Origin of the sequence: Rathayibacter sp. VKM Ac-2804 (assembly GCF_009866655.1) — a bacterium.
In the GTDB taxonomy this organism is placed as follows: Bacteria; Actinomycetota; Actinomycetes; order Actinomycetales; family Microbacteriaceae; genus Rathayibacter.
On record NZ_CP047420.1, the window covers coordinates 4,010,084 to 4,066,461 of the forward strand.

A 56,378-nucleotide genomic window follows, 5' to 3' on the forward strand; every position below is an offset into this window, starting at 1 on the left:
TTCACCCTCGCCGAGCTCGCCGACAGCCACGTCCGCCCCGCCGACCTCGAGCCCTCGCGCCGAGACGAGTTCCTCAGCATCGCGAGGTCGCACGGCATCGGCATCCCCTCCGTGCACCTGCAGCGCCAGAGCGTGATCATGCCCGGGCACGAGGAGAAGAACCTCGCCTACGCGCACCGCACCATCGACGCCGCCGCGGAGTGGGGCATGCAGGTCTTCTCGACCGGTCTGCACCAGCCGTTCAGCGACGCGCAGAAGCGCGCCCTGTGGTTCTGGACCGCGCAGGGCCCGAAGGACCCCGACGACCGCGACGTCTGGGACGCCGCCGTCGGCCGCATCCGCGAGCTCGGCACGCACGCGGCCGACGTGGGCCTCCCGCTCGCGCTCGAGCTCTACGAGGACACCTACCTCGGCACCGCCGACAGCGCCGTCCGCTTCGTCGAGGAGGTGGGCCTGGACAACGTCGGCCTCAACCCCGATGTCGCGAACCTGATCCGCCTGCACCGCCCGGTCGAGGACTGGCGCGAGCTGTTCGCGAAGACCCTCCCCTACGCCAACTACATGCACGTGAAGAACTACACCCGCGACGAGTCGGCCGACGGCTCCTGGGCCACCTCGGTCCCCTCGACCATGGAGGCCGGTCTCATCAACTACCGCCAGGTCCTGCGCGACGCGATCGAGGGCGGCTTCCGCGGCATCCTCCTCGCCGAGCACTACGGCGGCGACAGCCTCGGCATGTGCTCGACCAACCAGACCTACATCCGCTCGCTGCTGCCCCGCGCGGCCCGGGCCTCGCAGTAAGGAACGCACCCCCATGAGCGACACCGCAGACACCGCAGACACCGCAGACACCACCGGCACCACCGCCCCGACCGCGCGCACCATCGCCGTCGTCGGCTCCGGCTACATGGGCGGAGGCATGGCCCAGGTCCTCGCGCTCTCCGGCGCCACCGTCGTCATCGCCGACATCTCCGAGGAGATCGCCCGCAGCAACTACGAGCGCCTGCTCACCGAGACCGCGCAGTTCGTCGCCGACGGCCTCTTCCCCGAGGACGCGGTCGAGCGCATCCGGCAGAACCTCTCCCCCGCCGCGTCGATCGAGGAGGCCGTCGCGACCGCCGACTTCATCGAGGAGGCGGTGCCCGAGAAGATCGAGATCAAGCACGAGACACTCCGCCGGATCAGCGCCGCCGCGCGCCCCGACGCCGTGATCGGCTCGAACACTTCGACCATCCTGATCGGCTCGCTGGCCGAGGCCGTCACGAACCCCGAGCGCTTCCTCGGCGTGCACTTCTCCAACCCCGCGCCGTTCATCCCCGGCGTCGAGCTGATCCCGCACGAGGGCACCGCCGAGAGCGCGATCGCGCTGGCGGAGGAGATCGTCGCGGCGACCGGCAAGGAGACCGCGCGGGTCAAGGACTCCACCGGCTTCGTGCTCAACCGCCTCCAGTACGCGCTCTTCCACGAGGCGACGCAGATCGTCGAGGAGGGCATCGCCACCCCCGAGGACATCGACACGATCGTCCGCACCACCTTCGGCTTCCGCCTCCCCGTCTTCGGCCCGTTCGCGATCGCCGACATGGCCGGCCTCGACGTCTACGCCTTCTGCTACGCCTCGCTGCAGACCCGCTGGCCCGAGCGCTTCGCCACCCCGGAGTCGCTGGCCGCGCTGGTCGACGCCGGCAAGTTCGGCACCAAGTCCGGCGCCGGCTACCTCGACGTGCCCGCCGAGCGCACCGCCGAGCTGATCGCGTACCGCAACCGCGCCTACGTCGCCATCAAGAAGCTGATGGACGAGCTCGGCCCCGCGCCGATCGCCTGACGCGCCGACCGAGAAGGAGCACTCACCATGACTGCATTCCCCGAGTCCCGGACCGTCGTCCTCACCGGCGCCGCGTCCCCGCGCGGTATCGGCCGCTACTCCGCCCACCACCTCGCCGAGCAGGGCTGGAACGTCGGGATCATCGACCTCCACGCCGAGGCCGCGCAGGAGGTGGCCGCCGAGATCGCCGAGCAGCACGGCGTCCAGGCCGCGGGAGCCGGCGCGAACGTCGCCGACGACGCGCAGGTCCGCGCCGCCTTCGACGCGCTCGAGGCCGCCCTCCCGCCCGTCGTGGCGCTGGTCAACCTGGCCGGGATCGCCTCCCCCGTCTCCTACCTCGAGGTCACCCCCGAGGAGTGGCAGCGGGTGATCGACGTCAACCTCAACGGCGTGCACTTCAGCACCCGCCGCGCGGTGGAGTCGATGATCACCCGCGGCATCGGCCGCGTCGTCAGCCTCTCCTCCGTCTCCGCGCAGCGCGGCGGCGGCACCTTCAGCAAGACCGCGTACTCGGCGGCGAAGGCCGGCGTCATCGGCTTCACCCGCAGCGTCGCCCGCGAGCTGGGCGGGCAGGGGATCACGGTCAACGCGATCTCCCCCGGCCCGATCGACACCGACATCATGGGCGGCACCCTCACCGAGGAGCGCAAGACGGCCATGGCCGCCGACGGCGTCCTCCCCCGCATCGGCACGCCCCGCGACATCGCCGCGGCGATCGCCTACCTCATCAGCGAGGACTCCGGCTTCGTGACGGGTCAGACCCTGAACGTCGACGGCGGCCTCTACATGCACTGATCGCCTCCGGCCCTCACTCGAACGGACACCCCATGAACAAGCTCACCGGAACCTGGTCGCTCGGCCGCTGGATCTTCCTCGGCGTCGGCGTGATCCTCGTCGCCGTCGGCATGGCGCAGATCCTGCCCGCGCTCGGCTCCTGACCCCTCCCACCCCTCACCGCATTCGGCCGACTCAAAGGAGAGCGCCTTGACCACCTCGTCCCCAGCCCTCGGATCCACCCGTGATCCCGCGCTGAAATCCGCCATCTCGAAGGCGTCGCGGCATCTGATGCCGATGCTCGTCATCCTCTACTTCGTCGCGTTCCTCGACCGCACCAACGTCGGCTTCGCCGAGGAGGCGCTCTCGGTCGACCGGGGCATCTCGGACGGAGCGTTCGCGCTCGGCGCCGGCATCTTCTTCATCGGCTACGCGATCTTCGAGATCCCGAGCAACCTGCTGCTCAAGCGCTTCGGCGCCCGGTTCTGGCTGGCCCGCATCGCGGTCACCTGGGGCATCGTGGCCGCGGCGTTCGCCTTCACCACCGGCGACACGATGTTCATCATCCTGCGCTTCCTGCTCGGCGTGACCGAGGCCGGCCTCTTCCCCGGCGTGATCATGTTCCTGTCGGAGTGGTTCCCCAACAAGGTGCGCGTGCAGATGTTCGCGATCTTCTACCTGGCGCAGCCCTTCTCGCAGATGCTCGGCGCCCCGCTCAGCGGCGGACTGATCAGCGTCGGCAACCAGATCACCCCGTGGGAGGGCTGGCAGGTGATGTTCTTCACCGAGGGCGTGCTCGCGGTGATCGCCGGCTTCGCGGCGCTGAAGTTCCTGACGAACCATCCGCAGAAGGCGAAGTGGCTGACGCAGGGCGAGAAGGACTCGTTGACGGCGGCGATGGAGCGCGAGGACACCGTGCGCCAGGCCGACGGCCCGACCGGCATCTGGAAGGCGATGGCCAGCTGGAAGGTCTGGTACTTCACGATCATCTACTTCTGCCTGCAGATCGCGGTCTACGGCACCACCTTCTACCTCCCGCAGCAGGTCGCGAACCTGATCGGGCAGGACGTCGGCTTCCAGGTCGGCCTCGTCTCGGCCATCCCGTGGCTGGTGGGCCTGTTCGCCTGCTACTACGTGGGCCAGCACGCCAACACCATCCGCCGCCGCCGCTCCTGGGGCGCGATGTTCTACATCTTCACCGGCCTGTCGATCTTCGGCTCGGCCTGGGCGGGATCGGCCGGAGAGCCGATCCTCGGCCTGCTGTTCATCACCCTCGCGGTGGCGAGCTTCCTCTCCGTCGGACCGATCACCTGGGCCTACCCGACCGCGTTCCTCACCGGAGCGGCGGCCGCGGCCGGCATCGGCCTGATCAACTCGCTCGGCAACCTGGGCGGCTTCGTCGCCCCGCTGATGCGCAACGGCTTCAACGAGGCCGTGCCCACCGAGAGCGGCGTGTGGGGAGTCGTCTCCCTCGGCGTCTTCGCGTTCCTCGCGGCCGCCATGATGTTCTGCACCAAGTTCTTCCGCGGCTCCAAGGCGGACGAGCTGCTCGAGACCACGAGCGTCCAGGCGGGCCACTGACCCGCAGCCGCCCGCTCGGAGGGCCCGACCGCACCGCGCGGCCGGGCCCTCCGTCGTCCGCCGCCCGAGCAGCCCGCGCAGCCCGCGCAGCGGGCACCCATGCTGATCGAGCGACCGGCGCAGCGGCCATCCATGCTGATCGAGCAGCCCGCGCAGCGGGCACATCGAGATCCACCCCCCTGCACGACGTCGGTCTCGATACGCCGCTCCGCGGCTGCTCGACCAGCATGGGTCGCCGCACTCGCGCACACCTCGCGCTCTGACAGCGCACCGTCGGGCCGACTTCGGCACGCGAGACGACCTCCGGCACGCGGGGATCGCCCGGTTCCGCGAGCCGAGGCGGATTCCGCGAGCCGGGGCCGGTTCCGCGAGCCGGAGCTCGGCCGCGCGCCGGCTAGCGCGCGCGGACGGAGTCGCGGCGCGAGCGCTCGCGCACCCGCTCGATGTGCACGCGCATCGCCGCCGCAGCCGATTCGGGGCCGGCCGCGAACGCGTCGACGATCGCCCGGTGCTCCACCACGGCGTCGTCCGCGTCGCTGACGCCCGTCTGCACGGTCTGGCGCATGCGGTGCACGCGCGTCGAGATCGCCTCGGACATGTCGATCAGGAACGGGTTGTGCGTGCCCTCGAAGATCAGGTGGTGGAAGTTCCAGTCCACCGCGAAGTACTCGCGCAGCAGCGCCACCGGCAGCTCGCCCTCGGTCGAGGCCGCGCGCACGACGACGGTCATCGCCTCGTGCGCGGCGAGCGCCTCCTGCAGCCGCGGCACCAGCGCCGCCTCGTGCGCCGAGGCGAGGGCGGCCGCGCCGCTCTCGAGCACCAGCCGCGCGTCGAAGAGCGCGTCCAGCTGGTCGTCGGCGAGCGGCGGCGCCACCCGGTAGCCCTTGTTGGCCACCCGGGTGACGAGGCCCGTGCGCTCGAGCTGCACGAGCGCCTCGCGCACCGGCGTCGGCGAGACGCCGAGCTCGCGCGCCACCGCGTCGATCGAGAGGCGCATGCCCGGCTCGATGTCCGGGCCGAGCAGCACATCGAGAACGCGGTCGTAGACGTGGTCGCGCAGCCCGCGCCGCTCGATCGACTCCGCGCCGGTGAGGCGGAACACGGGGTCGGTCATCACAGCCTCGCGGATCGGTGCGGCACCGGTCCGGTGCCGCTCGGTGAAGGGGTCGGCTCAGCTTACGCAGTCGCTCCCGAGCGCTCGTACGCGACGATCTCCTCCACCTTCGCGGCAGAAGCGCTCGACTCGTCGAAGACGTAGCCGAGCCACTCGCGCACGTTCCGCCGGGCGACCTCGATGCCGACGACGCGCTGCCCCATGCAGAGCACCTGCGCGTCGTTCGAGAGCACGCCGCGCTCCACCGAGAAGGAGTCGTGCGCCGTCACGGCGCGGATCCCCTCGACCTTGTTCGCCGCGATCGCGACGCCCAGGCCGGTGCCGCAGATCAGCAGCGCCCGGTCGGCCTCGCCGCGGGCGACCAGCTCGGCCGCCGCGATCGCGACGCTCGGGTACGGCGTGTGCGACTCCGCGTCCACGCCGACGTCGACGACCGAGACCACCCGGTCGTCGGCCTCGAGGTCGCGCTTCAGGATCTCCTTGTAGTCGTAGCCGGCGTCGTCCGATCCGACGACGATCCTCCAGGTGGTGCTCATGCTGTCTCTCCTTCGTTGCTGGACGGTGCGGTCGTGGACGATGCGGTGCCGGATGCGGCACCGAGCTGCGGTGCGATCGCCTCGACGATCAGCGCGAACGAGACCGCACCGGGGTCGGGCGTGCCGAGCGACTTCTCGCCGTGCGAGCGCGCGCGGCCGAGGCCGGGCATCAGGTCCGAGGTGGCGTCGGCGGCCGAGCGCGCGGCGATGGCCGCGGCGCCCCAGGCGTCCGCCAGCGCGTCGCCCGCGCCGGCCCGCTCCGCGAGCGTCTCGGCGAACGGCACCAGCGCGTCGACCATCGTCTTGTCGCCGACGCTCGCCTTCCCGTAGCCGCGGACGGCGTCGGAGGCGGCGGTCACTCCCGCGCTCACCTCGCGCGCGCTCACGGCGCGGTCGTCGCCGAGCGCCCCGCCGACGCTGCGGAGGATGACACCCCAGAGCGCTCCGGAGGTCCCGCCCGCCCGGTCCGACCAGGCGTCGCCGGCCCGGGTGAGCAGCGTCTGCGCCCCCGCTCCGCGCTCGAGCACGCCGGCCGCCTCCTGCGCGGCGGCCCGCGCCCCGCGCTGCATGCCGATGCCGTGGTCGCCGTCGCCCGCGATCGCGTCGAGGCGGCCGAGCTCGTCGGCGTTCGCATCGATCACGTCGCGGATCGCGCCCAGCGCGTCGTACACCCGCACGGCGGCGGCACGCGACTCCTCGGAGGACTCGCCGATCTCCTCGGCGACCTCCTCGGCCTGCGTCGCGGTCACGGTCACCAGTGCGCCGCCGTCGACCGCGCCGGTGCGGAAGGCCGGGGTGTCGCTCGGCGCCGACCAGAGCGTCTCGAGCTCCTCGTCGACCCAGAACAGCGTCAGCGAGACGCCGGCCATGTCGAAGCTGGTGCAGAACTCGCCCACCTGCGGGTCGACGAGGGTGATCCCGCGCGCCTCGAGCAGGTCCGCGATCGTGCTGAAGACGACGAACAGCTCCTCGCTCTTCACCGAGCCGAGGCCGTTCAGCACGGGGACCACGCGGGCGCCGTCGACGCTGACGCCCTCGGGGATCTCGGCGTCGGCGAGCAGGTGCGTGACGAACAGCTCGGCGAGCTCCGCGGCACTGGGGATGTCGACCTCGTCGATCCCGGGCTCGCCGTGGATGCCGAGCCCGACCGCCATCCGGCCCTCGGGGACCGAGAACAGCGGCTCCTCCGCGCCGGGCAGCGTGCAGCCGGTGAAGGCGACGCCGAGGGAGCGGGTGCGCGCGTTGCCCAGCACGGCCACGCGCTCCACGTCGTCGATCGAGTAGCCCGCGGCGGCGGCCGCTCCCGCCACCTTGAAGACGGTGAGGTCGCCCGCGATCCCGCGGCGCTTGTGCGCCTCCTCGGGCTTCGCGCTGAAGACGTCGTCGGTCACGGTGACGGTGCGGCAGTCGATGCCGTCGGCCCGCACCGCGTCCTGCGCGGCGGTGAAGTGCAGCACGTCGCCGGCGTAGTTGCCGTAGCTGAGCAGCACGCCGCGGCCCTGCTCGCTCGCACGGATCACCGACTCGACCTGGTGCGCCGAGGGCGAGGCGAAGAGGTTGCCCATCGCGGCGCCGTGGGCGAGGCCGGGGCCGACCAGTCCGGCGAAGGCGGGGTAGTGCCCGGAGCCGCCGCCGATGACGACCGCGACCTCGGGCTCCTCGGAGCGGGTCGAGCGGGACACGCCGCCGACGACCTTGCGGACCCAGCGGCCGTTGGCGCGGACGAAGCCGTCGACCATGTCGTCGGCGAAAGCGGCGGGTTCGTTCCAGAGACGGGTCATGCTCGTCGGCTCCTCATCATCGAGTGCGCCGGCCCTCCGGCCGGACCCATCGATCCTATAGGATTTCCACCCCGTCCTCCAGGCGACGCGGGCGGCTACTGCCGCCCCACCGCCAGCGCCTCCTCCTCCACGTCGAGGAACGCCAGCGCGCTGCGCACCGCCGGCTCCTGGTAGCGCCCCTCGGCGCGCGCCTTCAGCACCGCCTCGCGCTCGGCCGCGATCATCACGCGGCGCAGCCGGTTGTAGGAGTGGGTGAGCGGCTCCGCGTCCTCCCCCGCCGGCGGATTCTCCAGCGCGTCCGCGAGGAACACCGCGTTCCGCCGCAGCCGGTCGAGCACCCGCTCCTCGACGCCGTCCTGAGGCTCCTGGTCGAGCCGGGCGAGGCCGGCCGTCTGCGCCTCGGCCAGCAGCATCTGCTTCTCCACGTGCTCCTGCTGCTCGTTCGGCGGCGGCAGCCTGAGCAGCCGCACCACCCGCGGCAGCGCGAGCCCCTCGACGAGCGTCCCCGCCACCACCACGAACGCCAGGAACTGCAGGAACGCCCGCTGCGGCGTCTCCTCCGGCAGCAGGAACGCCGCGGCGAGCGTGACGACCCCGCGGATCCCCGCGAACGACACCCCGAGCGCCGTCGGCCAGGTCCAGCCGCGCTGCTGCAGCCGTCGCGGACCGTGCCGGAAGAGCACGGTGGTCATGCACATCCAGAGCACCCGGCTGACGATCAGCGCCGCGAGCAGCGCCGCGCTGATGCCGATCCCCTGCCAGACGCCGATGTCCGAGTCGGCGGTCGCCGCGACCACCGAGGACAGGCTCAGCCCGATGAAGAGGAAGACCGCGTTCTCGAGCAGGAACTGGATCGTGCGCCAGTTCAGCGACTCCGCGATCCGCGCCTGGGCCGACTGGATCACCGGCGCGCGGAAGCCGAGGAACAGCCCCGCGACCACCACCGCGAGCACCCCCGAGCCGTGCAGCAGCTGCGCCGGGATGAACGCGACGTACGGCGTCACCAGCGAGAGGCTCGTGTCGAGCACGGAGGAGGACACCTGCTTGCGCACGACGCCCAGCACGAACGCCACCAGCAGGCCGACGCCCGCGCCGACCACCACCGCCAGCACGAAGTCGAGCGCGATCCCGCCCGGTGTCACCGTGCTGACGATCGCGAGCAGCGACGCGTTCAGCGCCACCAGCGCGGTCGCGTCGTTGAGCAGGCTCTCGCCCTCGAGCACCGTCAGCATCCGCCGCGGCAGCCGCAGCCGCCCGGCGATGGCCGTCACCGCCACGGCGTCGGTCGGCGCCACGATCGCGCCGAAGGCGAGGGCCGCGGCGATCGAGATCGCGGGCACCACCGCCCAGGCGACCGCGCCGACCACCAGCACCGTGAAGACCACGAGCCCGACCGAGAGCAGCAGGATGCTGTCGCCGCGGGCGCGGACGTCCAGCACCGAGGTGCGGATCGCCGCCGCGTAGAGCAGCGGCGGCAGGATGCCGTAGAGGACGACGTCCGGCTCGACCACGACCTCGGGGATCCCGGGGACGAAGGAGGCCAGCGCGCCGACGGCGACCAGCGCCACGGGAGCCGACCAGCCCGCCCTGCCCGACAGCCCCGTCACCAGCACGGTGACGACCACGAACGAGACGATCCAGATGATGGCGACGACCGGTTCCTCCACGCGGCTCCCTCCCGAGAGCCGAGCCTAGGCCCGAGCGCCGACCCTAGGCACCGGCCTCGTGGATGTCGCGGGCCTTGGTCACGCGCCCGGCGTCGACGGGGTTCATCCCGAGCACGATCTTGCCGCGCGAGTGCCGCTTCTCCAGGTCGTCGAAGGCGTCCTGCACGAAGCCGTAGGGGTAGAAGCCCGAGACCAGCACCCGCAGCTTCTGGTCGCGGACGAGCGCGACCAGCTCGCCGAGGATCTCGGTGTCCCGGCGCGCGGTCTCGGCGTCGGGCCACACGGCGCGCAGCTCGATCTCCTTGCGGTCGTCGCTGGAGTGGAAGCGGCCCGGCTCGATGCCGAGGTCCGCGGCGAGCTCCGCGTTGTCGCCGCCGAAGTTGTCGAGGAAGACGGTCACGCCGTTCGGAGCGGCCGCGCGGATGCGGTCGACGATGCCGTCGCCGTAGACGATCGGCTTCACGCCGATCTGGCGGAGGTAGTCGAAGTTGCGCTCGCCGCAGGTGCCGAGCACGGTCGCGCCGCGCAGCTTCGCCAGCTGGATCTCCATGCTCCCGACGCCGCCCGCCGCCGCCGAGACGACGACGGTGTCGTCCGGCCCGATGTGCATGGCCTCGATCGCGCGCCAGGCGGTGACGCCGGCGAGGAACAGCGCGCCCCCGACCTCCCAGCTCACCGAGGCGGGCTTGGCGACGAGGTTCTGGCGCGGGACGACGATGTGCGTGGCGTGCGAGCCGACCAGCGCGTGCCCGACGACGTCGGTGCGCAGCTTGATGTCGCGCACACCCTCGCCGAGGCCGACGACGATGCCGGAGAAGTCGGTGCCCTGGCGCATCGGGAAGGCGGCGGAGTGGTCGGAGTCGAACATCCCCTGCCGGATGAACGCCTCCATGTGGTTCACACCGGCCGCGAGGACCTCGACCAGCACCTCCCCCGGCCCGGGCTGAGGTCGCGCGATGTCCGCGATCTCGAGCACGTCCACGCCGCCGAAGCGGGAGAACTGGACGGCACGGGCGGAGTCGGAGCGCAGACGGGACATGCGCTCATCATCCGCCCCCGGCGGCGCGACCCCGTGGCCCCCGAAAGGGGACATGCGACTCCGGAGGGGCCGATCGGGCCGTCAGGCGACGGTGCCGGCGTCCCCCTCGGCGACGGCGTCCGGGCAGTAGAGCTGCGTGCGCGGGCCGCTGCGGTCGATCACGTGCTCCGACATCAGGCGGCCGCAGAGCGGGCAGGCCCGGCCGGCGGGAGCCTCGGGCTCGGGCTGGTCGTAGGGCCCGAGCGGCGGCGGGCCGAGCCAGGGGAAGAGCCGCGCGTTGAAGCGCTGGTAGAGGGATCGGGTCGGCTTCGCCATATGCTTAGTGTACTAATCATCAGTGCGCGATGGGAAAGGGAGGCCGACTCCGTGGACAGCGATCCCCAGGACATCGATCCGCTCGCCCTGCAGAACCAGGTCTGCTTCTCGCTCGCCGTGGCCGCGCGGACCGTCATCGGCCTCTACCGCCCCGTCCTCGAGCCGCTCGGGCTCACCCACCCGCAGTACCTGGTGATGCTCGCGCTCTGGGAGCGCGCCCCCCGCTCGCTCGCCGACCTCGGCGCCGCCCTGCACCTCGAGCCGGCCACCCTCAGCCCCCTGGTGAAGCGCCTCGAGGCGACCGGCTGCGTCACGCGCGCCCGCAGCACCGAGGACGAGCGCCGCCTCGACGTCGCGCTCACCCCGTCCGGAGCCGCGCTCCGCGAGCGCGCACTCCAGGTCCCCCCGCGGATCGTCGAGCGCCTCGACCTCCCCCTCGACGAGCTGACCGCCGTCCGCGACGCCCTCACCCGCCTGATCGGCGCCGCCACCGGCCCCTGACCCGGGATCTCGATGCGCCCTGCGGGCTGCTCGATCAGCAGGGGTGCGCCGCCCTGCGGGCCGTTCGATCAGCAGGGATGCCCCGGGAACGACGAGGGGGCCCCGCCGTCAGGCGGGACCCCCTCACTCAGTGCGCGGAGCTCAGTTCGCGACGCGCAGCGTGATCGCCGAGCTGGTGGTCACGTTGCCGGCCTTGTCCTGGGCCTTGGCCGTCACCTGGTAGCTGGCGTTCGGGTAGGACGTCGAGTTGGCGGACAGCGTCCACGTCCCGTTCGACTGCTTCACGCCGTTGCCGAGCTTCGTGCCGCCGGCGTAGAACGCGACGGCCGTCACTCCGACGTTGTCGCTGGCCGAGGCCACGAGCCGGATCGAGCCGACGACCGTGGTGTTGGTCGAGGGCGAGGTGATGCTCACCGTCGGCTTCTGCGTGTCGGCCGCCGGAGGGGTGGTCGGCGTCGCGGTCGGCGTCGGCGTGGCGGTCGGCTTCGGAGTCGACGTGGGGGTAGCCGTGGGCGTGGCCGTCGGAGTCGCGGTCGGCGTCGCCGTCGGGGTGGCCGTGGGCGTCGCGGTCGGCGTGGCGGTGGGCGTCGGGTCCGGCGTCGGAACGGTGCCGACGGGGATGGTGCTCACGGCGTAGCCGAAGTAGCGGCCGGCGACGGGGCGGGTCGGGTCGCCCTGGAAGGTGCGGCCGCGCTCGGTCGCCGCCTTCGCCTGGGCGATGACCTGGGCGCGGACCTGGGCCGGGCTCTTGCCCGCGCAGGATCCACCGGAGCTCATGCAGTCGAGGACGACGCCGCTGGTGCCGGCGGCCGCCATGCTGGTGCCCGACTGGATGTAGGCGTACGCCCCACCCTTCTTGGTGGTGTACGGGCACATGCCGGGGGCGGCGATGGTGTGCTTCTGGTCGGCGGCCGAGACGGCGAAGTTGCTGTTGGTCGAGACCGCGTCGTCCTTGGTCTGGACGCCGCAGGGCGCCGTGCCGAGTCCGCCGGGCTTGCCGTCGTAGTTGGCCATGTTGGTCACGGCGAGCACCTCGTCGTAGGCGGCCGGGATCCAGCCTGCGAGGTCCTCGGAGGTGTTGCCCGCGGAGCCGACGGAGACGATGCCCTTGGCCTCGAGGTCGCAGATCGCCTGGTGGATCACGTCGCCGTTCGAGCGGCCGCAGTTGCCGTCGTCGGTGCCGTAGGTGGCGAGCGACATGTTGACGACCTTGATGTTGTACTTCGCGGCGTTCGCGGACACCCAGTCGAGGGCGCACATCAGGGTGCCGGTGGTGCCGCGGTTGTTCGCGTCGAGCGCGCGGACCGAGTAGATCGGAGCGCCGGGGGCGATGCCGACCGAGCCGGAGCCATTGTCGAGCGCGGCCATGTAGCCCGAGACGCCGGTGCCGTGGCCGTTGGCGTCGGCGGCGGTGCCCGAGCCGAAGCAGTTGATCTGCTCCTTCAGGTTGTAGTCGGGGTGCGAGCTGACGCCGGAGTCGATGACCGCGACGGCCGGGCCGGTGTAGTTCGTCACTCCGTCGCCCGCGCGCACCGGGGCCTTGTCGGCCTCCGCGGTGAGCACGTGCGAGGGGGTGGTCTGCGCCTGGCCGTCGACGACCTGGTCGGCGGAGACGACGCCGAGGACGCGCGAGTCGGCCTCGAGCACGGCCTTCTGGCGGTCGGTCAGGTCGGCGGTGAAGCCCGCGACGCCGCCCTCGAACTGCACGTCGTCGGCGACGCCGAGCGCGGCGACGACCTGCTCCGAGATCGAGCTCGAGTCGACCGACACGAGGTAGCGGCCGGTGGTGGCGGCCTGGGCGGGGGCGGAGCCCGCGAGGGCGATGCCGGCGGTCACGGCGAGCGCGGTGGCCAGGCCGGCTGCGCGCCAGAGGCGCGAGCGGGCCGGCGGCGCGGCGGTGCGGGAAGTGGACACGGGTTCCGTCGATTCTGTCGGCGTCTCGGCCGACCTGTCGTGGTGCGGGCGGGTCGACGCAGGCACTCCGAGCGAGCGCCCGCGCCGCTGCAGCGGGGCTCGGGTCAGAGGCCGGGAGGCGGCGGAACGGTGCAGGTCCCTCCGAGCGTCGGCGGGCAGAACCCGTCGGCTCCCCCCATCGGAGTGACCTGTCTTCGACTTCAACAGACTTCGGGTGATTTCACAGCGTCGAGAGTGGCCCCAGTTCGAGGGTGATTTGACCCCCTGTCCCACAGATGGTGACCTCTCGTGGAGGCCTTGCGCGACAGGTGCGGAAATGCCCGGTCACAGCGCGGGTTCAGCGCTCTCGCGGCCGACGTCCCGGTGGCTTGACTGCCCCCGGTCTCGGAGTAGTGTCGTCGCTCGTGACACACGAGGGCCCCCCTTCGGGCGCGAAGGCGTCCCCCGCCGGTGCGGACGACGCCGACGCCAACGAGCTCCGCACTGCGAAGCACTTCTTCATCGGCGAACCGCTCTCCAGCGACAAGCTCGAGGGCCAGCTGCTGCAGAAGCGCCTCGCCCTCCCGATCTTCGCCAGCGACCCGCTCTCCTCCGTGGCCTACGCGCCGCAGGAGCTGCTGATGATCCTGCTGCTCGGCGGGCTCTCCTTCCTCACCTTCGCGCCCTGGGTGGCCGGCTGCGTCGTCGTGCTGCTGGTCGTCGTCGTCCTCAGCTACCGCCAGCTGATCAAGGCCTACCCCTCGGGCGGCGGCGACTACGAGGTCGCCCGCACCAACCTCGGCGAGACGGCCGGGCTGACGGTCGCCGCGGCCCTCCTGGTCGACTACGTGCTCACCGTCGCGGTCTCGGTCGCCTCCGGCGTCGACAACATCATCTCGGCGATCCCCGCGCTCGCGCCGCTCCGGGTCGAGCTCGCGATCCTCTTCGTGATCCTCCTGGCCGCCGTGAACCTCCGCGGCGTCTCGGAGTCGAGCAAGGCCTTCGCCGTCCCCACCTACCTCTTCGTCGCGAGCGTCTTCGTGATGGTCGTCGTCGGGCTCGGCCGCGCGGCGTTCGGCGACGCTCCCGTGGCGGAGTCGGCCGGCTTCACCGTGCAGGGCGAGCAGCTCACCCAGGCCGCGGTCGTCCTCCTGCTGCTGCGCTCGTTCGCGAGCGGCTGCGCCGCCCTCACCGGCGTCGAGGCGATCTCGAACGGCGTGCCCGCCTTCCGCGTCCCGAAGGTCAAGAACGCGCAGCGCACGCTCGTCGCGATGGGCACGATCGCGATCGTCCTCTTCGTCGGACTCACCGCCCTCGCCCTGCTCTCGAACGTGCACTACGCCGAGAACGCCTGCCACCTCGTCGGCTTCGCCGACTGCGCGACCACGCCGCAGCGCTCCGTGATCGCGCAGGTCGCGGCCGCCACCTTCGGCAACAACACGATCCTCTTCTTCGTGATCCAGGCCGCCACCGCCGCCGTCCTGCTCCTCGCGGCGAACACCGCGTTCAACGGCTTCCCGCTGCTGGGGTCCGTCCTCGCCCGCGACGGATACGCGCCGAAGTCGCTGAACACCCGCGGCGACCGCCTCATCTACTCCAACGGCGTCATCATCCTGGCGCTCGTCGCGGCGATCATCCTGCTCGTCTACCAGGCGTCGCTGACGAGCCTCGTGCAGCTCTACATCATCGGCGTCTTCGTCTCCTTCACCCTCGGGCAGTCGGGCATGGTGAAGCACTGGATCCGGATGATCAAGAACGGCGAGGGCTCGCGCACCGTCAAGACCAGCCTCGCGATCAACCTCTTCGGCGCCACGCTCACCTTCGCCGTGCTCGTCGTCGTCACGATCACGAAGTTCACCCACGGCGCGTGGCTCGTCTACCTGGTGATGCCGATCCTCGGCGTGCTGATGGCCGGCGTCTACCGCTACTACCGCGACGTCGAGAAGGAGATCGAGGTCGACCCGACCACGACCTTCGGCGCCAACGGCGACCACGCGGTCGTCCTCGTCGGCCGGATGAACAAGCCGACCCTCAAGGCGCTCGACTACGCCATCGCCGCCCGGCACGAGTCGCTGGAGGCGGTGCACTCGTCGATCGACGACGCGCAGACCGCCCAGCTCAAGGCCGACTGGGCCCGGATGGACATCGAGATACCGCTGCGCTGCATCGCCTCGCCGTACCGCGACATCTCGTACCCGCTGATCAAGTACATCAAGGCGCACCGCCTCGAGCACGGCTCCGAGATCATCACCGTCTACATGCCGCAGTACATCGTCGGGCACTGGTGGGAGGGATTCCTGCACAACCACAAGTCGCGCCGGATCCGCCAGAAGCTGCTGCTCGTGCACGGCGTCACCGTCGCGCTGGTGCCGTGGCTGCTCGACTCCTCCGAGCTGATCTACGGCCGCCGCTCGCGCCCGATCCCCGGCCAGTCGCGCCGCGGCGAGCCCGTGCGCCCCGTCACCCGCCGCCCCATCCCGCCCGCCTCCGTCCTGCCCAAGGGCGCCGCCGGCGAGGGCGCCCCGCGCAGCGGCTCGCGCACCGCGGCGGCCACCCGCCCGAAGAGGCCCGCCGGCAAGGGCGGCGGCAAGCGCCGCTAGCCACCACGCTGATCGAGCAGCCCGCGCAGCGGGCGCATCGAGATCCACCAGCGTCAGAGGTCGAGTCTGCAGACCCGCCCTTCCGACGACGGTGGGTCTCGATACGCCCCTGCGGGACTACTCGACCAGCATGTGCCGGGCGCGTCGAAGCGGCGTGATCGTCCGGGGCCGCGTCCGAAGACAGGTAGAGGGCCCGCAGCGACTCGCCGCGGGCCCTCGATTTCCCCTTGTGCCTTCCCCCGAAGGCGGCCCGCCCCAACGGGCCGTCACCGACGCTATCGGCGGGCTATGCAGATGCGCATCCTCCTCACGACGGATCCGCATCCACCCCCTGGCGTGGTGCGACGCCGAGCGCGAGGTGCCAGAGCAGGGCCACCCCGACCACGGCGGCGGTCGTCCAGACGACGGCGAGGATCGCCGCGTCGACGACGAAGGAGCGGTACGCCTCCTCGAGCGGGTCGAGCCCGGAGCCCGCGAGCACGACGCCGGCCGGGACGACCAGCGCAGCGAGGACGGCCGTCCACGCGGCGACCCGGGCGGGCCCGCGGTGGTCGTCGGCGACGGGGTGCGGGCGCCGCGCGACGTACCAGACGACGGCGCCGATCCCGAGCCCGACGAGACCGAGCACCCCGCTCCCGTACTGCGCCCACTTGTAGCCCGGGAACGGACCGAACTCGTCGCGGAGGAACGGCAGGGCCGCCACGAACGGGCCGCCGTCGTGGGTGAACGCGTCCCAGAGCACATGCGACGCCGCGCCGATCACGAGCCCGACGGCCGCCAGCACGATCGCCGCGGTCCGGGCGCGCGCCGAGCGCGGCGGTGCGGCGGGCGGGCGGAGACGCACGCGCACGATCCACGGCGCGAGGTCGCGCCAGGCGGGCTGGAGCAGCACCAGCCAGAGCAGGAGGCCGACGGCGCCGACGGCGAGGTCGACCGTCACGACCCCCGGCATCGAGTGCGTCGCGTCGCGAGCCCAGCGCAGCGGGAGGTAGAGGCCGATGTCCGGAGCCATCGCGCCGATCGCGACCGCGGCGGCGGGGATGCGGCTGTTGGTGAACGCCAGAGCGACGACGGCGTGGCTCGGCGTGAACGGCATAGTGCACGGTATCCCGTGCGCAGGCCGCTCCGGCGAGCGCGGGCGCCCGGCGTCCCGTCCGCCCCCGGGGAGCTCCGAGCGCCGCGACCGTAGAATCGTCCGGACGTCCGGCCCTCCGGGCCGGTCATGGCGACGGATCGGAGCGGGTGTGCGGAAGGCGTTCGCGATCCTCCGTCTCGCGCTCGCGGGGCTGGGGGCCGTCGGGCTCGTCGGCGACTTCCTCTACACCCTCGGCTTCCGGCTGTTCCAGATCGACAACTTCTTCGCCTACTTCACCACGCAGTCGAACATGGCCGGCGTCGTCGTCCTGGGCCTGTCCGGGATCGTCGCCCTCGCCCGCGAGCGCGAGCCGCGCTGGCTCAGCACGCTGCGCGCGCTCGTCCTCACCTACATGGTCGTCTCCGGCATCGTCTTCGGGCTGATCGCCGTGGAGGCGAACAACCGCGGCGTCCGCGTCGACGTGCCGTGGTCGAGCGCGCTGCTGCACTTCGTCATCCCGACGCTCGCGCTGCTCGACTGGCTCCTCGCCCCCGGCCGCCGTCCCGTCGCCTGGCGAGGGACGCTCACCGTCCTCGGCTTCCCGATCGTCTGGGGCGTGATCACGCTGGTCCGCGGCGCGCTGATCGGCTGGTACCCCTACTTCTTCCTCGATCCGGCCCAGGTCGACGGCCCGGTCATGTTCGTCGTCTACGACGTGATCGTGCTCGGCCTGATCTCGGGCATCGCCGCCTTCCTGCTCGCGCTCAGCCGCGTCCGGCCGCTCGGGGCCGCGCGGGCGGCGGAGTGGCGCGGCCCGCTCGCCCGGCTGCGCGAGCGGCTCAGCCGGCGGCGACGGCGAACGGCGTGAGCGCCGCCTGCGCGACGACGAGCAGCTCGTCGTCGCTGAGCGACTGCAGCGACAGCGCCTGATCGGCGCCGACCAGCCCGACGAGCACCGGCTCGCCGGTCGTCGGCTCGAGGTTCAGCCACTCGGTGATGCCCGCCGCGGAGCCGACCAGCGACCAGCGCGCGGGCAGGGCCGCGTCCGTGTCCCAGAAGGGCTCGTCGAAGCGGAGCCAGAGCGTGTCGACGACACCGGAGCCGAGCGACGCGATCGCCGTGCGGTGCGCGAACGGCAGCGGCGGGTCGAACGCGATCGCCTCGCTCTGCAGCACCCCGATCGGCACGGTGACCAGGACGCGGTCGGCGGTGAACGACTCCCCCGTCGCGAGGCGGATGCTCGCACCGGTCTCGGTGTAGCCGATGCCGCTGACGGCCGCGCGGAGCGAGACCTCGACATCGGTCAGCAGCGTCTCGACGAGGGGCGCCAGGCCGTCGGTGACGACCGCCGACGCCTCGTCGGTCGCGTCGGCGACGTCCTCGGCGGTGCTGGCGGCCGAGGCGTCGCCCAGCCCGTACCAGGCCGAGAGCTCGGCGGGCGCGGCGCCGGTGCGCAGCGCGGGGCCGCCCGCGAGGAACGCGGCGACGCGGGCGGCGTCTCCGTCCCCGCTGCCGGGCTCCACGGCCGCCGGGTCGGGAGCACCCGAGCCGGCGAGAGCGTCCGCGAGCGACACGTCGGTCGGCTGCTCGGACGCCCACTCGAGGGCACGGGTGAGCGCGTTCGCGGCGGTGTCCCCGACGTCCGGCTGCTCGCCGGCGTCGGTGCTCGAGCGGATCGTGGCGAGATCGACGACGGAGGTGGTGATCCCGGCGTCGAGGACGCTCTCGCGCAGGGCCGGGCCGGCGCCCGTGAGCGCCCAGGCGCCGGTGTCGACCGCGATCGGCCAGCCGTCGGGGGTGCTCGTGGCGATGCGGCCGCCGACGCGGTCCCGCGCCTCGACCAGGGCGACGTCGTAGCCGGCGTCGACGAGCCGGCGGGCGGCGACGGCCCCCGCGAGCCCGGCGCCGATGATCGCGATGCGCTCGCCCTCCTCGGCGATCGCGGCGATCTCGCCGGCCGCGCGGACGCCCGAGTTCCAGGCGCCCTGCAGAGTCCCCGGCTCGTCGGAGTCGGTGGCCTCGCCGGCGAAGAACAGGCGGTCGAGGACGTTCCCGGCCAGGTCGTCCCGGTGCTCGGGGGTCGCCCCGACGGCGAGGTAGGAGACGGCGCCGAGCGCGTACGGATCGGCGGCCCAGTCCGAGCGGACGAAGGCGGCCGGCGTCGGCACGGCGGTGGTGCTCGGCGTGGGCACCGGCGCCTCGGTGACGGTGCGGGTCGGGGTCGGCCGCGGTGGAGTGCAGGCCGCGAGGGCCAGGAGACCGGCGCCCGAGGCGGCTCCCGAGAGGAAGAGGCGGCGTCCGATCGTCATCCCCGTCATCCTACGTTCTCGCCGCCCCGCGGGGGCCGCGAACGGAGGGCCGCCCGGCGGACGCCCGACGCCGAGTGGTAGACCTGTCCCATGAGCAACGACATCCGCGAACTCTCCGAGGGCGAGAGCTACCTCGCCTTCTTCCAGGGCGGGCCGTTCGACGGCCAGACCGAGACCCGTGTCAGCACCGAGGGCGGCTACGAGAAGTCGGTCGACGTCTACGCCGCCGTCGACGGCCAGGAGACGCACCTCGTCTACACGTCCGTCTCGGCCAAGGAGGTCGGCGAGTCGGTCCATGTGACCTACGCACTCGACGCCCCCGACTCCGACCCCGTCGAGGACCCGGAGGACCGCGGCGGCGGATTCCAGTAGTCCGCAGCAGCACCTCCCCCGCTCTCTCGTGGGAGCACGGACGCCGTCCCGGTCGCGATTCGCGATCCGGGACGGCGTCTTCCTCTGTGCCCGGGACTCTCCATGACGAACCGTGACGTCGCCCAGGTCCGCTCGGAGTCCGCGCCCCTACGATCGCGCCGGAGCGTCCGACCCCCGGCCGCCCGGACGGAGACGACGATGCCCACCGAGCAGACCACCGCGACGATCGGCGCGCAGACCGCCGACTTCACCACCGGCTTCACCGAGACCATCGGCGACGAGCTCGCCGCGGTCTTCGCGGGCGAGCAGGCCGACCTCGTCGAGAGCGGCGTCCCCGCCGGCGCCGTCGCGGCCGGCGACCGCCTGCCGGGCGCGAGCGTCCGCACCGAGGACGGCGAGAGCGTCGAGCTCGCCTCCCTCCTCGGCGACGGCCCGGCCGTCCTCGTCTTCTACCGCGGCGCCTGGTGCCCGTACTGCAACATCACGCTGCGCCACTACGACGCGACCCTCGCCCCCGAGCTGGCGAGCCGCGGCGTCGCCTTCGTCGCCGTGAGCCCGGAGACGCCCGACGCCTCGGCCGCGCTGGGCGGCGAGCTCGGCTTCACCGTCGTCACCGACCCGGGCAACGCACTCGCGACCGAGCTCGGCATCGTCACCGCGCCCAGCGACGCGGCGATCGAGGCGCACACCGCCCTCGGCTTCGCGGTGAAGGACTCGAACGCGGACGACACCCCGGCGATCCCGTTCCCGACCGTCCTGGTGCTCGACGCCGCCGGCGTGGTCCGCTTCGCCGACGTGCACGTCGACTACACGACGCGCACCGAGACCGACGAGATCCTCGCCGCCGTCGACGCGCTCGGCTGAGGCCCGTCCCTAGGCCCGTCGGGAGGGGCTGTCAAGGGCCCCTCCCCTCAGGGCGTCCTCCCCATCCGTGTGAGCAGACTCCTTCGAACAGACAATCGACGCCGATCCGCGGCGCCGGAAGGAGCACGACTCATGGCAGAGATCACCGCCCACCACGGCCTCTTCAAGGACACGGACCTCCACGTCGACGACACCGGCGGCTCGGGTCGCCCGGTCGTCCTGATCCACGGCTGGCCCCTCTCGGGCGAGTCCTGGAGCGAGCAGGTCCCCGCGTTCTCGCAGGCCGGCTTCCGCGTCATCACCTACGACCGCCGCGGCTTCGGTCGCAGCGACAAGCCGCTCACCGGCTACACCTACGACACCCTCACCGAGGACCTGCACACGCTGCTCACCGAGCTCGACCTGCAGGACGTCACGCTCGTCGGCTTCTCGATGGGCGGCGGCGAGGTCGCCCGCTACTTCTCGAAGTACGGCACCGAGCGCCTGCACAGCGTCGTCTTCGCGTCGGCCGTGCCGCCGTACCTGATGAAGACCGACGACAACCCGGACGGACCGCTCGAGAAGTCGGCCGCGGCCGAGATGACCGCCGGCCTGACCAAGGACGAGGACTCGTTCTACGAGCAGTTCACGACCGAGTTCTTCTCGGTGAACGGCGAGCTCAAGGTCACCGAGGCGCAGCGCCAGGACGCGCTCTCGCTCGCGAAGCAGTCGTCCAAGCACGCCGCGCTGGCCTGCATGGCCGCGTTCGCCGGCACCGACTTCCGCGAGGACCTGCCGAAGGTCACCGTCCCGACGCTCGTCATCCACGGCGACGGCGACGGCACCGTCCCCTTCGAGGGCTCCGGCGCGCGCACGCACGCCGCCATCCCCGGCTCCGAGCTGTACGTCGTCGCCGGCGCCCCGCACGGCGTCAACGTCAGCCACGCCGAGGAGTGGAACCGCGTCGTCCTCGAGTTCCTGAAGAAGTAGCACTGGCGAAGGGGCGCTCCGCTGCGGCGGGGCGCCCCTTCTGCGTTCCAGGATCTCGCGCGCCCTTCCATGCTGGTCGAGTAGCCGCGCAGCGGCGTATCGAGACGCTTCCGATCAGCCCTTCTCCGCGCCCTCCGTGGTGTTCATGATCCGCCGCTGGAAGACGAAGAACAGCACCGCGACCGGGATGGACATCAGCACGGCCGCCGCGAGCTGCAGCGGGTACTGATTGCCGGTACCCAGCTGACCCGAGACCAGCGAGGCGACTCCGGTCGTCAGCGTGTTCAGCTCCGGCGACTGCCGCGAGACGACGAAGTGCGAGAACTCGTTCCACGACCCCTGGAACGACAGGATGAACAGCGTCACGATCGCCGGCCGCGCCATCGGCACCACGATCGAGCGGAAGGTCCGGAAGACGCCGGCCCCGTCGATCCGGGCGGCCTCCTCGATCGAGGCGGGGATCGAGTCGAAGAACTGCTTCATGATGAAGATGCCCGCAGCGTCCACGATCAGCGGCACGATCATCCCCGCGTAGCTGTCGTAGAGCCCGAGCTGCTTGAGGATGAGGAACCGCGGGATCAGCAGCACCACGCCCGGCACGCTCATCACGCCGATGAACAGCGCGAAGAGCAGCCCGCGGCCGCGGAAGCGCAGCCGCGAGAGCGCGTAGCCGGCGAGCGAGTCGAAGAACACCCGCCCGACCGTGACGAAGAGGGTGACGATCACCGAGTTCAGCGTCCAGAGCGGCAGCGGCACGTCGGTGAACAGCCGCTCGTACGAGGCGAACGACCAGGTCGCCGGCAGCAGCGACAGCGGGTTCGAGGTCGCGTCGGCGTCGGTCTTGAAGGACGACGCCACCGAGATCAGGAACGGGTAGATGTAGACCAGCGCGAGGCCGATCAGCAGCAGGTAGCCGCCGATCAGCGAGGCGCGGCCCCGGGCACCGAGCTGCACGCGGCGGCGCGGCAGCGGCGCCTGCGGCGGCGGCTCCGCCTCGGTGCGCGGCTCGGGGTCGACCAGGGTGCTCATCGCACTCCTCCCGTCGTGAGGGTCGTCGCGGCGTCCGCGCGGGCGGCCCGGCGGGTCCGGCGGGCGCTCGGCTCGCCCTTCTCGCGGAGGATCGCGCGCTGCAGCAGCGTCAGGACGACGATGATGAAGAACAGGATGAAGGCGATCGCCGCGCCCTGCCCCCAGCGCAGGTCCGTGAACGAGGTCTCGTAGGCGAGGTACGCCGGGGTGAGCAGCGTCTTGCCGGGCGCGCCGCCCCCGGTCAGGTAGATCTGGTCGAACACCTGCCAGGTGCCGATCAGCCCGAGGGTGAGCACGGTGAACAGCGTCGGCTTGAGCATCGGCAGCGTCACCGAGAAGAACTTCCGCAGCGGACCCGCGCCGTCCATCAGCGCCGCCTCGTCGATCTCGGCGCCGATGTTCTGCAGCGCCGCGAGGAACAGCAGCATGAAGGTGCCCGAGGTGGTGAAGATCGCCATGGTGATCAGCACGCACATCGCCACCGACGGGCCGGCCAGCCAGTCCCACCAGGTCAGCCCCAGCGGGGCCCCGCCGGCGAACCAGCTGCCGTCGACGCCGACGAGGCCGAGCAGGCTGTGCAGGACCCCGGTCGGATCCGCCATCCAGGTCGGGCCGTCGGCGCCGAACCAGCCGAGCACCGCGTTGACGACGCCGGACGCCGAGAAGAGGAACAGGAAGATCACGGTGATCGCGATCGACGAGGTCACCGACGGGAAGTAGAACGCGGTGCGGAAGAAGCCGCGACCGCGCAGCACCCGGCGGTTGACCTGCACCGCCAGGAACAGCGCGAGCGCGGTCTGCAGCGGTACGACGAGCAGCACGTAGTAGACGTTGTTGCGGATCGCCGTCCCGAAGTCCTTCTGCGCCAGACCGGAGTCGACGAGCACCGCCCGGTAGTTGTCGGTCCCGACGAACTGCGCGGTCGGGCCCAGCGGCGAGCCCAGGCCGTTCCAGTTGCTGACGCTCACCCAGAGCGCGAGGGCGATCGGGACGACCAGGAAGACGCCGACGACCAGGATCGCGGGGAGGGTGAAGAGCCAGCCGTAGCGGGCCTCGTTGCCGCGGATGCCGGAGCGGCGGCTCCGCGCGGCGGTGGCGGTGCTCATCGGCGCATTCCCGCGCTACTTCGCGTTCGCGGTGTCGAGCGCGTCCTGCAGGTTGGTCTGCAGGTCCGCGAGGATCGCCTCCGGGTCGCCCGACGCCAGGCCCTCGAGGGCCGAGTTGAAGTCGGTGATCACGGTGGCGGCGCCGGCGAAGGCGACCGGGCTGACGGCGTAGTCGTTCCCGGTCACGAAGGCCGCGTTCTCCGGGTACTTGCTCGCGTACTCCGCCGCGCCCGACTCGGTCGAGGGGATCACGCCGAACGCGTCCGAGAAGGCGAGCTGCTGCTCGTCCGAGGTGAGCGTCGACACGAGCGACTCGGCCTGGTCGGCGGTGGTGCTGCCGGCCGGGATGCCCCAGCAGTTGCTGAAGGTGAAGGTCGACTTCCCGCCGGGGCCCGCGGGCAGCTCGGCGACCGTGTAGTTCACATCCGGGTAGTCGGCCTCGAGCGCGCCGTTGATCCACGGGCCCTCGATCACCATCGCGGCCGCGCCCTTGCCGAACGCCTCGCCGGACCAGCCGGAGTCGAGGTCGGCCGGGAACTTCAGCACGCCGTCGCTCAGCAGTGTCTTCACCTCGGTGAGACCCGCGACGTTCTCGGGGGTGTCCGCGGTGACGGTCGTGCCGTCCTCGGAGAGCAGCGAGCCGCCGGCCTGGTTCATGAAGGTGCCGATGCGGGCGTACTCGGCGCCGAAGGAGAGGCCGGTCACGCCGTTCGCGGTCAGCTTCTGCGCCGCGGACCGGAGCGAGGCCCAGTCGGTCGGGATGTCGGCGTCGGTGAGGCCCGCGGCTGCCCAGAGGTCGGTGTTGATGACGAGGCCCAGCGTCGAGAAGTCCTTGGGCTCGCAGTAGAACTGGTCGTCGTAGGTGAAGGCGTCGCGCAGCGCCGGGTAGAAGGCGTCGGCGTCGTCCGCGTCCTGCGCGTAGGGCTCGAGGTAGCGGTTGCTGGCGTAGGTCTGGAACTGGTCCCAGCTCATGTAGAAGAGGTCGGGCGGGTTGCCGCCCGAGAAGCCCTGGCCGAGCTGCTGGGTGAGGTCGCTGGCCGCGACGACGTCGACGGCGGTGTCGTTCGCCTCGCCCCAGGCGGTCACGGCGTCGGTGACGGCGGTGGTCTCGGCGTCGCCGGACGAGCCGATCATCACGGTGAGACCGGCGGAGTCGTCCGATCCGCCGCCGCCGCCGCTCGAGCAGGCGCCGAGCGAGAGGGCGAGGCCGCCGGCGAGGACCGCGGCACCCCAGCGTGCCGTTCTGGTGCTGTGTGTCATGTTCTGACCTTTCGTGGGTTTCGGGAGGGAGTCGTGGGGAACGGGGCGCCCGCCGGGCGGGCGTCAGCTCTCGGAGTGGTGGAGCGGGGTGCGCACGACGAGGTGCGGCGTGATGAGGCGGTGGGCCTCACCGGGTGCGAGGGGGCGGTGGACGACGTCGTCGCCCTGCTCGCCGAGGAGGAGCTCGAGGGCGCCGGCCGCGACCGCGCCGAGGTCCTGCTCGACGCTGGAGAGGCCGACGGCGCCGGCGACCGGGGTGTTGTCGAAGCCGACGATCGGCAGGCTCGGCCGGCCGACTGCGACGGCCGCCATCGAGGCCCCGAGGGCGAGGGAGTCGGAGACGCAGACCAGCCCGTCGACGCCGGGGTTCGCCTCGAGGAAGGCGATCGCGGCGGAGCGCGCGCGCTGGACGTCGTCCTCGGCCTCCGCCACGAGCAGCGGCACACCGGCGAAGCGCTCCGCCATCACCCGCTCCCAGCCGCTGCGGCGGTCGTCGCCGGTCGCCGAGCCGGCCGGCCAGCCGAAGAACGCGATCCGCGAGCAGCCCGCCTCGGCGAGATGGCCGGCGGCCTGCGCGACACCCGCGGCGCCGTCGACGTCGACCCAGAGGTGCTGCGGATCGCCCTGGTCGTCGAGCCCCCAGGGCCGGCCGAAGGTGACGAACGGCACGCCCTGCTCGATCAGCCAGGCCGTGCGCCGGTCGCCGTAGAAGGTCGAGGTGAGCACGAAGGCGTCGACGTCGGCGCCGTCGCGGAGCTTGCCGATGCGCTCGATCTCCTCCTCGGGGCTCGCCGCCGTGTAGAGCAGGATCCGCATGCCGCGGGCGTCGGCCTGCTCGGTCACGGCGTGCAGGAAGCGGTCGAGCAGGCTGCCGGAGATCCCGTCGAGCACGCGGTCCATCCGGACGCCGATCGTCCCCGACTTGCGGGTGCGCAGGCGCCGGGCGGAGGCGTGCGGCCGGTAGTTGAGATCGCCGATCGCCTTCTCCACCCGCTCGCGGGTGCTCTCCCGCACGATCTGCGGACTGTTCAGCACGTTCGAGACGGTCTGGCGCGAGACACCCGCTGCGCGCGCGACGTCCTCGACGGTCGGCAGTGCCATGCGTCCTCCTCGACGGGTGTGCGGTGTGCGGTGCTGGCCGCTTGATCGTTCAAATCCCGCGGCCTGCGTTATTTGATCGATCAAATTCCTGGGTAATGTTACCTGCGGCGACGGCGCTGTCAACCGGCCGTACGCTCCTGTACCGACGATCCAGTGAGGAGTCGACCGTGACGACCGACCACGACGACCGCCCCCGCCCGCCCCGGCAGCCCCTGCTGAACGACGCCGTCGTCCTGCTCCGGGCGCCCACCCAGCTCTGGAGCGACGACGCCGGCGAGCTCGGCGCCCTGCCCGCGCACGGGCTCTACCACGGCGACGTCCGCGTCCTCGCGGGCCTGCGCCTGCTCGTCGGCGGAGAGCCGCTCGAGTCGATCGCGGTCGGCCGCGACGGAGCCTCCTCCGCCCGCTTCACCGCCCTCGCGCGGCACCTCGACGACGACGCCGCCGACCCGCGCCTGCGCGTGGTGCGTCTCCGCACGGTCACCGCCGGCGGCCTCGAGGAGCGGATCCGCCTCGAATCGGCGCTGCCCGATCCCGTCGCCACCACCGTCGAGCTCGCCCTCGACCCCGACTTCTCCCTCGTCCACGTGGTGAAGGCCGGGCTGCGCGACGAGACGGCCGTCGAGACCGCCGTCGACGGCTCCTCCCTCGTCTGGACGCACGCGGGCGCCCGCGCCGAGGTGCGCGCCGACGGGGCCGCGGTCTCCTCCGGAGCGACGCTCTCCTGGGACGTGGTCGTCCCCGCCCGCGGGTCGGTCGAGGTCTCCTGGAGCATCGCGATGACCGACTCCGCAGCCGTGGTCGGCGCCGCCCCCGACCCCGCCGAGTGGTCGGGCGCCGTCGTCGAGGCCGGCGACTCCCGGCTCGCCGCCTGGTGCCGCGCGGCCCTCGACGATCTGGACGCCCTGCGGATGGTGACCCTCGAGCGGCCCGGCGAGCCGTTCCTCGCGGCCGGCGCGCCCTGGTTCTTCACTCTCTTCGGCCGCGACTCGATCTGGGCGGCGCGGATGCTCCTCCCGCTCGGCACCGAGCTGGCCGGCTCCACCCTGCGGGTCCTGGCGGGGCTCCAGGGCACCGAGCACGTCGCCGAGACGGCCGAGCAGCCGGGCAAGATCATGCACGAGCTGCGCTCGACGACCCTCGAGATCCCGGGCGAGGGCGTCTCGCTGCCGCCGCTCTACTTCGGCACCGTCGACGCGACCGCGCTCTGGATCTGCCTGCTGCACGACGCCTGGCGCTGGGGGCTCGCCGACGACGAGGTCGAGGCGCTGCTGCCGGCACTCGAGGCCGCGCTGCGCTGGCTCCGCGACGAGGGCGACTCCGACGGCGACGGGTTCCTCGAGTACGTCGACACCACCGGCCACGGCCTCGCGAACCAGGGCTGGAAGGACTCGGGCGACTCGATCCAGTGGATCGACGGCAGCCTCGCCGAGGGGCCGATCGCGCTCTGCGAGGTCCAGGCCTACGCCCACGAGGCGGCGGTCGGGGGCGCGGCGCTGCTCGAGCACTTCGGCCGCGACGGAGCGGAGTGGCGCGCGTACGCCGCCGCCCTCAAGGACCGCTTCACCGGCGCCTTCTGGATCGACGACGCCGACGGCGGGCACCCTGCGATCGCACTGGACGCGGCCAAGCGCCCGGTCGACACCGTCACCAGCAACATCGGGCACCTGCTCGGCACCGGGATCCTGCAGCCGGAGCAGGCGGCGCGCGTGGCGCAGCTGCTCGGCTCGCCCGAGCTCGACTCGGGCTACGGGCTGCGGACCCTGTCGACGGACTCCGGCGGCTACTGGCCGCTCTCGTACCACGGCGGCTCGGTCTGGGCCCACGACACCGCGATCGCCGTGACCGGGCTCGCCCGCGAGGGCTTCGGCGCGGAGGCGACCGCGCTGTCCCGCGGACTGCTCGCCGCGGCCGAGGGCTTCGGCTACCGGATGCCCGAGCTGCACTCCGGCGACGCCGCGGTCGAGGTGGCGGCGCCCGTGCCGTACCCGGCGGCCTGCCGCCCGCAGGCGTGGTCGGCGGCCGCCTCGATCGCGGTGCTGACCGCGGCACTCGGCCTCGCTCCCGGCGGCGGAACGCTCGTCGTCGCGCCGATCACGCCGGCCCTCGCCGGCTCGATCCGGGTCGACGGGATCCGCTACCGCGGCTCCGTCGTCCCCATCGACTGGGACGGCGCGCTCTGAGGCGAGGAGCCCGCCCCCGATCATGCTGATCGTGCAGCCCGCCCCCGCCTCATGCTGATCGAGTAGCCCGCGCAGCGGGCGTATCGAGATCCACCGTCGCCAGGACGCGGGGCCTGCAGACCACCCTCCCGGTCACGCCGGGTCTCGATACGCCCCTGCGGGGCTGCTCGACCAGCATGCGGCGGCCCTATCGAGATCCGCCCGCCGTCAGGACAGCCGCGCGACGACCGCCCGCGCGATGCGGCGCCCCGAGCGGTTCGCCCCGATCGTCGACGCCGTCGGCCCGTAGCCCGCGAAGAACACCCGGGGGTCGGTGAGCGACGCGCCGTCCGCGACCGCGACCCCGCCCTCGCGCTCGCGCAGTCCGAGCGGCGCGAGGTGCCGCAGCTCCGGGCGGAACCCGGTGGCCCAGATGATCGCATCGGCGCGGGTGTAGGACCCGTCGGGCCAGCGCACCCCGTGCGGCTCGATCGAGGAGAACATGCCGCGCTCGTGCAGCACGCCGCGCTCGATCCCCGCCACGACCCGTCGCGTGCGCTGCACCCCCGTGCCGCCGACGATGCTCGGCAGCGCGCGGCCGGCCCGCGCCGCGCGGTCCTGCTCGGCGACCGCCTCCACCGCGGACTCCAGCGCGAGCTGCTCCCCGTCCTGGTAGACCACCGGGCGGCGCGTCGCCCAGGTGAGCGAGCGGGCGACCCGCTCCAGCTCGAGCAGGAAGCCGATCGCGGACGTCCCGCCGCCCACCACGACCACCTGCTGCCCGGCGAAGTCGGCGGCGCGCAGGTACTCGGTCGTGTCGATCTGCACGCCCTCGAAGCGGTCGCGGCCCGGGTAGTACGGCAGGAACGGCGAGCCCCAGGTCCCGGTGGCGTTGACCAGGATCCGGGCGCGCTCGACGCCGTGGTCCGTCTCGACGACGAGCGGCGCGCTCCGGTCGCCCGTCGTCGCACTGCTGACGCTGCGCACCGCCTCGGGCCGCCGCACCGCGAGCTCGTAGGCGCTCTCGTAGGCCTGGTAGTACTCGGTGACGACGTCGCGCGCGGGCCGGCGGCGGTCGGCGGTCGCGAAGGACAGGCCGATCCGGTCCATCCCGGGGAGGTCGTGCACCCGGTGCGCCGAGCCGAGCCGGAGCGCCTCCCAGCGGAACTGCCAGGCACCGCCGGCGCGCGGCCCGCGGTCCAGGAGAGCGAAGTCGACCCCCGGGCGCAGGCCCAGACGGCGGAGGTAGTAGGCGACCGAGAGTCCCGCCTGACCGGCGCCGATCACGACGACGGGCCGCGGATCGAGCGCACTGTCCACGGTGCTCCCCACGCGGTAAGGAGGCGCCGCCTGCTCCGCTGCTCGCGCACAGGGGGGCCGGTGCCTCGTCTGCTAAACTACCGGCTAGATTTCATACTTCCTGTCTGCTTCTTTTTCTCCAGCCGGCTCTTGCCCGTCTGGCCTGTCATCGTGAGGGGGTCACCCATGGGGCGCGGCCGTCAGAAGGCAAAGAACACCAAGATCGCTCGGGAGCTGAAGTCGTTCAGCCCAACGGTCGATTACAGTGCGCTCGAGCGCGAGCTCAGCCACCCGGACGAGCCGGACTACTCGAAGTGGATCGACGACGAGGACGAGGGCGACGACACCGACCTCGTCGAGGAGCAGCACCAGAAGCGTGCCTGATCCCTCCTCCGCCGCGGGGGCGCTCGAGTCGAGCGACCCCGCGGCTTCTGCGTTCCCGGAGCGGTCCGTGCCGGATGAGCCCGCCCTCGCGGAGCAGTCCCTGCTCTCGGAGCCGTCCGTGCAGCACGGCCGCGTGGAGCAGCTGTCGACCCGGGTCGCCTACGAGACCCCGTGGATCCGCGTCCGCGAGGACGAGGTGCGCTGGCCCGGCGGCGTCGAGGGCGTCTACTCCGTCGTCGAGCGGGCCGACTACGCGCTGATCGTCCCGCGGGAGCGCGACGGCTTCTGGCTGGTCGAGCAGTACCGCTACCCGATCGGCCGCCGCACCTGGGAGTTCCCGTCCGGAGGCTGGCCGCACGGCTCGCCCGGCGGGGACGCCGAGGCGCTCGCCCGCGCCGAGCTGCGCGAGGAGACCGGCCTGCGCGCGGGGCGGCTCCGCCCGCTCGGCCGCCTCAGCGAGGCCGACGGCTTCGTCGCGCAGGCGTTCGACGTCTTCCTCGCCGAGGACCTCGAGCACGGCGAGCCGGAGCGCGAGGAGACCGAGCAGGACATGCGCCAGCAGTGGTTCTCCGACGCCGAGGTGGCCGCGATGGTCCGCTCCGGGGCGATCGTCGGCACCTCCGACGTGGCCGCGCTCGGGTTGTTCTGGCTCGACCGGGGGCTCGGCTCCTGAGCGCGCCGTCCGTCCCGGCGAGCGCGATGTCGGTGGTCGCTGCGAGGATGCAGCGATGAGCTCTCTCGCCGCGCCGTCGCCCGTGTGGCACTCGGAGACGCGCGGCCGCGACCTCGACGAGGCGCGCGCGTTCTACTCCCGCGGCTACAACGGGTCGGGCTTCCGCGCCGAGCGCACCCGCGTCCCGTTCGCCTACCGCTACGCGTCGACCGGTCCCGGCCCGGTGAGCCTGCACGCCGCCTCCTTCCTCGGCTCGGTCCGCGGCACGGTCGAGCCCACCGGCGTCTACGTGGTGCTCTGGCTCAACGACGGCCGGGCCAGCCTCGACCTCGGCCGCGACGAGAACCGCCTGGTCGCCGGCCGCCCGGCGATGTTCCCCTCCGGCCGCCCGTTCGGCTTCGAGACGAGCGAGTACCGCGACGCGCTCGTCCACTTCGACGCCGCCTACCTCGAGCGCGCCGCCGCCGAGCTGCACGGCACCGAGCCCGGCCCGATCCGCTTCGCCCCGCTCGCGCACTCCCCGGCTCCGTGGTGGGCGGCGGTGCGGGTGCTCCGCGACACGCTCACCGGCCCGAGGGCGCCGTCGTCGCTGCAGCGCGAATCCGCGTCGCAGGTCGCCGCCGCGGCCGTGCTCCAGGCCTTCGCGCACCGGACCGTCCCGCTGCCCTCCGCGCCGCCCTCGGTCAGCGCCCGGCGGCTGAGGCGGGCGGTCGAGTTCGTGCACGCGAACGCCGACCTCCCCCTCGGCGTCGCCGACATCGCCGACGCCGCCGGGCTCACCGTGCGCGGCGTCCAGCTCGCCTTCCAGCGCGCCTACGCGCTGACCCCGCGGCAGTACCTGCGCGGCGTGCGCCTCGACCTCGCCCGCGACGAGCTTCTCGCCGGGCAGCCGCAGACCCTCGTCGTCGGCGAGGTCGCCGCACACTGGGGCTTCATCAGCGGCGGCCGCTTCGCCCAGCACTACACGCAGCGCTTCGGCGAGCTGCCGAGCGAGACGCTGCGGCGCTGAGGCCGCGGCACTGGCGTTGCGGCACTGACGCTGCGGTCGTGACGCCGGGCGCCGACCCCGCGCCGACTCCGCGGCACTGGCCACCCTGCGCGGACTCCGCCGCGCCGACCCCGCGCGGCCCGTCGGAGGCGTAGTGTCCGAAGTCCACCCGCGGAACGACCCGCGGGTCCGCGTCGATGGAGCCGCGATGTTCGAACCCGAAGGATCCGCGCGCCCGCTCGCCCGGATCATGTCCGTGACCGCCGCACTGCTGATCGGCGCCGTCCTCGTCGGCGGCGCGGTCGGAGCCGCGGTCGCCCTGGCCCTCTACCTCCCGAGCGCGCTCGCCGCCGGAGCGCTCGACCCGTCCGCGCTGGTCGGCTTCGGGATGCTGATGGGCGTCGCCTCCGGCGCCGGCCTCGGCGCGGTGGGAGGCCTCGGCGCGATCGCCGGCATGGTCACCGTCCGCGCGGTGAGCCGCCGGAGCGGCGCCTTCATCGCCGGCACGAGCGTCGGCGCCGCGTTCGGCGTGCTGATCCTCGCCGCGAACCTCCTCGTCAGCCGGGACGCCGCCACCTGGATCACCGCCCTGCTCGCCACGGCCGCGGCCTTCCTCCTCTGCGCCTGGGGCTCCTGGCTGCTGACCCGCCACGAGCACTCCTGGGAGCGCGCGCACGCCCCCGAGCACCGGCGCCCTGCCGCGCAGCCCGCCGCCCCGGGTTCTCCGTCGCCGGCGAGCCGCCACCGCCCGGCCTGACGCGCCCCGCCCCTCCGGCCGGACCTCCGGCACGCGGAACCACCCCCGGCACGCCGAACCGGCCGATTCCCGCGAGCCGAGGCACGTTCCACGTGCCGAAGATCCACCACCGGTATCTCCGGCTCGCGGAGGCACCCCTGGCACGCCGAATCAGCCGGTTCCCACGAGCCGGAGCCCGATCGACGAGCCCGAGGTCGAGCCGGACCCCCGCGCCTCAGCGCCCTCGCGAGTCGGCCCCGCGGTCAGCCCGCGTACGAGCCGACCAGGCGCACCGCGCCGCCGTCGACGCCCTTGGCGCCCTGCTCGAAGCCGTCCAGCGCGCGCTCGCTCAGCGACACGCGCCCCGCGACCCAGGACGGCACGCCCGACGCCTCGAGCGCCGCGATGATCGCGGGCGCGGCGTCGGCGTCGACCACGGCGAACATCCCGATGCCGAGGTTCCAGGTGCCCTCGGTGCTCTCGAGCGTCGCCCCCGAGATCGCGGCGAGCGCCCGGAACACGTCGGCCGGGCTCCAGCTCGAGCGCTCCACCTCGACCCAGGAGCCGCGCGGCAGCACGCGCGCCAGGTTCGCCGCGATCCCGCCGCCGGTCACGTGGCTGATCGAGTGCACGCCCGCGCCGAGCGCCTCGTCCTCGAGCACCCGGAGCAGCGGCGCCGTGTACAGGCGGGTCGGCTCGAGCAGCACCTCGCCCACGACGCCCCCGAGCTCGGCGGAGGTGTCGGTGAAGCGGATCCCCCTCTCGGCGAGGATGTGGCGCACGAGCGAGTAGCCGTTGGAGTGCAGCCCGGAGGAGGCCATCGCGATCACCAGGTCGCCGTCGCGCACCCGGTCGGCGCCGCGCACCGCGTCCGCCTCGACCGCGCCGACGGCGGCACCGGCCACGTCGTAGTCGTCCGGCCCGAGGAGCCCCGGGTGCTCCGCGGTCTCGCCGCCGACGAGCGCGGTCCCGGTGGCCGAGCAGGCGCGGGCGATCCCCGCGACGATGTCCGCGATCCGCGCGGGGACGACCTTGCCGCAGGCGATGTAGTCGGTCATGAAGAGCGGGCGGGCGCCGACCACGACGATGTCGTCGACGACCATCCCGACGAGGTCCTGCCCGATCGTGTCGTGCTTGTCGATCGCCTGCGCGATGGCGACCTTCGTGCCGACGCCGTCGGTCGAGGTCGCGAGCAGCGGCGCCCGGAAGTCCTTGAGGAACGAGACGTCGTAGAGGCCGGCGAACCCGCCGACTCCCCCGAGCACGTTGCGGTCGTGGGTCGCGGACACCGCCGCCTTCATCAGCTCGACGGCGAGGTCCCCGGCCGCCGTGTCGACTCCCGCGCGGGCGTAGCTGCTCGTCTCGTTGCTCACGCGACGACCCTACCGAAGGGCCGCGCCACGCAGACGCTGCGATCAGGAGCGCCCGACGGTCCGGCGGCGGGTCGCGGACCGCCCGCACCCCCTTCAGGGGCTGATCCGAGCGCCGGGCGAGACGAGGAGATGGTTGCGTTGTCATAGTGGGTGCTGACCGTCTCCGTCTCCGGATCGGCTTCGCGCCCGAGGCCCGTCCTCCGCATCCTCGAGGAACCCGTGATGCCCGACTCCGCCGCCCCCCTCCCGTCCGGGAGCCCGCTCCGCCGCCGCTCGATCGTGGCGGCCGCTGCCTGGACGATCCCCACGGTCGCCGCGGTCGTCTCGGCACCCCTGGCCGCCGCCTCGACGCCGCCCGAGCCGGTCGGGCCGCCCGACCTGCTCGATGTGACCGGCTTCGAGGCGGTCCGCTGCGACGTCGTGCCCGCCGGCACCGTGCTCTTCCGCGCCCTCGACGGGACGTCTCCCGCGGCGAGGGGCGCCTCGGTGACCGTCACACTCCCGTCCGGGCTCGGCTTCTCCGCCGGCGGGAGCTCCGCCGTGGTGGCGGTCGGCCTGGAGGGCGTCGTCTCCGTCCCGGCGTTCGCGGCGTCGGGCTCCGCGGGCTCCTACACGATCACGGCCACCTACGGAACGGCGATCGCCTACGCGCCGGGGACGGTGACCGCGAGCCCCGGCCAGGTGGTGGAGCTCACGCGCTCCCCCGGCGGCGCGAACCAGCAGCCGACGTTCTCCACCGCCGTCGTGCCCGGAGTCGTCGACGGCGTCCACGGCGCGATCTCCGGAGACGAGCTCGCCGCCAGCGCCGGCCGGAACGCCGCCGTGCTGACCGCCGACGGCCGGGTGCGCTACTGGGGAGCGAACTTCGGTGCCCCGGTCACGGCTCCGGGGACCCTGACGTTCGCCGGGGCCGCCGTGACGGGCATGGTCTTCATCGACACCTGGACCTGCGTGCAGGCCGGCAACACCTCCGCCGGCGGCATCGCCGCGGGAGCCGGAGCGGACTCCGTCCGCCAGTGGTACCGCACGGGGACCGGCACCGGGCCCCTCACGGTCGTGGCGGTGACCGGCATCACCGGCTCGGTCCTCGCCGCGGAGTCGAACGACGGCTACAGCTACGTCCTCACGAACGCGGGCCTGCACTGGTGGGCCGACGCGACCTCGGGCGAGCGGGTCGCCGCCACGCTCATCGCGGGCACGGCCGGGGCGTCGGCGATCAGCACCTGGAGCTACCGCCGAGCCAACGGCGTTCTTGTCTTCGGCGGCGGGATCCTCCTCGCCGACGGCGGCGTCAGCGTCTGGAACGGCAGCCACGCCCTCACCGCCCTGGTCGGCGCTCCGACGGACATCGTCGAACTCGAGACCGGCCAGCTGTCCGTCTACGCCCTCACCGGCTCCGGCGAGCTGTGGACGCAGGGCGCCGCGTTCACCTCGTCGCCCGGCGGCGCGGGCTGGATCCTGCGCGCCGAGAACGTCACCACGTCCCACGCCTGGTCCGTCGACGGCTACACCGGCGGTGTGTACGTCACCACGGCGGGAGCGGTCGCCCAGTTCTTCGCCGCGCAGCCCGCCGGCAACGCCTACCGCACCGAGGCGCGGACGATCCCCGCGGGCGTCACCCTGACGAAGGTGTTCAGCACGGACGGCACCTACCTGGCGCTCGCCTCCAACGCGACCGTCTACGCCTGGGGCGGCAACCTCGACAACTCCGGCCGCTCGCAGCCCGCCCTCGTCGCCGGAGTCGCGAACGCCACCGACCTCAACGCCTGGGGCTACCACGGACCGTCCTACGTGGGCGGCGGGTACGTCATCTCCTCGATCGGCTGCTGACGCCGTGCGATCCGCCCGCCTCGCGACCCGCGCACGCCCCCGCCCGGGCGGATCCGCCGGGAGCGAACCGTTAGGGGATGCGTCCTCCGCGTGCCAGGATGGACCGTCAATCCCCCCTGCTATCCCCTTGGGAGCCCCTCCGGCATGTGCGGAATCGTTGGGATCGTGTCCTCCGGACCGGTCAACCAGTCCATCTACGACAGCCTCTCCCTCCTGCAGCACCGCGGCCAGGACTCGACCGGTATCGCGACCGCCGACGGCAGCACGCTGCACATCAAGAAGGCGGCGGGGCAGGTCCGCGAGGCGTTCCGCACCCGCGACATGCGCTCGCTGCTCGGCACGATGGGCCTCGGGCACGTCCGCTACGCCACCAAGGGCAACGCGGAGCGCGAGGAGGAGGCGCAGCCGTTCTACGTGAACGCGCCGTACGGCATCATCCTCATCCACAACGGCAACCTGACGAACACCCGCGAGCTCACCGAGGAGCTCTTCACCGTCGACCGCCGCCACCTCAACACCACCTCCGACACCGAGCTGCTGGTCAACGTGCTCGCGAACGAGCTGCAGGCCTCGATCTCCGGCCGCGACCTCGACGCGGACGAGGTGTTCGACGCGGTCTCCCGCGTGCACGAGCGCGTTGAGGGCTCGTACGCCACCATCGCGCTGATCGCCGGCCACGGACTGCTCGCGTTCCGCGACCCGTTCGGCATCCGGCCGCTGATCGTCGGCCGCCGCTTCAACGTCAACGGGCCGGACGACTGGGTGGTCGCCTCCGAGTCGCTCGTCCTCGAGGCGCAGGGCTTCGAGATCGTCCGGGACGTCGCTCCCGGCGAGGCGATCTTCATCACGCCCGACGGCCGGATGACCAGCCGCCAGTGCGCGAAGAACCCGCGTCTCATCCCGTGCTCGTTCGAGTACGTCTACCTCGCCCGCCCCGACTCGATCCTCTCCGGGATCTCGGTCTACGAGGCCCGGCTGCGCCTCGGCGACCGCCTCGCCGACACCATCGCCGCGTACACGCCGGGTGGGGCGATCGACGTGGTCATGCCGATCCCGGACTCCTCGCGCCCCGCCGCGATGCAGGTCGCGCAGAAGCTCGGCATCCCGTACCGCGAGGGCTTCTACAAGAACCGCTACGTCGGCCGGACGTTCATCATGCCCGGGCAGGCGGTGCGCAAGAAGTCCGTGCGGCAGAAGCTCAACGCGATGTCGAGCGAGTTCAAGGGCAAGAACGTGCTGATCGTCGACGACTCGATCGTGCGCGGCACGACCTCGAAGGAGATCGTCGACATGGCCCGCACGGCCGGCGCGAACAGCGTCACCTTCGCGTCCGCGGCCCCGCCGGTGCGCTACCCGCACGTGTACGGCATCAACATGCCGTCTCGGCAGGAGCTCGTCGCGCACAACCGCCGGATCCCGGAGATCTCGGAGGCGATCGGCGCCGACTACCTGATCTACCAGGAGGTCGCCGACATGAAGGCGGCGATCCTGGAGGGCTCGGACGTCACCGACCTCGAGACCAGCTGCTTCACCGGCGAGTACGTCACCGGCACCGTCACGCCCGAGTACCTCGACTGGGTGGAGCGCACGCAGCTGAGCTGACACTGGGAGCACGCGCACCAGGCAGGCACAGCGCCCGGATGCGCGCAACCGGGTGCCTAGCGGGCGGCGGAGCGTCCATCATCGTGGGGCGCCGCTCCGTGCGCCCGAGACGAGGAGTCCCCGTGATCTACCGCCTGCTGCCCCTGCTCCTGACGTTCATCGCGGGTCGCCTGAAGAAGTCGCAGAAGGCCAAGCGCGCCACGCAGAACGCGGCGCGCTCGACGAGCCGCAGCGGCCGCAAGCGCCGCTGACCACTGCGCGTGTAGAGCGTCGTCCCTAGCGCGTCGAGGCGTCCGGCTCCGTGCCGGGCGCCTCGTTCTCGTCCGGGGCGGCGTCCGGCTCGTCCGTGGGCTCGTCGTCGCCGTCGGCCTCTCGGGCGACGGTGCGCTCGGCCGTGGCGCGGACGACGCGGCGGCCGACGACCCGATCGAGGAGGACGACGAGGAGGGCGGCGAGGCCGCCGAAGATCGTCACGAACAGCAGCAGGCTGAAGCCGAAGACCTGGGCCTGGCTGAAGCCCTCCGTCTCGGGCAGCGCGAAGGTGAGCACGAACGCGACGATCGCGCCGAGGCCGGCTCCGAGCGCGAGGATCCGCCAGACCCGCGGCGAGCGGCGGACGTCGACCTCCTCGCGGGTGATCTCGACGTCGTCGGGGCGCGGCGAGGAGTCGAGCGGATCGGTCATGCCTCCATTGTCCCCTGTGCGCGGCCGGGCGCGGGCCGAGTGGCGACGGGGCGGCGGATCGGGTAGCGCGTGATCGAGAGGCGGGTCTCGATACGCCGCTGCGCGGCTGCTCGACCAGCATGGAGCGGCGCCGCATCGCAGCTTCACGGCCCGTCACGAGAGGGCGCCGCCTCGCGGCTCCGAGGGCGGTCATGAGGGGGCGCCGCCTCGCGGCTCCGAGGGCGCCGCGCCGCGGCTCCGCGGCGGCGGTCAGACGGAGTGGAGGAGGCGGCCGGCCTGGGCGCGGAGCTCGCGGACGACGGTCCGCACGGAGAGCCGCTCCGCGCGGTCGGGGCGCATGAGCGCGACGATGTGGCGCACGGAGTTCACGCCGCGCAGGGGCTTCACGACGATGCCGGCCGTGCCCGCGGTGTAGCGCGGGACCACGGCGATGCCGAGGCCGGCTGCGACGAACGCCTCCGTCACGCGGGTCGAGGCGAAGCGCTGCTCGACCCGCACCGGCTCGCCCGAGGTCGTCTCGATCTCCTGCATGATCCGCTCGAACGGGAACCCGTCGGGCACGCCGATCCAGGTCTCGCCGACCAGGTCGCCCGCCGTCACGGTCGCGCGGTCGGCGAGCCGGTGGCCGAGCGGCAGGGCGATGTCGAGCGGCTCGACCATCAGCTCGGCCATCGCGAGCCCGTGCCCGGCCCAGGCGCTGCGGCCGGTGGGCGAGTGCGCGAGCACGATGTCGAAGTCGGCGGTGAGGTCGAGGAACTCGTCGGTCCCGGGATCCGCGTCCTCGCAGTGCACGACGAGCCCCTCGACGCTGCGCAGCGCGACCAGCGCATCCGGCAGCAGCATCTGCCCGGCCGTCGGGAAGGTCGCGATCGTCACCTCGCCGATCGGGTTGTTCTTGAAGGTCTGCCAGACCGCGTCGGCGCGCTCGAGCGCGGTCGCGATCTCGGTGGCGCTGCGGGCCAGCTCGCGGCCGGCAGCGGTGAGGACGACGCCGCGCCCCGAGCGCTCGATCAGCGGCACTCCCGCCTCCCGCTCGAGCACCTTCAGCTGCTGCGACACCGCGGACGGGGTGCGGTGCGTCGCCGCCGCCACCGCGGTGATCGAGCGCCGCATCGAGAGCTCCCTGAGCAGTTCCAGCCGTCGCACGTCCATGAAGGAACGCTACACGTCAGGCCAAGAACAGTGCGATTGTCCTAAGGAACAGAAAGCCCGAGAGTGGACGTTGTACAGAGCATCCCGGCGGATGGATCGCCAAACCTGGCAGACACGTCGGAGCAACGAAAGGCAGAACACTCATGAGCATCGCAATCCTCGTCGTCCTCGGTGCCGTCGCCGCATGGGGCACGGTGTCGACGGTGCTCGTCGCCAGCCGCGACGGATACCGTCAGGTCCCCGTCCGCCACTGAGCCTCGCGCTCCGCGACAGCACCTCATCGCGTTCCGAACGCCGTCTCCCCCTGCGGGAGGCGGCGTTCTCGCGTTCCCCCGGGTCGCGCACCCCGGGAGACGCAGAAGAGGCCCCGCGGCGCGAACCGCGGGGCCTCTCCTGTGCGCGTGCTACTTCGCGGCGATGCGGCGGCGCAGGCGCGCCACGGTCATGCCGAGTCCGAGCAGCAGCGCCGCGGCACCGGCCGCGAAGGCCGGGGTCGCGTCGACGCCGGTCGCGGCGAGGTGCTTCGTCGGTCCACCCGAGGCGCCGGGAACGGCGGGAGCGGTCGTCGCCGGGGTCGTCGGGATGACGGTCTCGGTGGGCTCCGGGGTCGGCGCGGGCGTCGTGGCGACGGCCGCGACGGCGAAGTCGAGGCTGATCGTCGTGCCGGTCGCGTCGCCCAGGGCGAAGCTCGCGGTGTGGGTGCCGCCCGCGAGGCTCTCGCCGATCGGCACGGCCACGGAGGCGCGTCCCGTCGAGTCGTCGGTCACGGCCCGCGTCGGGTCGATCTCGGCGGTGGTGACGACCGCGTCGTCGACCGAGACGGTCACGACCGTGTCGGTCGGCGCTCCCGTGCTGAAGAGCAGCGAGGAGAGGTCGACGGTCATGGTGTCGCCTACCGCGTACTCGCCCGACTCGGGCAGGTTCGCGGTGAGTCCGACGGAGCGCTGGACCGGGTCGGGGCTGACGGTGCCGAGGTCCTGGATGTAGGACACGAACGCGTCGAGGTCGATGCGGCCGGAGTCGGCCGTGCCGGTGCCCTCGGTGAAGGTGCTGAAGCCGTCGCCGCCGGTCGAGAGGAAGTTGTTCGTCACGATCGTGAAGGTCGCGGCCGGGTCGATCGGCTCGTTCTCGAAGAAGACCTCCGAGATGTGCGAGCCGGTGGCGGCGGCCGGGTCGAAGACGTAGGTCAGCGCGGCCGAGGTCGCGAGCTTCAGCTGCGGGTGGCTCGAGCTGCCGACCCACTGCTCCTCGAGCAGGTCCTTGATCTGAGCGCCGGTGAGCTGGAGCGTCACGAGGGTGTTCGCGAACGGCTGCGCGTCGGACGCCTCCGCGTAGGTGACGACGCCGTCGGCGTCGCCCGGGGTCTCCGCGCTGGCGGCGAAGTCGAGGTCGTCGCGCAGGCCGCCCGCGTTGGTGAAGGCGATCTGGGTGCCGAGCTCGCTCGTCGCCCACAGCTGCGCGTCGGCGACGAGGTTGCCCAGCGTCGACTCCGACCCGCGGTTCGTGGTGATGCCGTCCTCGCGGTAGGCGCGCGAGATGTCGTCGGTGATGGTGCCGACCTGGACGCTGCCCTCCTCGACGGCGACCGCGGCAGCGGCCTCGACGATGGCGGCGACCTCGGGGTCGGCCGGGTACGCGCCGACGTCGATGGTGTCGGCCGGGTCCTCGGACTCGGGGTCGTCGGCGACGACGGTCAGCGGGACGACCTCGCTGGTGAGCGAGGTGAGCTGCTTGGTCGCCGGGTCGACGGTGAGGGCCATGTGGCCGAGGTTCTCGGCGTAGCTGCCGGTCTGCGAGACGACGGTCGGGAAGGCCCGGCCGGCGTCGATCGTCGCGTTGTACTCCTGGTGGCTGTGGCCGGAGACGATGGCGTCGACGTTCGGAGCGACCGCGTTGACGATCGCGCCGAACTTGGGGTCTGCCGCGGGGGTGTTGGTCTCGGCGGCGTCGGCGTCGGCGCCCTCGTGGAGAAGAAGGACGACGACGTCCGCCTCGCCGTTCGCGGCGTCCCCGTCCTGGAGCTCGGTCGCGACCTCGTTGACGTTCTCGACGATCGGCTCGATCGAGAGGGTCGAGATGCCGCCGGGGCTGACCAGCGTGCCGAGGTCCTCGGTGATCGCGCCGATGAAGGCGACCGAGACCCCGCCCTGGTCGGCGATGAAGTACGGGTCGTAGGCGCGCTCGCCGGTCGTCGTGTCGAAGAGGTTCGCGTTGACGTACGGGAAGTCGGACTCGTCGGTCACGCGGCCGTCGACGTCCGAGCGGCCCTTGTCGAACTCGTGGTTGCCGAGAGTGCTGACGTCCAGGCCCATCTCGTTGAGCACGTCGAGGGTCGGCTGGTCGTCCTGCACCTTCGAGGTGAAGGTGGACGCGCCGATGTTGTCGCCGGCCGAGACGAACAGCGTGTTCGGGTTGGCGGCGCGGTAGGAGTCGACCGCTCCGGCGAGGACCGCGGCGCCGGCGGTCGTGCCGTCGGCCTCGATCCGGCCGTGGAAGTCGTTGATCGAGAGGATGTCGATCGCGACGTCGCCCTCTGCGGCGCTCGCGGGGGCCGCTCCGAGGAGGGCCGCTCCGGCGACCGCGCTGACGGCGGTGACGGAGAGGAGTCTGGTCAGGCCGCGACGGCCCGGGGTATCGCTTCGCATCTGTGGGAGGTCTCCAAGCATCGAGCGGCGATTCGGAGAGAACTCCTGCCGCAGTGGGGGAACTTTCCCAGACAACCCGACGCGGGCCTGCCCGTCAAACGTCGATCGGGGCGGCGGCGGTGCGTTTACGAGAAGTTAACTCGCCGTCGGTCAGCGGACGTGCAGGAGGGGGAGGAACGGCGAGAGGTCGGCGCGGACGCCCGAGGCGTGGATCCGGCCGCTCGCGAGTCCGTCCGCCCAGGGGAGGGAGCCGGTGGCGAGCGGCAGCCAGGTGGCGGCGTCCATCTCGATCACGTTCGGGGGCGTGCCGCGGGTGTGGCCCGGGCCCTCGACGCACTGGGCCGCACCGAACGGCGGCACGCGGACCTCGACGCTCCGGCCGGGGACGTTCGTCTCGATGATCTGCAGGAGGAAGCGCACGGCGGTCGCGGTCGTGTTCCGGTCGGCCCCGCCGGCGAGCGCCGCCCGCACAGCGTCCTGCCCGGTCGCCTCGTCGATCTTCCCCTTGGCCATGCCCTCAGTCTGCCGTGCCGCCCGGCGTCTCCCGGCGCCCGGCTCCGCCGCGAGATGCCACTTGTGAGCGCGACACGCCGCCGAAAGCGCGCACAAGTGGCATCTCGCGAGGGGGAGGCGGGTCGCACGGCGACGGGGCGCGGGCCGGGCGGGGCCGCTCCGGGGCGGGCCTATCCTGTCAGGGTGAAGATCCTCGTCCTCGGCTCGGGTGCCCGTGAGCACGCCATCATCACCGCTCTGCTCGCGGAGGAGGAGGCGCACGAGATCATCGCCGCCCCCGGCAACGCGGGCATCGCGCGCGACGTCGAGGTCATCCACTTCGACACCAACAGCCCGCGCCTGGTCAGCGACTTCGCGGTCGAGCAGGGCATCGAGCTCGTCGTCATCGGCCCGGAGGCCCCTCTCGTCGCAGGAGTCGCCGACGCCCTGCGCCGCCGCCGCATCCCCACCTTCGGCCCGGACCGCGCGGCCGCCGCCCTCGAGGGCTCGAAGACCTTCGCCAAGCGCGTGATGGACATGGCCCGCGTCCCCACCGGCCGGGCGACCCGCGTCTCGACCCTCGTCGACGCGACGCGCGTCATCGACGAGTTCGGCGCCCCCTACGTCGTCAAGGCCGACGGCCTCGCCGCGGGCAAGGGCGTGCTCGTGACCGAGTCGCGCACCGCCGCCGTCGCGCACGCCGAGTTCTGGCTGCAGTCGGGCGACGTGCTGATCGAGGAGTTCCTGGCCGGCCAGGAGGTCTCGCTCTTCCTCCTCTCCGACGGTCACGACGTCGTCCCGCTCTCGCCCGCCCAGGACTACAAGCGCCTCGCCGACGGCGACGAGGGGCCGAACACCGGCGGGATGGGCGCCTACTCCCCGCTCCCCTGGCTCGCCGACCGCTGGGAGAGCGAGCGCGCCTTCGTCGACGAGGTCATCGACACCGTCGCGATCCCGACCGTCCGCCAGCTCGAGCGCGAGCGCACCCCGTTCGTCGGGCTCCTCTACTGCGGACTCATCGTGACCGACGCCGGCATCCGCGTGATCGAGTTCAACGCGCGCTTCGGCGACCCGGAGACCCAGGTCGTGCTGCCGCGCCTGGTCTCGCCCCTCTCGGCACTGCTCTTCGCCGCGGCGACCGGCGCGCTCGCCTCCGTGCCGTGGCCGGCCTTCTCGGAGGAGGTCGCCGTGACCGTCGTCCTCGCCAGCGAGGGCTACCCCGAGAACGCCGCCACCGGCCGGGTCCTCGGCGGCCTGGAGGCGGCGGCCGAGGTTCCCGGCGTCACGATCGCGCACGCCGCGACGCAGCTGGTCGACGGCCGCTTCGTCGCCACCGGCGGCCGGGTGCTCAACGTCGTCGCCCGCGGCGCCGACTTCGCCGAGGCCCGCGAGCGCGCGTACCGCGCCCTCGACCTGATCACGCTCGACGGCGGCCAGTACCGCCGCGACATCGCGCTGCGCGTCGCCGGGCGCTAGCACGGAGGCCCCGGCCGGCGCCTCCGCCTCATCACCCCCGTGGGACGCCGTGTCTCGCTGCGGCGCGCGGGTCGGCGGTCGTCGCTAGCGTGTGGCGCACCCGGCAGCCGTCGTCCCGATCGAGCCGCCTCCGCCGCACCGGAAGGCCACCGTTGTCCCCTGCATCCCGCTCCCGGTCCCTCGTCCGTCTCCTGGCCACCGCGGGGGCGGTCCTGTCGCTGCTCGCGGGAGCCGTCGCGGCCGGGTCGCCGGCGCAGGCCTCGGCGGCCGGGACCTTCGTGGTGTCGGGACTCCTCCGAACCGCGGACGTCGACGCCGCCACTCCGGCCCCGGTCGGCGAGGCGTACCGGGTCCGGGCGGTGGACGCGGCCGGCGCCGTGGTCGAGGAGATCGTCACGGACGAGACCTACTCGCTCACCCTTCCCGGGGGCGGGAGCTATGCCGTGCGCGCGGAGGTGATCGACGACGACACCTGGTACCCGACGTGGAACGCCGGCAACCCTCTGGGCGGCCTCTTCGGCAGTCCTGTCGAGAGCGAGGCGGAGCGCTTCACCGCGTCGAACGAGGGCGTCGACATCCTGCTGTTCGCCGCCGGCACCGTGTCAGGCCGGGTGACACCGGCGGAGGCGCCGGGGGTCACGACGACGGACTTCGAGATCCAGGCCTGGTACACGAGCGAGTCCGGCGATCTGGTCAAGCTCGCCTCGCTGTCCACCAGTGGCACGCCGGGCGCGGAGGACCGCTACTCGTTCAGCGGCGCGGACCGCCTGCCCACGGGCGTCTACGTCTTCCGGCTCGCCGAGGCGGGCGTGCCCGACTACGACGACGAGTACTTCGAGGAGACGGCGCGCCTCGGCAAGTACGCGTACCAGTCACTCGAACCCGAGGGCCTCACGGACATCGACTTCACCCCGACTGCGTACGACTCGGACGTCGAGCGCGTGGCGGGAGCGGACCGCTACGAGACCGCGACCCTGGTCTCCCGAGCCGGATACGTGTACCAGGGCTCTCCGCTGTACGTCGCGAGCGGAGCGAACTGGCCCGACGCCCTGTCCGCCGGCCCGGCCGCGTCGCTCCAGCGCGGCAGCCTCCTCCTGACCGACCCGGCGGTGCTCCCCGAGACCGTCGCCCGCCAGGTCGAGGACCTCCGGCCGAGCCGGATCGTGGTGGTCGGGAGCGCCCTCTCGGTCAGCGACGCCGTCCTGCGGAGCCTGGACGACCTGACCGACGCTCCGGTCGTGCGGATCGCAGGCCGGGACCGCTACGAGACGTCGCGGCGGATCGTCGCCGACGCCTTCGGCTCCGACTACTCGACGGTCTTCCTCGCGACCGGCACGGACTTCCCCGACGCCCTGTCGGCCGCGCCGATCGCCGGGCGTCGGCTGGAGCCCGTCCTCCTCGTCGACGGCGCCCGGAGCGATCTGGACAACGCGACGCGGAACGCGATCCGCCGCCTCTCGGCGCAGTCGGGCGAGCTGCTCGGCGGAACCCCGTCGATCAGCGCCGGCATCGAGTCGGCCCTGCGCGCGTCGACCCTCGTCGAGTCCGTCCACCGGGTGGCGGGGACGGATCGGCACGACACCAGTCGTCTGCTCAACGCCCTCTATCCGCCGTCGGAGCTGATCGACGAGGCCTTCGTCGCCTCGGCGACGAGCTTCGCCGACGCCCTGGCCGCCGGTCCCGCGGCGGCGGAGCGCGGGGCGCCGCTCTACCTCAGCGAGCCGACCTGCCTTCCCGGCGCGACGAAGACGGCGATGCGGAGGCAGGATCTCGACTACGTGACGATCCTCGGCGGGACTCCGACGCTGTCGGCCGCGGTCGGCAGGCTCCGGGCCTGCTAGGCGGGCGGCTCCTCGAGAGTCGTCGCAGCGGGAGCTCGGGTGCGACGACTTCTGGAGGGCCGATCCGGCCGTCGGGGCGTCAGCCGGTGCGCAGGGGCGTGCGGCGGGTCGCCGACCACCAGAGCGCCGCGGAGCCGAGGACCGCGGCGCTGCACAGGGCCATGACCGTGCGGGGCTCGAGGAGCAGGATCCCGAGCGCGACCAGGGCCTGGCTGAGGGCGATGGCGAGCATCGCGATCATGTTGTCGACGGCGAAGACGCGGCCTCGCAGATCGTTCGCGGTGATCGACTGCAGGCCGTAGCCGCTGAGGCTCGCGTTCATGCTGCCGCCGAGGTGGGCGAGCAGGACGAGGGCGACCGCGAGGACGACCGACGTGCTGATCGACACCAGCGCGTAGGCGACGCCGAAGAGGAGCACGGCGGCGACGATCCCGCCCCTCAGGTCGCCCGAGCGCTCCGCCGCGAACCGGGCGACGCGGGGGCCGATCACGGCGCCGACGCCGCGCGCCGCGAAGAGGAGGCTCGCGGCGACGGCGGGGTCGGCCGCCATCGTCAGTGCCAGTGCGGGGAAGAGCGCGATGGCGCCGTTGCCGAGATGGCTGCCGGGCTTGGCCAGCAGGAGGGCCGGGATCCGCCGGTCGGAGCGGCAGAAGGCGGCGACCTCGCGGACGTCGCGGGCGAACCGGGCCGCTCCTCCGCGGCGTCCGGCCTCGCGCTCGGCCGCAGTGCTGCGCCTGGCGCCGCGGACCGCGGGCAGGCCGAGCAGGAGGAGCGCGGAGAACCCGTAGGCGCCGGCGGTGATCGCGAAGCAGTAGTACGGCGAGACGAGGGCGGAGGCGATGCCGCCGAGGGAGGCGCCGAGCGCGAGCATCACGCCCCAGACCGAGTTCAGCCCGGTGCTCGCGGCGAGAAGACTCTCGCGCGGCACGATCTGGGGCACGATCGCGTTCACGGCGGGCGTGAAGAACGACTTCCCGACCGCGAGCAGTCCGAAGGTGAGCACCGCGAGCCACGCCGTCCCCGCCGACTGCAGCAGGAACAGCGGCAGCACGGCGAGCGCCGACCCCGCCTGCGCGACGACCAGCACCGTCCGGCGCGACGTGCGGTCGACGAGCCCGCCGGCCCAGAGCGAGAGGACGGCGATGACCGCGGTCTCCACCGCGAGCAGCAGCGCGCCGAGGGCTCCGTCCCCGGTGAGGCGCTGGAGCAGGACGATCAGCGGGATCATCGTGAACCAGTCGCCGCCCTGGCTGACGATCTGGGCGAGGAAGACGCGGCGGTAGTCCGGGTTCGCCCGCAGGATCCGCCTCACGCTCTCGCGCGCGGCCGTCATCGCGCCGGGGTCCGGCCGGTCGGGTCGCGGCGCAGGCGGCGCTGCGGGCGGCTGTCGGAGCCGGGCATCAGGACTGTGCGGCGGAGCCGGTGGGGCGCGCCAGGAGCTCGAGGGCGAGGGTGAGGACGGTCCCGGGATCGACCGAGTAGGTGCGGATCCCGGGGAGGAGGTGTCGGACCCCGGCCGGCGGCGCCTCGTCGAGGAGCGAGTGGGCGCTGAGGACCGTCCGCCGCCTCTCCGAGCGCAGGTCCAGCTCGGCGGAGAGGGTCGCGTTCACGATCTGGCAGCAGTCCCCCGGCACGGTGACGACGCGCCCCGGCTCGATGACGACGGCGACGACGCCGACCGGCGTGCGGAGGAGGCGCAGGCCGTCGGGACCGGTCTCGCAGTGGGAGAAGGCACCGTGGTGCAGGAGCGTGCGGTGCCAGCGGTGCACCCTCGCGGCGCCGCCTCCCCCGCTCGGATCGGGCACTGCCGGGTGCTCGGCGTCGGTGGGGGCGCCCTCGGCGATCCTGCGCAGCGCGGTGACGCACACCTCGGCGGGCGTCGACACCTCGACCGGGTCCGTGCCGTGGTCGGGCGGGGTGTCGTCGGCTCTCACGGTTCCTGCTTCCCTCGTGGACGACGCCTCGCGACCGGGCGTCGCGCCCGCCCCGCGCCGTGACCGTTCACGGCGGAAGGTGCGAACCGGCTCGGACCCGGACGATCCGCGCGACGACGCGCATGGTGACGTTAGCATCCGAAGCGGCCGACCCGCGGTCGGTCCGGACACGAGTGCAGCCTCGGCACCCGATGCGCCGCGGCGTCGCGCGACTCCTCGGGTCAGCGCGCGGTTGCGACGATGTCGCGGAGGGCCTCGTCGAGGTGGGGGTGGGCGAAGGTGAAACCTGCCTCCTCGAGGCGGGCGGAGACGACCCAGCGGCTCTTGAGCAGCAGCTCGGACTCGGTGCGCAGGGCGAAGGTCGCCGGCTCGAGGACGAAGCGCGGGGCGGGCACGCCGATCCGCCGGCCGACCGCGGCGCGCAGCAGGCGGGAGAGCTCGGTGTTGTCGCTGGGGTTCGGCGACGCGAGGTTCACCGGGCCGTCCAGGGCCTGCTCCTCCAGGCCGTGCTCTTCCAAGAACTGGATCGAGCGGTAGACGTCCTCGACGTGGATCCAGCTGAAGTGCTGCCGACCGCGGGTGGGTCGGTACTCGTGGTGCACGCCCGCTGCGCGCCGGGCACGGGTGGCGGGCCAGCGGCCGTCGAACTGCGGGCCGCCGAGGCCGAGCCGAGCCAGGCGCAGCAGGATGCCGGTGGCCGGGCCGTCGCCGAGCACGATCGTCATCCGCAGGGCGAGGCGGCGGACCCCGGGCGTCTCGCCCGCGAAGAACGCCTCCTCCCACGCTCGCGCGACGTCGACCGAGAAGCCCTCGCCGAGCACGCCGTCCTGCTCGGTGTTGGCGCGCTCCTCCTCGTGGCGGTAGATCGTGGCCGTGCTGGCGTTCATCCAGACCGGCGGCGGGGCCGCGGCGGCCGCGACGGCGCGGTGCAGCTCCCGCGTGGTCTCGATCCGGGAGCGCAGGATCTCGGCGCGGTTGGCCGGGGTGTAGCGGCAGTCGACGCTCTTGCCGGCGAGGTTGACGAGGAGGCGGGCCCCGTCGACCGTCCTGGTGATCGCGGCCGTGTCGCCCCAGCGGGCGTCGGGGCCGGAGCGGCCGACCCGGCGGACGGTCCAGCCGTCGGCCTCGAAGCGGCGGGCGAGGTCGGTGCCGAGGAAGCCGCTCGCTCCGGCGAGGACGACGACGGGGCGCGCGGAGTCAGGCATGGGTTCATCGTGCCGCATCGGGGCGGGCGGGGTCGCGGGGCTCGAGTCGCGGGGGGGGTCGCGGGGGCGCGGGGCGGGGTCGCGGCGCTCGGGTCGTCAGAGTCGGCGAGCCGCCGCGAGTGCGCCGGCGAGGCGCGCGGGGAAGCCGGGTGGGACGTCCTCGGGCAGGGCGTCGACAGGCCACCAGGCGAGCGCGTCGCTCTCGTCGCTGACCACGAAGGGCTCGGCGGGGTCGGCGACGGCGCCGTAGCCGATGTCCCAGTGGGTGCTGCAGCGGCCGAAGCCGCCGCCGAGGCCGTGCCGGTCGAGGTCGAGCGGGGCGGCGCCGAGAAGAGTGAGCTCGGCGAGGCCGCTCTCCTCGCGGGCTTCGCGCTGGGCGGCGGCGGGGACGGAGACGTCGGCGGGCTCGATGTGCCCGCCGAGCTGCACCCAGAAGCGGCCTTTGCGGTGGTAGCAGAGCAGAACGCGGTCGAGCCCGGGCGAGAGGACGAAGCAGCTGGCCGTGACGTGCTCGGGACCGCCGTCGCGCTCGAGCGCCGCAGCGCCGTGCTCCGCGAGGAAGGCGAGGTACTCGTCCCGGAGCCCCACGAGCGCGGCCGGCGGGTCCCACTCCGAGAGCTCGATGCTCAGCCGGCCGGCGCGCGCGTTCTCCACCCGATCGAGCGTAGGCGAGCGATCCCTGCCGCGAGATGCCACTCATGAGGGCGACACGCCGTGGCGGGAGCTCACAAGTGGCATCTCGCGGAGGCAGCCGCGGGGGCACGTCCTGGCGGCAGTCCGCGAGATGCCACTTGAGTACGCGACACGCCGAGAGAGGCGTACTCAAGTGGCATCTCGCGGAGGGGGTCAGACGGCCAGGCCGGAGAGGCCCTCGCGGTCGACGCGGCGGTGGAAGCGCATGCCGGCGAGGCCGCCGAGGACGGCGCCGACCAGCGAGACGATCAGGGCGGCGAGGACCGTCACGACGGCGGTGACGGTGGCGTCACCCGCGTCGAGGGGGATCTGCGGGAAGCCGCTGACGGCGGAGAGGATCTGGCTGCCTCCGGTGAGCGCGGAGACGATGCCGACCACGATCGCCACGACGACGGCCCACGCCCACACGGCGACGCCCTGCTTGGCGCCGCTGAAGCGGGCCATCCGGCCGGCGACGTAGCCGCCGGAGTAGTAGGCGACGAGGAGGATGACGAGCAGCGCGATCGCGCCGACCCAGCCGAACGCAGCGGGGTCCGCGGCCAGGTCGGCCGTGACGTCCTGGGTGCCGACGACGGCGGCGCCGATCGCGGTGACCAGGGCGGTGAGGATGACCGCGAGGCCGGTCGCCGCGAGCCAGCCGAAGAACGCGCAGCCGATCTTGAGTCCGCCGAAGCGGTCCTTCTCGCGCTGGTGGATGTCCTTGCGGGCGGCGGTGCGGGCCTTGGCGGCCTCGGTGGAGTCGGGGTCGACGGGGGCGCGGTGCGCGGCGGACGGGTCACCGGGGGTGGAGGTCGCGGTCGCGCCCGTGGCGGTCGAGCCGGTGCTCGTGGTGTCGAAGCGGGTGGTCGCGTCGCGGTCGCCGCGGTTCGAGTCGTCGCGGGTCGGGTCGCTGCTGTCGGGACCGGTGCCCCGATCGGTGGGCGTGCTCATGTCGGCCTCCTCGTGCGCTCCACTGCGGAGCGTCGGCTCAGTCAACTCCCCGGAGACGTCCGGTGTCGCGGGCTTGACGGCGCGGATCGACGGGGCGGCGGACATTCCTGCCGAGCGACGGTCGGGGAGGAGTCGTGCTGATCGAGCAGCCCGCGGAGCGGGCGTATCGAGATCCACCGTGGTCAGCAGGTGGGGTCTGCAGGGCCCGACCGGTGGTGACGGTGGGTCTCCATACGCCCCTGCGGGGCTCCTCGACCAGCACGGGTGGGTCCCGATACGCCCCTCCGGGGCTCCTCGACCAGCATGAAGGAGCGCGGAGCGGCACCGAGGGGCGTCAACCCCTTGGTGCGGCGCGGCGGGAGCGGCTTGCATGGAGGAACCGACCCACGACGAGAGGGAGCATCATGACTCCGGAATCCCCCGAGCAGACCCCGCCCGGCACTGAGGCCGAGCTCACGCCGAAGGCCGACCACGGCGAGACCAGCTACCGCGGCTCCGACCGCCTGCGCGGCAAGGTCGCGCTTGTCACCGGCGCGGACAGCGGCATCGGCAAGGCCGTCGCGATCGCGTTCGCGCGCGAGGGCGCCGACGTCGCGATCTCGTACTTGAACGAGCACGAGGACGCTGAGGACACCGCCAAGTGGGTGCGCGAGGCCGGCCGCGAGGCGCTGCTGCTCCCCGGCGACCTGCAGGACCCGGCGCACTGCCGCTCCGTCGTCGCCGAGACCGTCGAGAAGCTCGGTCACCTCGAGGTGCTCGTCAGCAACGCGGCGTTCCAGATGAGCCGCGAGGAGGTCACCGACATCCCGGACGAGGAGTGGGACCGCACGATCGCGACGAACATCAGCGCCTACTTCCACCTGGTCAAGGCCGCGCTGCCGCACCTGACGAGCGGCGCCTCGATCATCGCGACGAGCTCGGTGCAGTCGGACCAGCCGTCGTACCAGCTGCTGCCCTACGCGGCGACGAAGGCCGCGATGCTGAGCATGACCGCCTCGCTCGCGCAGGCCCTCGGCGAGAAGGGGATCCGCGCGAACTCCGTCGCCCCCGGCCCGATCTGGACGCCGCTCATCCCGTCGACGATGCCGGAGGAGGCCGTCGCCTCGTTCGGCGAGCAGGTCCCGCTCGGCCGCCCCGGCCAGCCCGCCGAGGTCGCGCACGCCTACGTGCTGCTCGCCTCGGACGACGCCAGCTACATGAGCGGCTCGACGATCGCCGTCACCGGCGGGAAGCCGATCCTCTGAGCGCCCCGACGCCGAGCACGCGGACGCCGAGCACGCGGACGCGGACGCCGAGCATCCGCACGCCGAGCATCCGGACGCGGATCCGCTGCGCCGCCGCTCACCCGCAGGAACGTGCGATAGGTTCCCGCGGGTGAGCGTCCACATCCGCAGCATCGAGACGGCCGTTCCCGCCACGGTCCTGCATCAGCCCGCGCTCCGCGACCTGTTCGCCGCGCAGCCCGGCATCACCCGCCTCGGCTCGCGTCTGATCGGCGCGGCGTTCAACGCCTCGAGCATCGACACCCGCCACACCGTCGTCGACGAGCTCGACGGCGAGGAGCGGGAGGGCGAGAGGACCTTCTACGACGCCCGCTCCGGCCACCTGCTCGATCCCGGCACGGCCGCGCGCAACGCGGTCTACACGGCCCGCGCGCCCGAGCTCTTCGCCGATGCCGCCCAGCGCGCGCTCGAGGCGGCCGGCTTCGCGCCGGACGAGGTCACGCACGTGGTCACCGTCTCCTGCACCGGCTTCTACGCGCCCGGGCCCGACTATCAGCTGGTCCGCACGCTCGGACTCCGGGTGTCGACACAGCGCTTCCACCTCGGCTTCATGGGCTGCTACGGCGCGTTCCCGGGGCTCCGCGCCGCCCGCGCGTTCTGCGAGGCCGACCCGTCGGCGGTCGTTCTCGTCGTCGCCGCCGAGCTCTGCAGCATCCACCTGACCAGCTCCAGCGACGCGGAGCAGATCGTCGCCAGCTCCGTCTTCGCCGACGGGGCCGCCGCGGCGGTCGTCACGGCGCGCGAGCCCGAGGCGGGCACCGCGGTGCTCGACATCGACGCGCTCGACACGACCCTCACTCCCGAGGGCGAGGACGAGATGGCCTGGACGATCGGCGACCACGGCTTCACCATGCGGCTGAGCACCTACGTGCCGTCGATCATCGGCGCCAACATCACCACCGCGCTCGAGCCGATGCTCGGGCGAGGCGGGGTCGGCGCCGCGGACGTGCAGCGCTGGGCGGTGCACCCCGGCGGGCGGAGCATCCTCGACCGCGTGCAGTCGGCGATCGGCCTCTCCGACGAGCAGATGCAGCCCTCGCGCGAGGTGCTGCGGACGGTCGGGAACATGTCGAGCGCGACCGTGCTGTTCATCCTGCGCCGGCTCCTGCACGGCGAGGCCGCCGACGGCGAGCGGATCGGCGCGATGGCGTTCGGGCCCGGGCTCACCGTCGAGATGGCGCTGCTCACCAAGCGCGGCGGGGCATGACCGCCCACGCGCCGCTCGTCCCCGACCTCCGCCGCCGGGAGACGACCGCGGAGGAGCTGATGGACGATCCGTCCTGCGACCGCGCGCTGCTCGACGCGACCTACGCGCGGTTCGGCGCGGTGAACCGGCTGGTCTCGGGCTGGCGGCGGCTGTACCGCACGCGGCTGCGCCCGCTGTTCCGCAGCGAGGAGCCCCTGCGGCTGCTCGACATCGGCTCGGGCGGCGGAGACATCGCGCGCTCGCTCGCCGACTGGGCGCACGCGGACGGACTGCGGCTCGCGATCACCGCCATCGATCCGGACGAGAGGGCGTACGCCTTCGCGACATCGACGCCGGCGCCGGCGGGGCTGGAGTTCCGGCGGGCGAGCAGCAAGGAGCTGGTCGCCGAGGGCGCGCAGTACGACATCGTGACGTCGAACCACCTGCTGCACCACCTGTCGGCCGAGGCGCTGAGCGCGCTGCTCGAGGACAGCGAGAAGCTCGCCCCGCGCGCGCTGCACAACGACATCGAGCGGTCGCGGCTCGCGTACACCGCGTACGCGGCGGCGACCCGGCCGATCGCGGCGGGGTCGTTCCTGCACTACGACGGGTCGCTGTCGGTGCGGCGGAGCTACACGGCGCCGGAGCTGCGCGCGCTGGCGCCCGAGGGCTGGCGCGTGGAGCGGGCGGCCCCGTACCGGCTGCTGCTGGCGCGCGGATAGCGGCTCGCGGGCCGGGCGGCCGACGGCGGGAGTCGGGGTGCGCGCGGGCTAGCGGTGGGGGCGCTCGACGTCGTCGCCGGGCGTGCGCTCCTCGGGGCCGTGCGAGCGGCGGTACTGCCAGCCGGCGAGGGCGAGGATCAGCACGCCGCAGAGGATCGTGATGATGTCCGGCACCGACGCCCCGTCGCCGAGCGAGCTGATGCCGGCGCCGAGGAGGAGGACGCCTCCGATGAGGTAGAAGATGACTCGCGTTTTCATGGCCTCATCGCTTTCGTCCGCCGGAACAGGCCCTGCGATGCTACCCGGTCGCGCCGGGCGGCGGCCGGGCGGGGCTCGGTGCCGGACGTCCGGCACGCAGAATCGACCCCGGCACTCTGGAATGCGCCGGAACCGCGAGCCCGGGGTGGAAGCGCGAGCCGAACGTTTCACGCGGAGGGCGTCGGGCACACGCGAAGACGACCCTGTCCGTAGGGGACGCCCCATGCTGATCGAGTAGCCCTCGCAGAGGGCGTATCTCTCTCCACCCGCGTCGAGAGGACGAGTCTGCAGACCACCCTGCTGGGGACGGTGGGTCTCGATACGCCCCTGCGGGGCTGCTCGACCAGCATGGGGCGCAGAGGCCCTCGGCGAGCGGGCGGCACCCCCCTGCGGGACTACTCGACCAGCATGCGGGCGCAACGGCCCTCGACTAGGGGGCGGCGCCCGGCCTGTCAATGGGGCAACGGCGTGTCTGTCCGCCGATTCCGCGCGGAGGGGGTCGACCGGTTAGCGTCCCCGAGGAGCCGTCCGCCGTGGGCGGCTCGCACTGACGAAAGGCGCCCGTGGCCACGCTGACCTATGGACCGCAGAATCTCGAGATCGAGTTCGAGGAGCGGGTCCTCGCCCACCTCAAGGTCGCCGTGCTGTCGAAGCTGCGGCGCAACGAGGCCTTCTCCCTCTCCTGGACCGAGGACGCCTCGTCCGGCCACGGCCGCAGCTCGGTCTGGCTGCACCCCTCGGTGCCGCTGCACTTCCGCTTCGCCGAGACGCACCAGCCCAAGCTCAACCGCGCGTGGATCGAGCAGATGCTGAGCGTCGCGAGCATGCACGGCGAGCTGTCCGTCCTCCCGGAGCCCGAGGAGTCGCGCCAGGGCTCCTGATCCGCCCACCTGTCCCCCCGGACCGGATCCGTCAACCCCACCCCCCATCACAGGGTCACGACGTAGCGTCGGAGGACAGTGACCGGGCGGTTCTCCGTCGGTCGCGACCACGGACGGAGACGACGATGACCGACACCGCGCGAGCATTCGCAGCACCCACCCTGACCGGGACGGGGGGCTCGCAGCGCAAGGACGAGCCGATCGCCGTCCGCCACGCCCCGGATTCCGCCTCGACCGATTCGCAGCCCGTCCTGGGCTGCCGGATCGGTGTCAGTGGCCGCGTCTTCACGGTCGAGCTCGAGATGGCCGGCATCTTCCTGCGCCAGGTGCGCCGTACCCTCCGCGACGGCGACAGCAGCCTCGTCCTTCTGCGCCACGTCGACGGCATCGAGATGATCCCCTTCACCCGCGCGACGCCGTTCGAGGTCTCGGACATCGTCTGCCCCGAGGGAGTCGAGCCCGCGCAGGCGCGGATCGCCGAAGGGCTGCACGCGCGCTAGAGCCGCCCAGCGGCGCGAGGCCGGCCCGAGCTGCCGCGAGGTCGGCCCTCGTCGCCGGTCGGTCGGCCCGCGTCGGCGCCGGACAGGCCCGCGTCGGCGCCGCGATCAGGCGGGGAGCGACGCCTCGATCAGCTCCAGGATGCGCGGGTCGTCGGGCTCGACGGTCGGGCGGAAGCGGTGCACGGTGCCGTCGGCGGTGATCAGGAACTTCTCGAAGTTCCACTTCACCTTGCCGGCCTTGCCCGCCTCGTCCTCGGTCTTGGTCAGCTCCGCGTAGAGCGGGTGCGCCGAGCGGCCGTTGACCTTGACCTTCTCGAACATCGGGAACGTGACGCCCCAGGTGGTCGAGCAGTACTCCTTGATCTTGTCGGAGTCGCTGAGCTCCTGCAGGAACTGGTTGCTCGGGAAGCCGAGCACCGTGAAGCCGCGGTCGCCGTACTGCTTCTGCAGCGCCTCGAGCTTCTCGTACTGCGGTGCGAGACCGCAGCGGGACGCGACGTTGACGATGAGCTTCACCGGCGCGTAGTCGGCGAGCGTCGACGCGGTGCCGTCGATCGTGGTGAGGGGGATGTCGGTGATCGTCTCGGGCACGGGGGCTCCTTGTCGAGGAAGTGGGGTGATCGTCAGGCTATCCAGTGCAGCCGTGCGCGGGCCGCGAGACGCGCTCCTGCGGACGCCGCGCAGTCCCCGCAGCCCGGCCGCTCCTCCACATCGCCGTCCTCGCCGCGATCCTCCCCCGTCGGCGCAACTCCCTCCCCCTCGGCGGGCGGGCGACGCCACCATGGAGTTATGACCCCCTCCTCGCAGCAGCTCGTGACGGTGGGTGGGCGGCGCCTGCGGCTGACCAACCTCGACAAGGTGGTCTATCCGGAGGCGGGGTTCACCAAGGCCGACGTCCTCTCCTACTACGCCTCGGTCGCCTCCGCGATGCTGCCGCACCTCGCCCGCCGGCCGGTGACCCGCAAGCGCTGGGTCGACGGGGTCGGCACGGCGGAGGAGCCGGGCGAGGTCTTCTTCGAGAAGAACCTGCCCTCCTCCGCGCCCTACTGGCTGAGCCGGACGAAGCTCGCGCACTCCTCGCGCGACGTCGAGTACCCGCTCGTCGACGACGTCGCCGGGCTGACCTGGCTGGCCCAGCAGGCCGCGCTCGAGCTGCACGTCCCGCAGTGGCGGGTCGGCTCGGACGGCGAGCGCCGGCCGCCGGACCGGCTCGTGCTCGATCTCGACCCGGGCGAGGGCGCCGGGCTCGCCGAGTGCGCCGAGGTGGCGTTCCTCGCCCGCGACCTGCTCGAGGGGATGGGGCTCGAGCCGTTCCCGGTGACCAGCGGCAGCAAGGGCATCCACCTCTACTGCCCGCTGGACGCCTCCGCCTCGAGCGACCAGATCTCCTCGGTCGCGCACGAGCTGGCAAAGGTGCTGGAGTCCGACCACCGCGATCTGGTCGTCTCCGACATGAAGAAGACCCTGCGCGAGGGCAAGGTGCTCGTCGACTGGAGCCAGAACAGCGCGGCGAAGACGACGATCGCGCCGTACTCGCTGCGGGGCCGGCTGCTGCCGCGGGTCGCCGCGCCGCGCACGTGGGAGGAGATCGGCGCGGCGGATCTGCGGCACCTCGCGCCGGACGAGGTGGTCGAGCGGCTGCGGAGCGACGGCGACCTGCTGCGCCCGGTGCTCGCCGCCCGCGGGGCCGGGCTCGAGCCGTCGCCGGAGCGGATGGCCGGTTTCGCGGCCACTGACGCCT

Annotated in this window: 52 protein-coding genes (2 of these 52 running past the window's edge); 26 read left to right on the top strand and 26 right to left on the bottom strand. The window is 72.9% G+C overall.

All coding sequences use genetic code 11. The annotated features are described in order from the left end of the window. The 4 genes from GTU73_RS18580 to GTU73_RS18595 all read left to right on the top strand — a co-directional run. Positions 1-801, top strand: partial view of a sugar phosphate isomerase/epimerase family protein gene (locus tag GTU73_RS18580; RefSeq protein WP_160091087.1) — the 3' portion only. 207 nt of this gene lie to the left of the window's left edge; only the last 801 of its 1,008 coding nucleotides appear in the window; its start codon lies off the left edge, out of view; the stop codon is at positions 799-801. Positions 802-814: 13 nt separating this feature from the next. Next, a complete protein-coding gene (locus tag GTU73_RS18585) occupies positions 815-1,822 on the top strand; it encodes a 3-hydroxyacyl-CoA dehydrogenase family protein (RefSeq protein ID WP_160091088.1) in 1,008 nt (335 codons plus the stop codon). Between the two features lie 27 nt (positions 1,823-1,849). Beyond that, positions 1,850-2,617, top strand: coding sequence for an SDR family oxidoreductase (locus GTU73_RS18590; RefSeq protein WP_160091089.1), 768 nt, complete (start codon positions 1,850-1,852; stop codon positions 2,615-2,617). Positions 2,618-2,806: 189 nt separating this feature from the next. Then, a complete protein-coding gene (locus GTU73_RS18595; protein ID WP_244231697.1) occupies positions 2,807-4,177 on the top strand; it encodes an MFS transporter in 1,371 nt (456 codons plus the stop codon). Positions 4,178-4,571: 394 nt separating this feature from the next. On the opposite strand, the gene GTU73_RS18600 is transcribed toward GTU73_RS18595, so the two are convergent. The 6 genes from GTU73_RS18600 to GTU73_RS18625 all read right to left on the bottom strand — a co-directional run bounded on the left by GTU73_RS18600 (position 4,572) and on the right by GTU73_RS18625 (position 10,629). Then, positions 4,572-5,291, bottom strand: coding sequence for a GntR family transcriptional regulator (locus GTU73_RS18600; protein WP_160091090.1), 720 nt, complete (start codon positions 5,289-5,291; stop codon positions 4,572-4,574). A gap of 62 nt (positions 5,292-5,353) precedes the next feature. Beyond that, positions 5,354-5,827 (bottom strand): ribose-5-phosphate isomerase, encoded by a 474-nt coding sequence (locus tag GTU73_RS18605; protein ID WP_123741040.1) that lies wholly within the window; start codon positions 5,825-5,827, stop codon positions 5,354-5,356. Beyond that, positions 5,824-7,608: a dihydroxyacetone kinase family protein gene (locus tag GTU73_RS18610; RefSeq protein ID WP_160091091.1), complete on the bottom strand. Its 1,785-nt coding sequence runs from the start codon at positions 7,606-7,608 to the stop codon at positions 5,824-5,826. Before GTU73_RS18610 ends, GTU73_RS18605 begins: the two co-directional genes overlap by 4 nt. A gap of 95 nt (positions 7,609-7,703) precedes the next feature. Continuing rightward, the gene (locus GTU73_RS18615) at positions 7,704-9,275 is read right to left on the bottom strand and encodes a cation:proton antiporter (RefSeq protein ID WP_160091092.1); all 1,572 of its coding nucleotides are present in this window, start codon (positions 9,273-9,275) and stop codon (positions 7,704-7,706) included. Between the two features lie 43 nt (positions 9,276-9,318). Next, on the bottom strand, positions 9,319-10,314 hold the full coding sequence (locus GTU73_RS18620) for an NADP-dependent oxidoreductase (protein WP_160091093.1): 996 nt from the start codon (positions 10,312-10,314) through the stop codon (positions 9,319-9,321). Positions 10,315-10,395: 81 nt separating this feature from the next. Further along, complete coding sequence (locus tag GTU73_RS18625; RefSeq protein WP_160091094.1) at positions 10,396-10,629, bottom strand: hypothetical protein; 234 nt, start codon at positions 10,627-10,629, stop codon at positions 10,396-10,398. Positions 10,630-10,680: 51 nt separating this feature from the next. Between GTU73_RS18625 and GTU73_RS18630 the strand changes: the two genes are divergently transcribed. Beyond that, entirely contained in the window at positions 10,681-11,130 is a 450-nt protein-coding gene (locus GTU73_RS18630) for a MarR family transcriptional regulator (RefSeq protein WP_244231698.1), read from the top strand. A 141-nt stretch (positions 11,131-11,271) separates the two neighbouring features. Here GTU73_RS18630 and GTU73_RS18635 read toward each other — a convergent pair whose 3' ends face one another. Continuing rightward, positions 11,272-13,044 (bottom strand): Ig-like domain-containing protein, encoded by a 1,773-nt coding sequence (locus GTU73_RS18635; RefSeq protein ID WP_160091096.1) that lies wholly within the window; start codon positions 13,042-13,044, stop codon positions 11,272-11,274. A gap of 500 nt (positions 13,045-13,544) precedes the next feature. On the opposite strand from GTU73_RS18635, the gene GTU73_RS18640 reads away from it, so the two are divergent. Further along, positions 13,545-15,623 carry an APC family permease gene (locus tag GTU73_RS18640; RefSeq protein WP_244231879.1) on the top strand — a complete coding sequence of 693 codons (2,079 nt, stop codon included), beginning with the start codon at positions 13,545-13,547 and terminating at the stop codon, positions 15,621-15,623. 307 nt (positions 15,624-15,930) lie between these two features. Here GTU73_RS18640 and GTU73_RS18645 read toward each other — a convergent pair whose 3' ends face one another. Then, positions 15,931-16,719, bottom strand: a complete 789-nt coding sequence (locus tag GTU73_RS18645) for a DUF4184 family protein (protein ID WP_160091098.1) — start codon at positions 16,717-16,719, stop codon at positions 15,931-15,933. Between the two features lie 148 nt (positions 16,720-16,867). On the opposite strand from GTU73_RS18645, the gene GTU73_RS18650 reads away from it, so the two are divergent. Further along, complete coding sequence (locus GTU73_RS18650; RefSeq protein WP_160091099.1) at positions 16,868-17,566, top strand: Pr6Pr family membrane protein; 699 nt, start codon at positions 16,868-16,870, stop codon at positions 17,564-17,566. Here GTU73_RS18650 and GTU73_RS18655 read toward each other — a convergent pair. Continuing rightward, complete coding sequence (locus GTU73_RS18655) at positions 17,538-19,007, bottom strand: NAD(P)/FAD-dependent oxidoreductase (RefSeq protein ID WP_160091100.1); 1,470 nt, start codon at positions 19,005-19,007, stop codon at positions 17,538-17,540. The two genes, GTU73_RS18650 and GTU73_RS18655, sit on opposite strands and share 29 nt — an antisense overlap. A 90-nt stretch (positions 19,008-19,097) precedes the next feature. Here GTU73_RS18655 and GTU73_RS18660 point away from each other — a divergent pair, with 90 nt between their 5' ends. The 3 genes from GTU73_RS18660 to GTU73_RS18670 all read left to right on the top strand — a co-directional run bounded on the left by GTU73_RS18660 (position 19,098) and on the right by GTU73_RS18670 (position 21,212). Next, the gene (locus GTU73_RS18660; RefSeq protein ID WP_123448078.1) at positions 19,098-19,379 is read left to right on the top strand and encodes an oligoribonuclease; all 282 of its coding nucleotides are present in this window, start codon (positions 19,098-19,100) and stop codon (positions 19,377-19,379) included. Between the two features lie 198 nt (positions 19,380-19,577). Continuing rightward, positions 19,578-20,243 (top strand): peroxiredoxin-like family protein, encoded by a 666-nt coding sequence (locus GTU73_RS18665; RefSeq protein ID WP_160091101.1) that lies wholly within the window; start codon positions 19,578-19,580, stop codon positions 20,241-20,243. A 132-nt stretch (positions 20,244-20,375) separates the two neighbouring features. After that, positions 20,376-21,212, top strand: coding sequence for an alpha/beta hydrolase (locus tag GTU73_RS18670; protein WP_160091102.1), 837 nt, complete (start codon positions 20,376-20,378; stop codon positions 21,210-21,212). A gap of 114 nt (positions 21,213-21,326) precedes the next feature. On the opposite strand, the gene GTU73_RS18675 is transcribed toward GTU73_RS18670, so the two are convergent. The 4 genes from GTU73_RS18675 to GTU73_RS18690 form a co-directional block, all read right to left on the bottom strand. After that, positions 21,327-22,241 (bottom strand): carbohydrate ABC transporter permease, encoded by a 915-nt coding sequence (locus GTU73_RS18675; RefSeq protein WP_160091103.1) that lies wholly within the window; start codon positions 22,239-22,241, stop codon positions 21,327-21,329. Next, positions 22,238-23,347 carry a sugar ABC transporter permease gene (locus GTU73_RS18680; protein WP_160091104.1) on the bottom strand — a complete coding sequence of 370 codons (1,110 nt, stop codon included), beginning with the start codon at positions 23,345-23,347 and terminating at the stop codon, positions 22,238-22,240. The genes GTU73_RS18675 and GTU73_RS18680 overlap by 4 nt, the downstream gene beginning before the upstream one ends. Positions 23,348-23,362: 15 nt before the next feature. Continuing rightward, a complete protein-coding gene (locus GTU73_RS18685; protein ID WP_160091105.1) occupies positions 23,363-24,607 on the bottom strand; it encodes an extracellular solute-binding protein in 1,245 nt (414 codons plus the stop codon). 63 nt (positions 24,608-24,670) lie between these two features. After that, on the bottom strand, positions 24,671-25,708 hold the full coding sequence (locus tag GTU73_RS18690; RefSeq protein ID WP_160091106.1) for a LacI family DNA-binding transcriptional regulator: 1,038 nt from the start codon (positions 25,706-25,708) through the stop codon (positions 24,671-24,673). A gap of 167 nt (positions 25,709-25,875) precedes the next feature. Between GTU73_RS18690 and GTU73_RS18695 the strand changes: the two genes are divergently transcribed. Further along, on the top strand, positions 25,876-27,891 hold the full coding sequence (locus GTU73_RS18695) for a glycogen debranching N-terminal domain-containing protein (protein ID WP_244231699.1): 2,016 nt from the start codon (positions 25,876-25,878) through the stop codon (positions 27,889-27,891). A gap of 207 nt (positions 27,892-28,098) precedes the next feature. On the opposite strand, the gene GTU73_RS18700 is transcribed toward GTU73_RS18695, so the two are convergent. Then, positions 28,099-29,190, bottom strand: a complete 1,092-nt coding sequence (locus GTU73_RS18700) for an NAD(P)-binding domain-containing protein (protein ID WP_244231700.1) — start codon at positions 29,188-29,190, stop codon at positions 28,099-28,101. A gap of 165 nt (positions 29,191-29,355) precedes the next feature. Between GTU73_RS18700 and GTU73_RS18705 the strand changes: the two genes are divergently transcribed. The 4 genes from GTU73_RS18705 (at position 29,356) to GTU73_RS18720 (ending at position 31,971) form a co-directional block, all read left to right on the top strand. After that, positions 29,356-29,553 (top strand): DUF3073 domain-containing protein, encoded by a 198-nt coding sequence (locus GTU73_RS18705; protein ID WP_123448069.1) that lies wholly within the window; start codon positions 29,356-29,358, stop codon positions 29,551-29,553. 67 nt (positions 29,554-29,620) lie between these two features. Next, on the top strand, positions 29,621-30,226 hold the full coding sequence (locus tag GTU73_RS18710; RefSeq protein ID WP_244231701.1) for an NUDIX hydrolase: 606 nt from the start codon (positions 29,621-29,623) through the stop codon (positions 30,224-30,226). Between the two features lie 55 nt (positions 30,227-30,281). Further along, entirely contained in the window at positions 30,282-31,235 is a 954-nt protein-coding gene (locus GTU73_RS18715) for an AraC family transcriptional regulator (protein WP_160091109.1), read from the top strand. A gap of 187 nt (positions 31,236-31,422) precedes the next feature. After that, positions 31,423-31,971, top strand: coding sequence for a hypothetical protein (locus tag GTU73_RS18720; RefSeq protein WP_160091110.1), 549 nt, complete (start codon positions 31,423-31,425; stop codon positions 31,969-31,971). Between the two features lie 242 nt (positions 31,972-32,213). On the opposite strand, the gene purM is transcribed toward GTU73_RS18720, so the two are convergent. Continuing rightward, positions 32,214-33,323, bottom strand: a complete 1,110-nt coding sequence (gene purM, locus GTU73_RS18725) for a phosphoribosylformylglycinamidine cyclo-ligase (RefSeq protein ID WP_160091111.1) — start codon at positions 33,321-33,323, stop codon at positions 32,214-32,216. Between the two features lie 222 nt (positions 33,324-33,545). Here purM and GTU73_RS18730 point away from each other — a divergent pair, with 222 nt between their 5' ends. The 3 genes from GTU73_RS18730 (at position 33,546) to GTU73_RS19545 (ending at position 37,006) form a co-directional block, all read left to right on the top strand. Next, the gene (locus GTU73_RS18730) at positions 33,546-35,153 is read left to right on the top strand and encodes a hypothetical protein (protein WP_160091112.1); all 1,608 of its coding nucleotides are present in this window, start codon (positions 33,546-33,548) and stop codon (positions 35,151-35,153) included. Between the two features lie 144 nt (positions 35,154-35,297). After that, positions 35,298-36,755 carry an amidophosphoribosyltransferase gene (gene purF, locus GTU73_RS18735; protein WP_160091113.1) on the top strand — a complete coding sequence of 486 codons (1,458 nt, stop codon included), beginning with the start codon at positions 35,298-35,300 and terminating at the stop codon, positions 36,753-36,755. Positions 36,756-36,877: 122 nt separating this feature from the next. Then, entirely contained in the window at positions 36,878-37,006 is a 129-nt protein-coding gene (locus tag GTU73_RS19545; RefSeq protein ID WP_279630801.1) for a hypothetical protein, read from the top strand. Positions 37,007-37,031: 25 nt separating this feature from the next. Here the strand turns inward: GTU73_RS19545 and GTU73_RS18740 are convergent, their stop codons facing one another. The 4 genes from GTU73_RS18740 to GTU73_RS18755 all read right to left on the bottom strand — a co-directional run bounded on the left by GTU73_RS18740 (position 37,032) and on the right by GTU73_RS18755 (position 41,749). Continuing rightward, positions 37,032-37,439: a hypothetical protein gene (locus GTU73_RS18740; protein WP_160091114.1), complete on the bottom strand. Its 408-nt coding sequence runs from the start codon at positions 37,437-37,439 to the stop codon at positions 37,032-37,034. Between the two features lie 249 nt (positions 37,440-37,688). Further along, entirely contained in the window at positions 37,689-38,591 is a 903-nt protein-coding gene (locus tag GTU73_RS18745) for a LysR family transcriptional regulator (RefSeq protein WP_160091115.1), read from the bottom strand. Between the two features lie 404 nt (positions 38,592-38,995). Next, positions 38,996-41,236 (bottom strand): bifunctional UDP-sugar hydrolase/5'-nucleotidase, encoded by a 2,241-nt coding sequence (locus tag GTU73_RS18750; protein WP_160091116.1) that lies wholly within the window; start codon positions 41,234-41,236, stop codon positions 38,996-38,998. Between the two features lie 150 nt (positions 41,237-41,386). Continuing rightward, positions 41,387-41,749: a sterol carrier family protein gene (locus tag GTU73_RS18755; RefSeq protein ID WP_160091117.1), complete on the bottom strand. Its 363-nt coding sequence runs from the start codon at positions 41,747-41,749 to the stop codon at positions 41,387-41,389. A gap of 183 nt (positions 41,750-41,932) precedes the next feature. On the opposite strand from GTU73_RS18755, the gene purD reads away from it, so the two are divergent. Both purD and GTU73_RS18765 read left to right on the top strand, forming a co-directional pair. Continuing rightward, positions 41,933-43,204, top strand: a complete 1,272-nt coding sequence (gene purD / locus GTU73_RS18760; protein WP_160091118.1) for a phosphoribosylamine--glycine ligase — start codon at positions 41,933-41,935, stop codon at positions 43,202-43,204. Positions 43,205-43,356: 152 nt separating this feature from the next. Then, entirely contained in the window at positions 43,357-45,045 is a 1,689-nt protein-coding gene (locus GTU73_RS18765) for a cell wall-binding repeat-containing protein (RefSeq protein WP_160091119.1), read from the top strand. 79 nt (positions 45,046-45,124) lie between these two features. Here GTU73_RS18765 and GTU73_RS18770 read toward each other — a convergent pair whose 3' ends face one another. From GTU73_RS18770 to GTU73_RS18790, 5 genes are all read right to left on the bottom strand, one after another. Then, complete coding sequence (locus GTU73_RS18770) at positions 45,125-46,378, bottom strand: MFS transporter (protein WP_160091120.1); 1,254 nt, start codon at positions 46,376-46,378, stop codon at positions 45,125-45,127. A gap of 67 nt (positions 46,379-46,445) precedes the next feature. Further along, a complete protein-coding gene (locus tag GTU73_RS18775) occupies positions 46,446-46,979 on the bottom strand; it encodes a hypothetical protein (RefSeq protein ID WP_160091121.1) in 534 nt (177 codons plus the stop codon). Between the two features lie 221 nt (positions 46,980-47,200). Beyond that, on the bottom strand, positions 47,201-48,184 hold the full coding sequence (locus GTU73_RS18780) for a DUF1731 domain-containing protein (protein WP_160091122.1): 984 nt from the start codon (positions 48,182-48,184) through the stop codon (positions 47,201-47,203). A gap of 96 nt (positions 48,185-48,280) precedes the next feature. Next, positions 48,281-48,838 carry an NUDIX domain-containing protein gene (locus tag GTU73_RS18785; protein WP_244231702.1) on the bottom strand — a complete coding sequence of 186 codons (558 nt, stop codon included), beginning with the start codon at positions 48,836-48,838 and terminating at the stop codon, positions 48,281-48,283. Between the two features lie 192 nt (positions 48,839-49,030). Then, complete coding sequence (locus tag GTU73_RS18790) at positions 49,031-49,807, bottom strand: hypothetical protein (protein ID WP_160091123.1); 777 nt, start codon at positions 49,805-49,807, stop codon at positions 49,031-49,033. 404 nt (positions 49,808-50,211) lie between these two features. Here GTU73_RS18790 and GTU73_RS18795 point away from each other — a divergent pair, with 404 nt between their 5' ends. From GTU73_RS18795 to GTU73_RS18805, 3 genes are all read left to right on the top strand, one after another. Beyond that, complete coding sequence (locus GTU73_RS18795; protein WP_160091124.1) at positions 50,212-51,051, top strand: SDR family oxidoreductase; 840 nt, start codon at positions 50,212-50,214, stop codon at positions 51,049-51,051. 130 nt (positions 51,052-51,181) lie between these two features. Further along, positions 51,182-52,297: a type III polyketide synthase gene (locus GTU73_RS18800; RefSeq protein WP_160091125.1), complete on the top strand. Its 1,116-nt coding sequence runs from the start codon at positions 51,182-51,184 to the stop codon at positions 52,295-52,297. Continuing rightward, positions 52,294-52,998 (top strand): methyltransferase domain-containing protein, encoded by a 705-nt coding sequence (locus GTU73_RS18805; RefSeq protein ID WP_160091126.1) that lies wholly within the window; start codon positions 52,294-52,296, stop codon positions 52,996-52,998. Before GTU73_RS18800 ends, GTU73_RS18805 begins: the two co-directional genes overlap by 4 nt. Positions 52,999-53,046: 48 nt before the next feature. Here GTU73_RS18805 and GTU73_RS18810 read toward each other — a convergent pair whose 3' ends face one another. Then, the gene (locus GTU73_RS18810) at positions 53,047-53,256 is read right to left on the bottom strand and encodes a hypothetical protein (RefSeq protein ID WP_160091127.1); all 210 of its coding nucleotides are present in this window, start codon (positions 53,254-53,256) and stop codon (positions 53,047-53,049) included. A gap of 563 nt (positions 53,257-53,819) precedes the next feature. Here GTU73_RS18810 and GTU73_RS18815 point away from each other — a divergent pair. Together GTU73_RS18815 and GTU73_RS18820 are read left to right on the top strand one after the other, a co-directional pair. Then, positions 53,820-54,137 (top strand): hypothetical protein, encoded by a 318-nt coding sequence (locus GTU73_RS18815; protein WP_244231703.1) that lies wholly within the window; start codon positions 53,820-53,822, stop codon positions 54,135-54,137. A 125-nt stretch (positions 54,138-54,262) separates the two neighbouring features. Continuing rightward, positions 54,263-54,637 carry a hypothetical protein gene (locus tag GTU73_RS18820; protein WP_160091128.1) on the top strand — a complete coding sequence of 125 codons (375 nt, stop codon included), beginning with the start codon at positions 54,263-54,265 and terminating at the stop codon, positions 54,635-54,637. A 105-nt stretch (positions 54,638-54,742) separates the two neighbouring features. Here GTU73_RS18820 and GTU73_RS18825 read toward each other — a convergent pair whose 3' ends face one another. Next, positions 54,743-55,228, bottom strand: a complete 486-nt coding sequence (locus tag GTU73_RS18825; RefSeq protein ID WP_244231704.1) for a glutathione peroxidase — start codon at positions 55,226-55,228, stop codon at positions 54,743-54,745. 198 nt (positions 55,229-55,426) lie between these two features. On the opposite strand from GTU73_RS18825, the gene GTU73_RS18830 reads away from it, so the two are divergent. Beyond that, positions 55,427-56,378: the 5' portion of an ATP-dependent DNA ligase gene (locus GTU73_RS18830; RefSeq protein ID WP_160091130.1), read on the top strand. 1,619 nt of this gene lie beyond the right edge of the window; the window shows 952 of its 2,571 coding nt (coding positions 1-952); the start codon lies at positions 55,427-55,429; its stop codon lies beyond the right edge, outside the window.

What these genes read in the sequence shown, in the direction of transcription:
- GTU73_RS18585 (WP_160091088.1), top strand. Translation starts at nt 815, where the DNA reads ATGAGCGACACCGCAGACACCGCAGACACCGCAGACACCACCGGCACC.
- GTU73_RS18590 (WP_160091089.1), top strand. Translation starts at nt 1,850, where the DNA reads ATGACTGCATTCCCCGAGTCCCGGACCGTCGTCCTCACCGGCGCCGCG.
- GTU73_RS18600 (WP_160091090.1), bottom strand. Translation starts at nt 5,291, where the DNA reads ATGACCGACCCCGTGTTCCGCCTCACCGGCGCGGAGTCGATCGAGCGG.
- GTU73_RS18605 (WP_123741040.1), bottom strand. Translation starts at nt 5,827, where the DNA reads ATGAGCACCACCTGGAGGATCGTCGTCGGATCGGACGACGCCGGCTAC.
- GTU73_RS18610 (WP_160091091.1), bottom strand. Translation starts at nt 7,608, where the DNA reads ATGACCCGTCTCTGGAACGAACCCGCCGCTTTCGCCGACGACATGGTC.
- GTU73_RS18620 (WP_160091093.1), bottom strand. Translation starts at nt 10,314, where the DNA reads ATGTCCCGTCTGCGCTCCGACTCCGCCCGTGCCGTCCAGTTCTCCCGC.
- GTU73_RS18625 (WP_160091094.1), bottom strand. Translation starts at nt 10,629, where the DNA reads ATGGCGAAGCCGACCCGATCCCTCTACCAGCGCTTCAACGCGCGGCTC.
- GTU73_RS18645 (WP_160091098.1), bottom strand. Translation starts at nt 16,719, where the DNA reads ATGCCGTTCACGCCGAGCCACGCCGTCGTCGCTCTGGCGTTCACCAAC.
- GTU73_RS18655 (WP_160091100.1), bottom strand. Translation starts at nt 19,007, where the DNA reads ATGACGATCGGACGCCGCCTCTTCCTCTCGGGAGCCGCCTCGGGCGCC.
- GTU73_RS18660 (WP_123448078.1), top strand. Translation starts at nt 19,098, where the DNA reads ATGAGCAACGACATCCGCGAACTCTCCGAGGGCGAGAGCTACCTCGCC.
- GTU73_RS18665 (WP_160091101.1), top strand. Translation starts at nt 19,578, where the DNA reads ATGCCCACCGAGCAGACCACCGCGACGATCGGCGCGCAGACCGCCGAC.
- GTU73_RS18670 (WP_160091102.1), top strand. Translation starts at nt 20,376, where the DNA reads ATGGCAGAGATCACCGCCCACCACGGCCTCTTCAAGGACACGGACCTC.
- GTU73_RS18675 (WP_160091103.1), bottom strand. Translation starts at nt 22,241, where the DNA reads ATGAGCACCCTGGTCGACCCCGAGCCGCGCACCGAGGCGGAGCCGCCG.
- GTU73_RS18680 (WP_160091104.1), bottom strand. Translation starts at nt 23,347, where the DNA reads ATGAGCACCGCCACCGCCGCGCGGAGCCGCCGCTCCGGCATCCGCGGC.
- GTU73_RS18685 (WP_160091105.1), bottom strand. Translation starts at nt 24,607, where the DNA reads ATGACACACAGCACCAGAACGGCACGCTGGGGTGCCGCGGTCCTCGCC.
- GTU73_RS18690 (WP_160091106.1), bottom strand. Translation starts at nt 25,708, where the DNA reads ATGGCACTGCCGACCGTCGAGGACGTCGCGCGCGCAGCGGGTGTCTCG.
- GTU73_RS18705 (WP_123448069.1), top strand. Translation starts at nt 29,356, where the DNA reads ATGGGGCGCGGCCGTCAGAAGGCAAAGAACACCAAGATCGCTCGGGAG.
- GTU73_RS18715 (WP_160091109.1), top strand. Translation starts at nt 30,282, where the DNA reads ATGAGCTCTCTCGCCGCGCCGTCGCCCGTGTGGCACTCGGAGACGCGC.
- GTU73_RS18720 (WP_160091110.1), top strand. Translation starts at nt 31,423, where the DNA reads ATGTTCGAACCCGAAGGATCCGCGCGCCCGCTCGCCCGGATCATGTCC.
- GTU73_RS18730 (WP_160091112.1), top strand. Translation starts at nt 33,546, where the DNA reads ATGCCCGACTCCGCCGCCCCCCTCCCGTCCGGGAGCCCGCTCCGCCGC.
- purF (WP_160091113.1), top strand. Translation starts at nt 35,298, where the DNA reads ATGTGCGGAATCGTTGGGATCGTGTCCTCCGGACCGGTCAACCAGTCC.
- GTU73_RS18740 (WP_160091114.1), bottom strand. Translation starts at nt 37,439, where the DNA reads ATGACCGATCCGCTCGACTCCTCGCCGCGCCCCGACGACGTCGAGATC.
- GTU73_RS18745 (WP_160091115.1), bottom strand. Translation starts at nt 38,591, where the DNA reads ATGGACGTGCGACGGCTGGAACTGCTCAGGGAGCTCTCGATGCGGCGC.
- GTU73_RS18750 (WP_160091116.1), bottom strand. Translation starts at nt 41,236, where the DNA reads ATGCGAAGCGATACCCCGGGCCGTCGCGGCCTGACCAGACTCCTCTCC.
- GTU73_RS18755 (WP_160091117.1), bottom strand. Translation starts at nt 41,749, where the DNA reads ATGGCCAAGGGGAAGATCGACGAGGCGACCGGGCAGGACGCTGTGCGG.
- GTU73_RS18770 (WP_160091120.1), bottom strand. Translation starts at nt 46,378, where the DNA reads ATGACGGCCGCGCGCGAGAGCGTGAGGCGGATCCTGCGGGCGAACCCG.
- GTU73_RS18780 (WP_160091122.1), bottom strand. Translation starts at nt 48,184, where the DNA reads ATGCCTGACTCCGCGCGCCCCGTCGTCGTCCTCGCCGGAGCGAGCGGC.
- GTU73_RS18790 (WP_160091123.1), bottom strand. Translation starts at nt 49,807, where the DNA reads ATGAGCACGCCCACCGATCGGGGCACCGGTCCCGACAGCAGCGACCCG.
- GTU73_RS18795 (WP_160091124.1), top strand. Translation starts at nt 50,212, where the DNA reads ATGACTCCGGAATCCCCCGAGCAGACCCCGCCCGGCACTGAGGCCGAG.
- GTU73_RS18805 (WP_160091126.1), top strand. Translation starts at nt 52,294, where the DNA reads ATGACCGCCCACGCGCCGCTCGTCCCCGACCTCCGCCGCCGGGAGACG.
- GTU73_RS18810 (WP_160091127.1), bottom strand. Translation starts at nt 53,256, where the DNA reads ATGAAAACGCGAGTCATCTTCTACCTCATCGGAGGCGTCCTCCTCCTC.
- GTU73_RS18820 (WP_160091128.1), top strand. Translation starts at nt 54,263, where the DNA reads ATGACCGACACCGCGCGAGCATTCGCAGCACCCACCCTGACCGGGACG.